Consider the following 57,671-nt stretch of genomic DNA (forward strand, 5'->3'; position numbering starts at 1 on the left):
GCCACCGAATTTCTTCGCACATACAGTTGCAATTGCAGCTGTTAAAGTTGTTTTACCATGGTCAACGTGACCGATTGTGCCCACGTTAACGTGTGGCTTATTACGTTCAAACTTAGCCTTAGCCATGTTCATCTTCCTCGTTTACGTCGAACACAGGTATAAACAACTCAGTATCGACACATCGCCTAAAAAATCAAACACCAAATACTTGAAAAGCAGACTAATAAGCCTGCTTCTTTAAAAATTTGTAGAAATTCTACTAAACTGTAATCTGGAGCTCTTATCGAGATTTGAACTCGAGACCTCTCCCTTACCAAGGGAGTGCTCTACCACTGAGCTATAAGAGCAAATATAAAACTTCAAATGGAGCGGGAGACGAGGGTCGAACTCGCGACATGTAGCTTGGAAGGCTACCGCTCTACCAACTGAGCTACTCCCGCACGATGTTGGTACAAAGACCACTTTCTTGAAGTCTTAAAATTGGTGGTGAGGGAAGGATTCGAACCTTCGAAACTTTCGTAGCGGAGTTACAGTCCGCCCCCTTTGACCGCTCGGGAACCTCACCATTTTACACTTACTTCAGTGTCGTTCTTTACTTAACCTACTCAACCCTCTAAGATGGTGCCGGCACACGGATTCGAACTGTGGACCTACTGATTACAAGTCAGTTGCTCTACCAACTGAGCTATGCCGGCGTTTCTTAGTGTTTCGTACGTTTCGTATCGGAACGGTGTGCAGTTTAGCAAAACTCAAAATCCTTGCAAGTGTTTTTTTCAAAAAAAACGTCAAAAACTCACAAAATCAATCCGTTTGACGATAATTCAACCGCTTTGATCACTGCGCGAGCTTTTATTTGGGTTTCATTCCACTCAGATTCAGGATTTGAGTCATAAACAAGCCCCGCTCCTGCCTGAACATAGACCTTATTTTCACGAATAACGCAGGTACGAATCGCAATCGACATGTCCATTTCACCATGCCAGCCCAAATAACCAACAGCACCGCCAAAAATTCCACGTTTTACGGGTTCTACTTGGTCAATAATTTCCATCGCACGGATTTTTGGCGCACCTGAAAGTGTACCTGCAGGGAAAGTTGCCTTAAAAACATCCAAGGCATCTACATCATCACGAACTTCGCCTTGCACATTGGAAACAATATGCATGACATGTGAATAACGTTCGATCACCATTTGATCAGTCACTTGCACTTTGCCAATTTTCGAGACGCGACCGACATCATTTCGCCCCAAGTCAATCAGCATTAAATGTTCAGCAATCTCTTTTTCATCCGACAGCAAGTCTTGTTCAAGCGCCAAATCCTCTTCTTTGGTTTTACCACGTGGTCGCGTTCCTGCCAGCGGACGCACGGTTGCAATTCCATTTTCAAGACGCGATAAAATTTCCGGGGAAGAACCGACAATATGAAAAGGCTGATTATTTTCCAAAGTTTGCCCCTGCACCAAGAACAAATAAGGCGATGGGTTCAAATGACGTAGCGCACGATAGACTTGTAAAGGCTCACCATCAAAGTCAGAGACCATACGATGCCCTGGCACCACCTGCATCACATCGCCCGCACGAATATACTCTTTCACCTTTTCAATCGATTCTAAGAATTTTGCTTTGCCCGTGAGTGACTCAAAATGCGGTGCAGTATGCGGCGTGGCTTTTAGACTAATGGGCGTTGCGAGTAAATCTTCCAATGCATCCAGTTGCTGCTGGGCTTGGTTATACGCATCCGCATCGACCACATCGGCATGCACGATCAGGAATAGCGTATCTTTTAAGTTATCAAACACAATCACTGTTTTAGACAACATCATCCAAATATCAGGCAAACCCACTGGGTCTGCTTCTGGCGCGTTGTTTAAACGCGGTTCAATATAACGTACCGCATCATAACCAAAGTAGCCCACCAAGCCACCGGTAAAGCTTGGCAGAGCAGGTAAATCAGCTTGAGTAGGTACTTTATACTGCGACTGAAAATCTCGGATGAATTGGAACGGATCTGTACAGGGTTGCTTTTTTATAGTGCCATCGGCTTGTTGAATGGTCAGCTCACCCGCGTTGCATGAGAACACGGTAGATTCACCTAAACCAATAATAGAATAGCGTGCCCAGTTCTCCCCACCTTCCACAGATTCAAACAAATAGGCTTGCTTATGCTCTTTTAGGCGCGCAAAAACGGACAATGGTGTCTCAGTATCGGCTAAGCGCTGACGATAGACTGGAATCAGGTTATACCCTGCTGTTTTGAGTTGATCGAATTGAGTTTGCGTTGTCATGAGTGTTCTCTATTTTTTTCAATATGGCGTGATCAGTTTTTAAAATTAGTGCTTTGAGTTTCGCCATCGAAAAGCCATATGTTTACTCATGTTCATTCCTTCGTTTACAAAGTTACCCAATCAGTTCACACAGATTATCCACCACTTGCTGTGGCTGACAGTCTAAAATATTTTCACCATGATTATAGCCATAGCTGACCACAACACAATCAATACCCGCACGGCGTGCAGCCTCAACATCATTGGATGAGTCCCCAATCATTAAGACCTGATCTTTGCTTTGTGCATATTGCTCAACACAATGTAACAATTGACGCGGATGTGGCTTACGCTCTTCGAAACGATCGCCGCCGATGACATCAGCAAAATAATGGGTCATGCCTAACTGATCGACAATAGCACGCGCAGGCGCTTCAGGTTTATTGGTCACGCAAATCATGGTTTTCTTTTGTACCAAGCCCCATTCTAAAAACTCAAGAATGCCATCGAAAGGCTGAGTTTCCACACATGGGTCGACATTATAAATTTTTAAAAACGTCTCCAACAATTGTTGTCGCTGGGCAGGATCAACTCTACCTGTTAAATGTTGCAAGGTACTTTGACAAAACAGCGCTGTTCCCTTCCCAACCCAGACCCGCACCTGCGCCTCAGTAACAGTAGGCAGCTGCAAAGCATTCAGGCTCATATTCATGGCACGATGCAAATCTGTTGCTGAATCCACCAAGGTTCCATCTAGATCGAAAAGTAAAACCTCTCGCTGTGCCAAATTTGCAATATTCATTCACCCTCACCCATTTTTATCGTGTACTGCCCAAAAAAATCAAGGCATGCTTGTGCATGCCTTGATTGTAGTGTGATCTGCGTTTTATTTGAACATCAGCCAAGCAATAATCGCTAAAATAATCAAGACAATAATCGAGATTAGCCCCAGCGAGGCATTTTTCTGAGTTTCTGCCTCTTGCTCAACCTGTACTTTTGGAGCCTCATTATTCTCAACCTGAGGCACGCTAGGCGCATTCAAATCCACCCCTGCTGGAATAGGAGCGGGTTTCGGAATACCGACATTTTGCGGCATCCCGTCACGCGTTAAACTCACATTACCATCGCGTTCTTTTAGCTCAGGCATACCCTGATCGCTCATATGCTGTGCCGCTGTTTTTGGCTGTTCTGGCTCAATAACAGGTGCATCAGCACCGACTTCCGCTTGGGCAGTTTCTGAAGTAGCTACCGCTTCTGATGGCTGGCTAATCGGCGCTTCAACCACAGCTGCACCTAAAGTTGCAACCTCTACCGATTCCACCACGTCTTCTAGCGCTTTAGCAGGCTCAAAGACCGAAAACTTTAAGCTTGCAAACTGAACGATATCGCCTTGCTTCAACAACGTTTCTGCCGCAATTTGCACATCATTCACATATGTGCCATTTGAAGAACCCAAGTCTTGTAGCCACAAAGCGTGTTCTTTCAGTAAAAAGGCCGCATGTTTACGCGAAATTTCAGATTGTTGTAATAAAATATCCGCTGTTTGATGACGACCGACCAACATATCACGGTCAATGCTAATTTCCTGACCAGTTAATTCGCCAGTAATTGCTTGTATTTTCCAAGTCATGACTTATCTCTCTATGTGCTGATTTATGATAACACAGAGAATATTCTTTACCATTTCACCTTCCCTTAGAGATGAATAGCAGGACAGCTAGGCTGAACCTATCGAGACATTCTCAGTATATCGTTCAGGGATGGAATAGCTTGTCGATACCGCCTGAGCCATGTGTACCACGCGACCACCTTGAACATTTTGCATCATCAAGTTCAAGCCAATCTGGGGCTGAACCATTGGGTATAGCTGACGCGAGGTGGTATTTTTAGGAACACTAGCAATCGGCTGTTTACGAATCGCAGGTTCAATGGCGACAGGCGTTGTTTCAACCATCGGCTGCGTTGAGGTTGGGCTGGTTGGCACCTGTTGATACGATTGTGGCAAGGTCGGTTTGGTTGGTGTCACAGGCAAACGCTGTTGGAAGACATCATCGACATTTTCAGGCAACTTGGCAAAGCTACCATCTTTATCCATCGCCAACTGCAAGCTATAAAGCTGACTGTAGCGCTGCTGAGAAAGACGACGTGCAGACTCCCCATCTCCCACAATCGTCGGATGAATGAAAACCAGCAAATTGCGTTTCTGATCTGACTTACCATCTGAGCGGAACAAACGTCCCAATCCCGGTATTGCACCAAGACCTGGAATCGATTGACGTGAATAAGACGTATTATCCGAAATCAAGCCGCCTAAAACGATGGTATTGCCATGTTCAGCCAAGACTGAGGTTTTAATCGCACGCTTACTGGTAACCAAATCCTGCGCCTGACCTTTATTGGCTTTGACATCCGAGACTTCTTGTTCAATCTCTAAGCGGATGGTTCCACCTTCACCAATATGCGGCACCACTTTAAGCGTTACCCCCACATCTTTACGCTCGATGGTGGTGTAAGGGTTAGCTGTACCTGAAGAAGTGGTAGAAACTGAGCCTGTTACAAAGGGCACATTTTCCCCCACGACAATATAGGCTTCTTCATTGTCCATGGTGACAATCGATGGTGTAGACAGCAAATTCGACTTGGTATTACTTTTTAACGCTTGGATCATCGCGCCATATAACTGACGTGAGCCATCACTGCCTTCTTTATAATCCCCAAGAATTAACGAACCACCCGCGCCAATTGCACTTGCAGCCCCCGCACCGCCACCCGTTAAATAGTTTGCAGCAATACTTTTGAGACTCGAACCAATATTGTCAAAATTAATAATCCCAACACCACTACTTAAATCACCCATCGCCCATTGCACGCCCAGTTGGTCGGCATCGTTACCTTCCACCTCGAGAATAGTCGCTTCAATCAGGACTTGCTGACGGCGGGTATCCAACTGCTGAATAGCCGACTCGATTTCACGCATCAACTGAGGGTCTGCTTTGACCACCAGTGCATTTTGCGAACTATCGGCAATAATACTGACCCCATTACTGTTAAAGCTGGTGATGTTGTTCTGATTGCGATTGGACTGGCTATTTAAGTTAATACTTGGGGTGGAAATCTGTGAAGATGAACCTTCACTCGCGCTATTACTTTGGTTATAGCTGGAATTGCTATTGTTATTGCTGTCGTTAGACTGGCTAGAATTAACAGCCTGCCCTGAGACCAAACCTTGTAAAATTTCGGATAAGCTTTTAGCGCTGGCATATTTTAAGCGGAACACTTTCAAGCCCCCCAAACGCTCCGCAGCAGGCACATCCAGCATCTCGATCATTTGGCGAATACGTTTACGCGTCGCGGTATCTCCTTTTAGAATAATCCGATTGGTCCGGTTATCTGCAATGATTCGTATTCTGGAACCCTTTAAATCTTTGATCGAGCCTGTTCCGCTCATACTTTCTAGTAATCCAATCATTTCTTCAGCCTGACTCGATTGCAACGACACCGCTTCGATGTCATTTTGTCCCGTCCCATCCAAGTTACGAATAATCGTCTCAAGCTGATAAATGTTGCTGGCGCGATCAGATACAATCAGTGCATTGGTGCCATTCACCGCAGATAAATGCGCAAACTGCGGCATCAATGGACGTAGTGCAGGAATCAAGTCATTGGCATTGGTGTTTTCCAGCCAAATCACCCGCGTCACAACCTGATCGCCTGTGGCACGGTGACGAACATCATAGGGAATGCCTGAACTTTTGACATTACTGTCAGGCACAATTTTAATGGTCCGTCCAGAAGGAATCGCAACCACACCATTGACATTCAAGACCCCTAAGAACAAGTCGTAGACTTCCTGCTTATTCAACGCTTTGTTTGAAATCACCGTGACATTGCCGCGTACCCGTGGATCAACTGCAAAGTTTTTCCCCGTAATATCTGCAACTTCATTAATAAATGCAGTTAAGTCTGCATCGCGCAGATTAATTTTCCATGTTTGTGCATAGTTGGCTGTACTCACCATGGCAAGCAAAGGCGCTGCGATTGTCAGTGCCCAAACAGGGCGGTGATTCAATAAAGCCATAAATCCAAGTCATTCCTAACTAATATTGGTGATGTTCGATCACTGAAAATTCTGTTGTACCGTAATGATACGATCACCACGTTTCACTTCTATTTTTACTTGTCCTTCACGGCGCGCACGTTCTAACAACTGCGCGTCGTTTTGCCCCTGTCCGATCGTTTGACCATTTAAAGACATAATCTGATCCCCAGCCTGCAAGCCTAAACGACTTCGCAGTGCAGCTGGTGTTTGCTCCGTGACTTGATAACCTTGCCCTGTGTTATTGGTATTTACACCCAAATCTTTTAAATATTGCTCACGATCTTGTTGTAAGTTCTGTACTGCTTGGCCTAATGCTTGCTGCTCTTGACTCACAGCAGGCGCTACAACGGGTGCTGTTGCTGGGGGCACAATTTGCTGATCTAAATTATCAATCCCTTGAAAAAACAATTCTCGGGTTTGCCCACTGTTATTTTTGAGAATCGCGCGATCCCAATACACCTCTGACAAATAATAAGCGCTGCCTTCGATGTTTTCCCCCACCCGATAGCGCTCTGCTACATTATTTGCCTTAATCACAGCAGATGAGAACTGACTGGGTTGTCCAACCACCACCCCTTGTAGCTGTAAATTGAGCTGATCATCTGCGGGATTCTTACTTTGCTCTGCAAATAACGCAAAATTGGTAATATTCGGAACTTGAGGTTGCTGCGAACCCAATTCAACGCGTGGTATTTGCATGACTTGTGGTGGCGCCACCCAAAGCCAAAATAAGCCAGCCAACTTCCAGCATAGTGCCAAGATCAAAAGCATTAAGCACAGTGGTGCTACGCGTTCAAACTGTTTGAGATTCAGCTCTGGTAATTTTTGCAGATCAAAACCCATTAAAAGCCCCCACTAAGTAAAGGCTGACGTGAACTCACCACATAACTATCTAGGCCTGCTTTGCCTTGATATGACGGGACATTCAACATGAGACGCTGGGTTAATTGCACATCCAACATCAGACTTGGGTCGATGGTCAGGTTCATCAGTTTTTGTTGTCGTTGATCGCGTAAATCGACCATCAGCTTATTTTGCTCCTGCGACAAACGACCCGCCAACGATGGAATCTGCATTTGTTGTGGGCGCTGCGCAAAGATATACATGAGTTCGCCGCCTGCCCATTGTATTCCCCCATCCACTTGATCAAATCCCTGCTCTTTTTTATAGTTAAAATCAATTTCTTGTAACTGAATCGCATTACTCGGCCATTGCCAATTGGCCAACGACTTTAACGTTTCGGGTGCAATTTGTCCGTTTAAATCACGCACCATTATTTTTTTCCCAAACCCATAGGCCAAAACGCCTTCAAGCTTGGTATTGGCACTATAAATTTCGAGATTCGCACCTGCACGAAGGAGCAGTAAATCTAAAGGTCGGGTGGTCCAAAGCACAGTTCCACGCAATTTTCCAGTTTGCCAATCGGCCTGTCCATGCCAAATATTACCGCTGACGTTATGTAAAACTTGGTTGTTTTTATAAAATTTTGCAATGAGCCATGCCGCAGGAATTTGCAGCAAAACAAAAATTAAAAAGGCAACGACTGCAAACATCCACCACGTGATGTATTTAGGTTTTGTGATTCTCCCACCACGAACTTTCAATTATTCTTCCTTGCTTCATTTCTTGTCTTTCTTTGATAGACATTATGCATAATTTTACAACAACACCAAACTTTAACTATAAAAAAAACCAAGCACATGATGCTTGGTTTTTTGAGCTTAGGTCACATCTGTGACAAGGTGATGACTTAGATTAGAAAATCTTCAAGCTTCGCACCTTTTTCTAACTGAGCCACTAACCAACGTGGTTGCTTACCACGGCCAGTCCATGTCTCAGCAGCATTGCCTTTGTTACGGTAACGCGGTTCAACCGACTTACGTGTGCCTTTTTTACGCTTAGTCGCGCCAAACTCTAAAATTTGTTCAATGCTTAAGCCTACATTTTCCGCAATCGCGTTAATTTGGGTATAAGCATCTTCAATTGCTTGATCTTTTTTAGATGCAATTAAAGCTTCCGCTTCGATTTGTAGACGCTTTAACTCTTCTACGGACAAATTACTAATATCTGGCATTACATTAACTCCATTAACCAACATTTTATTTACTGAGTCTATTTAATAATATTTTGATTAGACCAAAGACTCAACTCATCCATGACTTAAACAACAATACTTAGACAATATTTATATAGTCTAGCGACTTTTAAAATAAATAAAAAGAGATTTATATTTGGTGACCGACGGTTAACTCAAATTCTTTGAGTTTTTGACGCACCAGTTCAGGAATTAATGTTTTCTGCATATTGGTTTTATCGACACAAACAATGACCGCTTCTGCTTCCGCAACGAATGACTGTTGCTGTTCACTCCATAATAAATAGTGCATACGAAATGCACTATTTCTGAGTTCTTCAATACGCGCACTAATTTTTAATTGGTCTGGATAAAATACGGGTTTTAAATATTTGCACTGATTTGATGCAACAACAGTCAGTACATCCGCAGATAAAATACCCGTATGTTCAATATAAGCTAAACGCGCACTTTCAACATAACGATAATACATGACATTATTAACATGACCAAAGGCATCCATATCTCCCCAAGCCACGGGTTGAGTATAAACCAATGGGTAATCTAAGACGCTCTGCATTATGCACCTATATTTTCATTTCTACAAAATTTGCATTATTTTCAAAAATTAAATTTAACTGTTTAATTAAATCTTCATCACCATTTAAAGTCGATTTGATTCTTAAATAGTTCATTAATACATTATCTGGATATAAAATTAATAACGTATCTGCCTGCTCTTGCATGCCTAAAGCAGTATAAATATGCCACTTGGCAAAACTCAAAACCGGCACACTCGTATACTTCGCTTCCCATGCTTCAATATGTTGCTGCAAGTCCACATAATCGGGTTGCTGTTTCAAAAGTTGCTGCTGGAACCACAAATAAAATACTTCCGAATTAAACTGCTGATTGAGTAAATAAATCGACAAGTGTTCGTGCTGTTGACTCATGTCTGGCATACGTGCTAATAACTTAAGCCACAACAGTTGAACATCATAACTGTGGCTGAAAATCTGATCAGACAAATCCAAATAACGTTGTCTTAAATCCTCTAAATTTTCATAATTAGCTTGATCAAATTTTATCAACAAACGCTTCAACCATGCTTTTTTCACATCTTGATCTAAATGACCATATTGAGTTGAGCGTAAATAAAGCCATGGAAACTGGATCGCAAAACGTCCCCATAGCTCTTTTAAACACGCTTCATAAGCGGTTTGCACATCTTTAAGCCAAGGTGACAGTTCATGTTGATTTAGAAACTCAAGATGGGTTAAAGACTGTTCTGCATTTTCTTGTGCTAAAAACAGTTCAATACGTTGTAGTTCAGCCAACTCAAAGGCCATGGCATTGCTTTGGCTCAAGGCGCTTAAAGCTTCAGGGAATTGCTCCTGCATCAAATATAAACGCGCATCAATAATACTTTTGAGCAAGCCCGACTGCGCGAAAGCATTTTGAATAAAGGCTTGCTGATCTCGGCCTGCATCCAATAACCAAATCACAGCCAGTTGTTCATAAGGATGCAAACTTTTAAAATCAAAAACAGTTTCCGCTTTGCGTTTTTCTCGACTGAGATAGCGTTTTAGCCCCAACCAAACCAAATGCAAGCTAAAACTAAGCAGTGCTAGCGCAATAAATACGATCCAGAGATTGGTTTGTAACTGCCAGTCATGCCAAAACACGTAGACATAACCCGCACCATGCCCATAACTCAAGACACTCAACACAGCAATTGCAATTAAACTCACCAAACCATAAGCAATCAGTATTTGTTTCATTCCATTACCCCAACAACGCACGCGTACTTAAAATAGGCGTTGGGACAACCACCAATGTTTTCAGCTTATTCAGCTGTTTCAGCAGCTCTTTGGCTTTAGGGTCTGGAAGTTGCTGGATCAACAGCATTACTTCGGTTAAGTCTTTTTGATATTCGGTATATTGCCCTGCAGCTAAGGCTTGACGTGCTAACAATAAGCGTAACTGGGCTTCTTTAAGCACGATTTGTCGTTGCATTAACGCTGTTGCAGGTGCTTGCGCAGGTTCGAGCCTCAACCATTGCTTCCAAAAGGATTCGGACGGATCACGTGTGGTGTTTAACTGAGGTTGTTGTATTTCTCGACTTAAGACCTGATCAATCTGTTGCAACTGGCGGTTAATCAGCGCTTGCTGCTCATTGCGCTCAGCCACAAACTTCTGAATGGTTTGCATATCTCGCGCTATGACCTGATGCAAACTTTGCTTCAACGCCACAGCCAAGTTATATTTTTCCAGCTGCATATCTAAAAAGGCCAGCTTATCAGTGGCCACCACATACTGCTGTTGCTTTAAGGCAAACTCAACCAAGTCCAGCTGCTGCTTAATAAACAAAATTGGATCAATGCCTTCAACCACCAATTCGGCAGGTTCGCTAATCGTCGCATTCGCTGCTGTTGAGTCTTGTTTCAAAGTTCCTTTTTGACGCTGCATAGCCACGACTTGATCGTTCAAATTGGCGCTGCGCTGTTCGATTTGGTGCATTTCATTGAGCAAAGTGGCTTGCTGTGTACTCAGCCCCCACACGTCATAGCTTAGCTTCGCAATCCACGCCAATGCAGCCATCAATACAATGATAAGAATCTTCTTCATGCGTTCCCTTGCTCACTTTGTAACAACTGTACAATCGTGGCTGTCTTTAAATCTTTCAGTACGCTCATTTTAAACGACACATGCATTTGCTCTTGATACTGTTTCAATATCTGTGCCAAACGCTCACCCAACACCAAAAAGTGTCCTTTTTGCAGGAGCTGAATATTTGTGTCCAGTAGAGCTAACCAATTCAACCAACTGGCCTCACTACTGATCAGTGTGACATAGTGATTATGTTCTGATAAACATTGAATTAGTTCAGCCTGTTGCTGCATCGTTTCATTTGGACAGCGACGCTCATACAAAATAAAGTTCAGTATAAGACGCCCGTGTTGCATTAAGGTGTCCATCATAAACTGACGCCCACCCTCTCCCCGCCAAAATGCAATACTCGCATCACTGGCCAAGTTCTGCAAAACAGGCAGTTGTAACATCCCTTCAGAGGTTTCCACCTCAGGCACCACACTATCCAAACCATATTCAGCCAAAGCCTGCGCTGTTTTTTGTCCAACCGCAATCCATTGAATGTGCCGTAAATCGGACACCGTTAAACCGCTTTGCAGCAAATGTACCATACCAAACTGCACAGCACTGGGGCTAACCACTACAATCACTTGAGTGTACACTAGCTGCTGATACAAGCGCTCTAGGTCATGACTCCATACTCTAGGCAACAACTCCAGTAACGGCAATGAATAGACTTCAACAGCCTGTTGCTCTAGCGCTTGAGTGAGGCTTGCCGCACGATCAACAGGACGCGTATTAATAAACAGCATCGTTAAGACATATTAGTGATAAAAGGCTTTGAGTAAGTCACCTGCACCTTGAGCCAATAACTCTTGTGCAAGGACAACGCCCAAATGTTCGGCTTCAGCCGCATCACCCGCCACTTGTGCTTTGAGGAGCGTTTGCCCATCGACACTCCCCACACGCCCTTCAAGCTGAATGCGGTTGTCTGCTAAAGTGGCATAGCCCGCAATAGGCACCTGACACCCCCCCTCAAGATAAGCATTGAAAGCACGTTCAGCCCGTACACAGGTATCGGTTTCTATATGTAATAAAGGATGAATCAAATCCAATACCGCTTGATCATTTGCACGGCACTCTAACCCTAAAGCACCTTGGCCCACGGCAGGTAAACTCAACTCTGGGCGAATGGTATGACGGATACGTTCTGCCAACCCCAAGCGTTTTAATCCTGCACTGGCCAAAATAATGGCATCGTACTGACCTGCGTCTAATTTAGATAAACGCGTTCCCACATTCCCACGTAAATCAATAATCTCTAAGTCAGGTCGTAGTTTTAAAATTTGGCATTTACGGCGTAAACTCGAAGTGCCGACCTTCGCCCCTTGTGGCAATGCATCAAAATTCGCATAACTATTCGACACAAAAGCATCTAAAGGATCTTCACGCTCACAAATCACGGCCAGTGATAACCCCTCTGGCAGAGCCATCGGAACATCTTTCATTGAATGCACTGCCAAATCGGCACGACCATCCAACAAAGCCGCTTCAAGCTCTTTGACAAATAAACCTTTGCCACCAATTTTTGCCAATGGTGTATCTAAAATTTTGTCCCCTTGGGTAACAAAAGTCACCAACTCTACTGTGAGCCCCGCATGCAATGCTTCTAAACGAGCACGGATATGTTCAGCTTGCCAAAGAGCAAGCGGGCTTTGTCGAGTAGCGATCTTTAGGGTTTTCATAAATTTTAGTATGTGCCAATAAGAATGAAACTATCTTAAACTGAATTTCCCCCATTGGAAATGTATTCAGCCCAAAGCGCCCCGCCTCAGCAGCAGCAGAGTCATTAAATTGGCGTGCTAAAGCTTATGTAAGCGCTCGCGCAAGCCCGGTAAATGCCGTCGACTCACCGCTAGACGCTCATCTAACTCACGGCAACGCACTTGATACTGCCCAGAGTTGACCACTTCAAGCCCTTCTAAAAAGTGAACTGAAACCAAGGCATTACGGTGAATACGAATAAAGGCATCCCCAAACTCATACTCTAAGTCTTTTAAGGTTTCATCAATTAAGACACTGCCGTTTTTGTGGCGTACCGTGACATATTTTTGATCCGCCAAAAAATAGTAAATATTTTCAATGGGAACCAATTCCACACCACGATAGGTTTTCGCTGCGATTTGATGTCGCTTTATGTTAAATTCATCCATATTTTCTTTTTGTTTTATCTCGCTCATTTGAGCTTGGGTTAATTTAGTGAGGTGACCAAGCACCTGTTGCAATTCCTGTTGCATCACTGGTTTTAATAAATAACCTTCAGCATGTGACTTAAATGCATCGAGCGCATGTTCATCATAAGCTGTACAAAACACCAAAGCAGGCATCGGTTCAAGTTGGCGCAAATAATGCGCACAGGTCAAACCATCCATTTCTGGCATTTGAATATCTAAAAGTACCACATCTGGTTCATATTGTTGAGTTAATTCAATTGCTTGTTGACCATGTGAGGCTGTTGCCACCACTTGATGTCCGAGCTGACTCACCAATCTAGACAAACGTTCGATTGCTAAAGGCTCATCATCACAAATTAGGATGTCCATTTATCTCCTCCCCAACAGTCACCTTGTTTATTTTTATAGGTTCACTGCGGCTTATTTATATCGATACTGCACAACAGTGGTATACATTCCCTCCCCTGCATAGGTTTGAAAGCTCACAGTTCGCCCAAAATATGCCTCTAGGCGCTGCTTCACATTTTCAATGGCAATACCATGTCCTTGTCGTTTATGAATTGTTTCCTTTGTAAATGGGTTAGTTATGACGATATTAACTTGATTTTGCAATATTTCAATCAGTACACTTATCGTACTCTTAGTTAAAAATTTTTCAACACCATGAAAAATACTATTTTCAAGTAAAGGTTGTAAAGTTAAGAGTGGAATTTGTACCTGCTTACACAATTCGGCATGCTCGATTTTCCATTCAACCTGTAAACGATCCCCCAAACGAATTTGCTCAATCGCCAAATAACGCTGACACAACTCAATTTCATCACTGAGCTTGACCAGTTTTAACTCTTGGAAACTGGCTCTAAACAGACGCGATAGATTGAGCAACATCTGTTCGGCTTTATCTGGGTCAATCGCAATTAGGCAAATCACATTGTTTAAACTATTAAACAAAAAATGCGGGTGGATACGGGCTTGCATCGCCTGCACCCGTGCATTCAGCTCACTGTTTTGCTGCCTAAACCATTGCTCTCTTAGGTACAAATAACGAAAGCTAAAACTTCCCAACAGCAAACCATAACCCAAATGCAAAGCCACATCATTCCATAAGATGGCTGAAGTCAAACCATTGAAACTAAAATTAGCTCCAAAGAAGATCAGTATATTAAGGCTCAGCGTGGTCACCAACACAATGATCTGTAATAGAAAAAAGCCTGACAATAAAGTCATACCCAGACCCAAATTCTGCAACTTTTTTTGCCCATATTGCATTAGCGCAGCAAAAGACAGTAAAACCCAATTGATGTAAAGCATATAACCGAGTACATGCTCAAACACCAAGTTTGACCAAGACTGCGCCTCGGCCAAAGCCAACAGCATGGCCAACAAATTTCCACCAACAAATAATTCCAACAAATGCGGCCATTGCACGATTTTACTAAATAAATAAGAGATATTTGGCTTAGCCATGCTGGAAGTTAAACTTTGCGCATCTTGAACTTCGGCAAGTTGTCTTGAATTTGTTATACTCATGCGAGTTCTACCGCTTTTTATCTTATTGAGCCGACATGACCACATCTTCTAATTCCTCAAATCCGTCACAAGCCCAAACTTCGGGTATGTGGGGCGGTCGTTTCTCTGAAGCTACTGATGCCTTTGTTGCTGAATTTACAGCATCTGTACAATTTGACCAACGCTTTTATAAACAAGATATTGCAGGTTCTATTGCTCACGCGACCATGCTTGCTAAAGTTGGCGTTCTAACAGAACAAGAACGCGATGACATCATCAATGGCTTAAACACCATTCAAGCTGAAATCGAAGCGGGTCAATTCGAATGGCGTATTGACCTAGAAGATGTGCACATGAACATTGAGTCGCGTTTGACTCAACGGATTGGCATTACAGGTAAAAAGCTCCACACCGGTCGTAGCCGTAATGACCAAGTGGCAACCGACATTCGCCTCTATGTCCGCGATGAAATCGATGCCATTTTAGAATTACTGAAAAAATTGCAAAAAGGTATTTTGAGTATTGCTGCTCAAAACACGCACACCATTATGCCGGGCTTCACTCACTTACAAACGGCACAGCCTGTGACTTTTGGTCACCACCTACTAGCATGGTTTGAAATGTTAGTCCGTGACTCTGAGCGTCTCATTGACTGTCGTAAACGTACTAACCGCATGCCTTTGGGTTCAGCAGCACTTGCGGGTACTACTTACCCAATCGACCGCGCATTTACAGCAGAGTTACTGGGTTTTGAAGCTGTTTCTGAAAACTCACTCGATGCAGTATCTGACCGCGACTTTGGTATTGAGTTCAATGCCGCGGCTTCTCTGATCATGATGCACTTATCACGTATGTCAGAAGAACTGATTCTTTGGACGTCTGCACAGTTTAAGTTTGTAAACATTCCAGACCGTTTCTGTACTGGCTCTTCAATCATGCCACAAAAGAAAAATCCAGATGTGCCTGAGTTAGTGCGTGGTAAAACAGGCCGTGTCTATGGCGACTTGATGAGTTTGTTAACACTGATGAAAGGTCAACCGTTGGCGTATAACAAAGACAACCAAGAAGACAAAGAACCGTTGTTTGATGCGATTGATACCGTGCGTGGCTCGCTCATGGCTTTTGCAGACATGATTCCTGCTTTGGTGCCAAACATCGACATCATGCGTGAAGCAGCGCTGCGTGGTTTCTCAACCGCAACTGACTTGGCTGATTACCTTGTGAAAAATGGCGTGGCTTTCCGTGATGCACATGAAATTGTGGGTAAAGCTGTTGCTTTAGGTGTTCAAGAGTCAAAAGATCTTTCTGAATTAACTTTAGAACAACTTCAACAGTTCTCTGACTTAATTCAAGCGGATGTATTTGAAAAGGCACTGACCCTTGAAGCGTCAGTCAATGCACGTAACCATATTGGTGGAACTGCACCTGCGCAAGTCGAAGCTGCAATTGAACGTGCCCATGCGCGTTTAGAAAAACTTTATGCTCAATAAGGACGTCTAGATATGACTCGACAAGTTTTTTGCCGTAAATATCAAACAGAAATGGAAGGTTTAGACTTTGCACCTTTCCCTGGCGCAAAAGGCCAAGAACTTTTTGAAAGCATCTCCAAGCAAGCTTGGGGAGAATGGTTAAAGCACCAAACCACTTTAATCAATGAAAAACGCCTAAATGTGTTTGAACCTGATGCGAAAAAGTTTCTTGAAGAACAACGTGAGAAGTTCTTTAACAATGATGAAAGCTTAGAAAAAGCAGAAGGCTTAAAGCCTGAGGCGTGATAAAGCGTTGCACATTTGAAAAGCCCCAACATCGGGGCTTTTCTTTTTATTCATACAATGTTCTATCTAAGCACAGGGATGACCAACCCCCAAATAGATGACATATTGATGACCCAATTACGCTATAAAGCCGTTATTTGTATCTAAATAATTAAGTGTAAACATAGCGCTACACAACCATTGCAAAACTCAACATTACACTACAAGAACCTACATGACGCAGAAAAACATCTTTCCTATAATGGCATTCAAGGATAGAGGGAAACCTCTTATCGATAACGATAAATATCCCCGATTTTAGTCTCAGATTTCCCCCAAAGTCTGAGATTTTTTTTATCTAAAAATTAAGCAACCATTAAAAAGCACAACCGAAGTTGTGCTCGAAAAATAAGATACGCTTTTTTATTTTTGGATATGTTTTTCAACTTCTTCAAAACTGGTATGACGCACATCCAAACCTTTCACCATGTAAATCACTTGCTCAGAAATGTTACGCGCATGATCGCCAATACGCTCTAATGAACGTAATACCCACATCACATTAATCACACGCGCAATATGACGCGGGTCTTCAATCATATAAGTCATCAAAGTACGCGTTGCAGATTGATATTCACGATCAATATCAGCATCGGCCATCATCACACGTAGCGCTTGTTCTGCATCTAAACGTGCAAAAGCGTCTAGGGCATCATGAATCATGACACGGACTTGGTTACCAATATGACGCGTTTCCATATAACCGCGCGGGGATTCGCCATCTTCACATAAGCTTTGCGCAATACGAGCAATTTTCGCCGCTTCATCACCAATACGCTCTAGGTCGGTATTGGCTTTCGACATCGCAATCACCATACGCAAATCAATCGCAGCAGGATGACGACGCGCCAAAATCAAGGTCAAGGCTTCATCAATTTCACGTTCGAGCTGATTCACCGCATTGTCTTTAAACTGAACATCGACCGCTAAGTTGGCATCGGTGTCGAGTAGTGCATGAATTGCATTCGCCACTTGTTGCTCTACCAAACCACCCATGGTCATAAATTTGGTGTTCACATCCTGCAAATCCTCATTGAACTGCGAAGAAATGTGATGGTTTAAAACAGGACTATTTGGCAAAGGACGTACTCCACAGCAACATCATGAGGGACTAAAGATTGAGCGATATTAAAGCATAGCAATTGTGAAGATTTGATGACAAGACCCTTTTATAAGCGTGCTTTGTCCACCAACCATGCATTCATTTCTTGAATATCTTGTTCAGTCAACTTACCCACAGATGCCTTTAAATGCAAGACATTGATCAGATAGTCATACTTAGCATTGACATAATCTTGCTTGGCCGAAAAGGCATTGCGCTGTGCCAGTAAAACATCGACCATGGTTTTTAAGCCTTCTTGATACTGCGCTTGTGAGGCACGAGAGACGAGGCTGGATGATTCCATAGCAGCTTTACGTGCTTGCAACTTGGCTTGGTCTGTTTCCACTTGCAAATAAGACTTTTTCACCTCGGTGTTGGCTTTACGGATGGCGGCATCCAATTCGGCTTCAGATTTTTTGACGTTAACAGCGGCTTTTTGAATCGACTTCTTGGTTCGCCCACCGGTATAAACATTCCAATTCATCTCAATACCAATCTGATCAAAGTTGCCTTTGGCCGACATAATATTCTCAGGAGTCTGCTCACTATAACCATAGCTTCCCACAGCTTCAATTTGCGGATACAACGCAGCTTGTTCAACCCGTTTTTGATCTTCAGCATAGCGCTGTTGTAAGCGTGCCTGCTGAATGCCTAGGTTCTGTGCGAGAGCTAAATTAGTCCATGCTGAAAGTTCTGCAGGATAAGGCTTTTGAAACTGAAAGTCTTCACGCAGCACTGCCAAGTTTTCTTGATAAGGCCCGATCATTTGCGCCAGTTGTTCCTGCGCCAAGACCAGTTGTACATGCGTCGCAATGCGGTTGGCCTGTGCGCTTTGGAATTGTGCATTGGCTTCACTCACATCACTTTTTGCCACCAAACCCTCTCTGAGTTTGGCATTCATCATATTCAGTTGCTCAAGTAGAGCCCGTTCTTCTTGTAAATTGGCTGCGGTTAAACTTTGTTGGCGCAGTACATTAAAATAGGCTTCCGTCACCGCTAAAATGTGTTGCTGTCGCTGTAGCTGTAAATTGACTTCACTTAAACTGAGGGAGGTCTTGACTTGTTTCAACCCTTCCCACGCATCCCAACGAAAAAGGGGTTGGCGCGCCGTAATCGCCACTTGTTTGGTGGTGGTCGTATCGGGCATGGAAAGAACCGAACTCACCTGCCCAATGGGTTGATTTTTTCGAGTCACATTCCCAGACAGACCAATGGTAGGTAGTAAATTGCCTTGTGCAATGCCTAAATTGAGTTGATCTGCTTCATATTGGAGTAAATTGGCTTGCCAGTTGGGATCATTGACTTTGGCGCGTTGTAAAGCGTCGACCAAATCCAAGGCATGACTCCACGGCGCGAAAAACAACACACAGCTGGCTAGGATACATTTAATCTTCATTGTTTTCAGTTAACCTTTCCGCCTCACTGGCCTCGTTCTGAGCAACGCTATACTAAAACGGGTTGTCATTTTTTTCGTATATTTTTTATTGCACTGGTTACAATAGCGCCCACTAATTTGTTCATTATGAAGTAAATATTAAACAGTGTCACAGCCCGTTCAACAAACTCATTCACAATACTACACATTAAAAATTCCATTCCCCCTATAAAATGAGGCACGGAGAAAAGGAGTTTCTCTACTGTGTTGTCGCTGAACTGAGTTTTTTGATCGAGTTGCTGTGAATCATTCTTCTTTATTTTCGCTTAAACCTTACGCACTGATTTTCATGTGTGTGCTGTTGGCTGCCTGTCAGAAACCTGAACCTGTTAGCTTTCAAGAGCCTGCGCAAATAGAAGCGTCTTCAACTCAAACCTTAGACTTAACCGACTTGTGCCAAAAAATTGACAAAAACATGTCAGAAATAGATGCGCAGCGTACGACTTTTGCTTTAGAGCAAATCAATCAAGATCTTAAGCTGTGTTTGCCTTTACTCGGCTTTCAACAACAAAAGCATTTATTGGGTTTATCCAATAAAATGTACCATGATTTCTTATCGGTCGAACGTACGCCGCAACAGCAGCGCGCTTTTGAAAGCTATGCTCTAGAAATGGCGCAACATCCGACCATTCAACAAAGTCTTTTTGAGCAACTGACCATTCGTGACCAATACCTTATCAAACACCAAGGGCAGTCTTATGTCGAGCTGTTTGATGCAGGCGAAGGACAAGTGCATTACCGCCGTAGCCCTGAATATTTAGCCAAAATTTTTGCGCCTTACCTACCTGTCGCAGAGCAAGAGTTTATTGAACATCTGGCGACACAAAATCAATACCCAGCCGTGATTGGGAGTCAGGTCAAAATTGACGCTAAAGAAATTGCGGATCGTGCGCTGTATTGGGAAAACTATTTACAACAGTACCCGAAAAGTAGCTACCACCAAGATGCACGTCATCTGTTGAATCTATATAGCACCCTCTTGTTTATCGGACTGGATACTCAACGCGTTTACGACGGCTATACCGTGCAAAGCAACTATTTGGAAGAAATTGAGCGCCTAGCCGCATTAAAAAATTCAATAGTGACGGATCAAGCCCGCTTATTTTTAAAGTTTGTGGCGCTCAGCCCAGAACAACGAGCGGCTCAAATCATCTTGCCTGCCTCCGCTCATGTGCAGCGTCTCGGTACAGATCAACTATTACAAAGACAATTGGCACACTTTATTCAACTGCGTATGGTCCAACCCGATCAAGGCAAAGACTGCTTAAGCGATGCCATTTGCTTAGAACGTTGAACAAATCTCCTTTCACACTTTGAATAAAAAGGCCGCTGTTTTTAACAACAGTGCATGTTAAGATGATGCATCGCTTGACGGAGCGCGAGTAATTGCTCGCTGAGATCAGCTAAGACTTTTCAATAAAGTTTTGAAGCTGAGTACCGTTGAACCTGATCAGGTTAAGACCTGCGTAGGAATCAAGCCATCTAAAAACTGAACGCCTTTCATTGAATTATTTCCAGTAGAAATACATCCGTTGCATTTGTATCATCAAATCAACAACACACAGAAATAGCTTCAATTGCCATCGTTTTTGGTCGTGCTTGATTCGTTGATGTCATTCATAAGGATCATTGCAATGAACCAGTTAACGAATCTTTCCGCTGAAATTTCAGCACAACATGAACAAGATGCCAAAGATCTGACCCGTATCTTACCTGCCTCTAAAAAAGTTTATATCCAAGGTTCACGCCCAGACATTCAAGTTCCCATGCGTGAGATTGAACTGACCGAAACCCCAACAGGCTTAGGCGGTGAGTATAATCCACCAGTGATGGTGTATGACACCTCGGGCGTGTATACAGACACCAATGTCAGTATTGATCTGAATAAAGGTCTACCGAATGTCCGTGAAAGCTGGATTGAGGAGCGCAACGATACCGAAATGTTAGATAGCCTGAGCTCAAGCTTTGGTCAAGAACGTTTACGGGATATTCGTACCGCTGATATTCGTTTTGCTCACATCCAGAAACCACGTCGCGCCAAAGCAGGTCACAATGTCACGCAGATGCATTATGCCAAACAAGGTATCATTACTCCTGAAATGGAGTACATCGCTATTCGTGAAAATCAGCGTCAACGTGAAGGGGTCGATGCACGTCAGCACGCGGGGCAAAACTTTGGTGCGCATAACTTGATGGAAATCACGCCTGAATTTGTGCGCAAAGAAGTGGCTGAAGGGCGTGCGATTATTCCTGCCAATATTAACCACCCTGAAATTGAACCAATGATCATTGGCCGAAACTTCTTGGTAAAAATCAATGCCAATATTGGTAACTCGGCTCTCGGCTCTTCAATCGATGAAGAAGTCGCAAAAATGACGTGGGCAACCCGTTGGGGTGCAGACACCATTATGGACCTCTCCACTGGGAAGAATATCCATGAAACCCGTGAATGGATTATTCGTAACTCACCTGTTCCGATTGGTACTGTACCGATCTATCAAGCTTTAGAAAAAGTTGATGGGGTGGCGGAAGACCTGACGTGGGAAATCTTCAAAGACACGCTGATCGAACAAGCTGAGCAAGGCGTAGATTACTTCACCATTCATGCGGGTGTCTTATTACGTTATGTTCCGATGACGGCGAATCGTCTCACCGGTATCGTGTCTCGTGGCGGTTCGATCATGGCACAGTGGTGTTTGGCCCATCATCAAGAAAACTTCCTCTATACACACTTTGATGAAATTTGCGAAATCATGAAGGCTTATGATGTGTCATTCAGCCTCGGTGATGGTCTACGTCCGGGCTGTATTCAAGATGCCAATGATGAAGCACAGTTCTCTGAATTACGCACTTTAGGTGAGTTGACTCATCGTGCTTGGAAACATGATGTGCAAGTGATGATTGAAGGTCCGGGGCATGTGCCTATGCACATGATTAAAGAAAATATGGATCTACAACTTGAAGTCTGCCAAGAAGCACCCTTCTACACTTTAGGGCCATTAACCACCGATATTGCACCGGGTTATGACCATATTACTTCTGCGATTGGTGCAGCGATGATTGGTTGGTATGGAACTGCTATGCTCTGTTATGTCACCCCTAAAGAACACTTGGGCCTGCCGAACAAGAAAGACGTCAAAGATGGCATCATCACCTATAAAATTGCAGCACATGCAGCAGATTTGGCCAAAGGTCATCCGGGTGCGCAAGTCCGTGATAATGCCCTATCTAAAGCACGTTTTGAATTCCGCTGGGAAGATCAGTTTAATCTCAGTCTTGATCCAGACACGGCGCGTAGCATGCATGATGAAACCATGCCGAAGGAAGCGCACAAGTCTGCGCACTTCTGTTCAATGTGTGGTCCCAAGTTTTGCTCGATGAAAATCACCCAAAACGTGCGTGATTATGCACAAAATCAGCAAAACGCTACACTGAATAAAATTCAGCAAGAAGAGGTTGAAAACGGTCTCGATAGCATGAAAAAACAATTCCATGCAACCGGACAAAACTTGTACCAAAAAGTGTAAGTTGATAAAAAACCTTTTGTAATCATACGATTCTCAGTTAGGATGAAATGATAAATTTCATCCTGATTGCGCTTTATGAACATAATTAAGCAAGCTACATATCACAGTGAAGATGTCCAAATTGTAGACAGGGCCTTTGTTTTTCAGGGTTTTGTTCAAGTAGAAAAAGTAAATTTACGTCATCGCCTGTTTAATCAAACTGAGTACACCGCTGTGATTTCACGTGAGCTCATTCAGCGTCCTGAAGCTGCGGGTGTCTTGATTTATGATGATGCACAACAAAAATTTGCCTTGATTGAACAATTTCGTATTGGTGCTATGGATGATCAAGATTCAGCTTGGCAGCTGGAGATTATTGCGGGAGTACTCGATGGTGATGAATCACCTGAAAGCTGTATTCGCCGTGAAGCATTAGAAGAATCAGGCTGTCAGATTGAACACTTACAACATCTGTTTAGCTTTTATCCTTCGGCAGGTGCCTGTGCGGAACTGTTTCATCTGTATAGTGCTGCGGCCGATTTACCCGAACAAGGTGGTGTATTTGGTATGCCCGATGAAGGTGAAAATATTTTATTACACCTGATTGATTATGCGCAGATCGAGACATTACTTTCCAATGGTCGGCTCAGAAATGCGCCTGTCATAATGGCCTTGCAATGGCTACAACAACAGATTAAAACGACAAGGAATGTCTAAGGGGTCAGGCATGACTTTAAATAATGAAAAAAATTGGACTATTATCCAAATTTCAGATACGCACTTGATGGATCAAGATCATCTGGAATTTGTACGTATGAATCCAGAGCAAAGCTTTCATCATGTGATGCAACATATTGTTGAGCGTCACCCACAGCTGAATGCCATCGTCCATACGGGTGACTTGGCGCAAGTACCTGTGCCTCGAACCTATCAACGCTATTTAGACTTTATGCAGAGTTTAAAGACGCCGTTTTATCAGGTTCCGGGCAATCATGACAATGCCGAGCACTTCCCTTTTCATCAGCAACAAAACAAAGTTCATGTGATTCACTTCGGCCCTTGGAGTGTGGTTTTACTCAATAGTGCCGTCAAAGGTAAAATCGATGGTTGGGTCGATGAAGCACAATTGAACCAACTGGAACAAATCCTACAAGAATTTGCCCAGCAACACATTGTGATTGCCTGTCATCATCATCCTTTTGAAATGCAGTCAAAATGGATTGATCAACATAAACTCAAGAACACCCAAGACCTCACTGCGGTTCTTGCCAAATACCACAATGTCAAAATTGTGCTGTCGGGACATGTCCATCAAGAATCATGGCGTGAGTGGCATGGTATTCAGTTTTACTCGACGCCGTCTACTAGTGTCCAATTTAAGCCTTTAAGTGATCATTTCGCCTTAGATGAGCAAGCACCAGGTTATCGTATTTTACAATTAAACGCAGACGGCAGCCATGAAACCCACGTAGAACGTGTCTTACACGCACAGCAAAAAATAAATGTTGAAATTTCAGGTTATTAACTTTTCATTTTTATCGTTTTCAATTACCTTAGTTGCTCTTACGAAAAAGTGATCAATTTAATCCAAACATCAAAGACTATCAAAATACTTAAAAAGTCTATATGATGACGACCCCCGAGGGTGAATCTCCTCGAGGGTGGATAAAAACACTTGCATATCACCATATTTTTTGCGTATTAAAGATACGTATATGATGAGGATTGCCCTAAATGGCGAATGACAACCAAAATACTGTCTTAGACGAACAAACTGATGTTGTAGATGAAAAATCTACAAAACGTGTGCGCAAAACTAAGCCTAAAGCGACTGACGGTGGTTCTACTGCAAGCTTATTTGGTATTGAACCTTATCAGCCGAAAAAAAATGAAGAATACATGTCTGAAGGTCAGCTTGAGCACTTCCGCCAAATTTTGTTGGCATGGAAAGCAGAGTTAATGTCAGAAGTTGACCGCACACTCAACACCATGCAAGACGAAAACACCGCTTTGCCTGATGTGAATGACCGCGCGACACAAGAAGAAGAGTTTGCAATTGAACTACGTACACGTGACCGTGAACGTAAACTCATCCGCAAAATCGAACAATCAATTGAAGCGATTAAAAACGATGACTATGGTTTCTGTGAAACCTGTGGTATCGAAATTGGTCTGCGCCGTTTAGAGGCTCGTCCAACTGCAACTTTATGTATTGACTGCAAAACACTGGCAGAAATCAAAGAGAAGCAAAATAACGGTTAATTGTGACTGTTGATAACTCTCCAGCCAAGCATCGCTTGGCTCTTGCGCAGCGGCGAAACGATGTTTCGCTGACTCGCTACTCAGGTCGGTTTGCGCCATCGCCAACCGGCCCTTTGCATTTTGGTTCACTCATCACAGCCGTTGCCAGTTATTGCGAAGCACAAGCACATCAAGGCACATGGTTGGTTCGTATCGAAGATACCGATATCCCGCGTATTTACCCTGGCAGTGAAAGCCATATCTTGCGTTGTATCGAAGCTTTCGGCTTTCAGCCCGATGCAGAGATCATTTTCCAAAAAGATCGTCTCGATATATACGAAGACGTGATTCAACAACTGCATCAACTCAAACTGGTCTATGCCTGTCAGTGCACCCGCAAAATCCTTGGTTCTAACCATATTTATGCAGGTACCTGCCGTGACCTTGCTCTGCCTTTTGAGCAACAAGCCATTCGCGTCAAAGTGGAAGATGTCGAGATTTGTTTTAATGATGCTCTGCAAGGCAAACACTGCTCACAACTGGCACATGAGCTCGGTGACTTTGTGCTGAAACGCCGCGATGGCATTATCAACTATCAATTAGCGGTCGTGGTAGATGACTACCTACAAGGCATCACCCATGTGGTTCGTGGTGCAGATCTCTTAGATAATACCGAGCGTCAAATTTATTTAGGTCAGCTCGTAAATTACCCACGCCTGAGCTATATGCATCTGCCTTTGGCCATGAATGATCAAGGGCAAAAGCTATCTAAACAAAATATGGCACAGGCGCTGGATCTTAACCAAGCACCAGCTCTACTCGCTCAAGCGATACATGCTCTAAATCAGCCATCTGTCGAACTAGACACCCCTGAACGAATGTTGCAACAAGCCATCGCACAATGGGATGTTTCGCTGATTCCACACGGTACTACCCTGCACGGTACCTATTTATAGCAAAACAATTGCGGCAGAAACTCAATACTACGCATAGCGCTCAACGTTTCAATTGAAGCAAATTCAAAAAATTTAGACCATTACAGTCACATTCATCATGAAAGAAGATGGATAGATGTGCTGATGAGAAACACAATTTAGGAAGGGCTCAAACGCTATCCGCATAACGAAAAGTGAGTTTAGTTATGCGAATAGTACGATGAAAGAGCAGCCCGCTTAGAAGCTGGATTCTTCTTTGGTTGGATTGGCACTTTGTGTGGTTGCATCAATTTTCAAAATCAAACTGATCATCACTGCGCACATAATCAGTGATGAACCGCCATAACTAATGAAAGGTAGTGTCAAACCTTTGGTTGGCAGCATCCCCATATTCATACCTGCGTTTACCAAAATTTGCAGTAAGAAAATAATCGACACCCCATAAGCCAAATAACCCGCACGCAAGTACTGATTTTTCAGGGCACGATGACCCACTTTGATACAGCACAGCAACATGGTAAAGGACAGAATTAAGACCGTAGTGATCCCGAAAAAGCCAAACTCTTCGCCTAAAATGGCCAACATGAAGTCGGTATGCGCTTCAGGCAAGTAAGCCATTTTCTGTACACTGTGGCCAAGTCCTACACCAAACCATTCACCACGCCCAAAGGCCATCAAGGCATTGGAAAGCTGGTAACCAGTGCCTAGCGGATCTTCCCAAGGGTTTGAGAAAGACATTAGACGTTCAAAACGGTAAGGCTCAAATACAATCAGAAAGACAAAGGCCGCAAAAATCGCACCAAAAGCCATGCCAAACTGAATCAACGGCGCGCCAGCAAGGAAGAAGATACCGAGCATCATCAAACTAATCACCACGGTTGCACCCAAGTCGGGCTCCGCGATAATCAAACCCACCGTCAACAGCATAATAATACCGAGACGGATCAAACCTTTGATATTGTTTCGTACTTCTTCAGCACGGCGTACCACATAGTCCGCGGTGAAAATCGCCATCATCACTTTGGCGACCTCAGAAGCCTGTAACGTAAAGCCTGCAACACGAATCCAGCGGGTCGAACCATTGACCTCGGTACCGACAACCAATACGGCGGCCAGCAGTAAGATAGTCAAAATCCACAGTGGGAAGGTGTTATTGAACCAAACATTGAGCGGAACTCGGTATACCGCATAGGCCAAAACGCCAGCCACCGCGATTGAAATCCCGTGACGAAGGACATAGTGAAATGAATTCTCATGAAGGCGTTCAGCATAAGGCATCGACGCAGATGCGACCATGATCGAACCTAAACACAACAACGCAACGACGCAGAAGATCAACACATTACGTGGTGTCACTTCGCTGGGTACACACGGCGCCCAACGGCTATAAAACTGGTTAATTTTATTGATCGTTGTCTGAGCAAACTCAGCCATCTCAATTTCCTTATTATTTTTAGTGGAGTTCTTGCACACAAGCGACAAACTGATGTCCGCGCTGTGGGTAACCACTGAACATATCAAAACTTGCACATGCAGGTGACAATAACACGACATCATGGGCTTGGGTATGGGCTTGGCAAAGTGCAACCGCCTGCTCTAAAGTCTCAGCATGCAGTAAGGTGGTTGTTCCTGCCACAGCTTGTTCAATCAACGCCGCATCTTCACCAATCAACACAGCCACTTTCACGTATTTGCTCAAAGCCTCACGTAAAGCGCTAAAATCTTGTCCTTTGCCTTGACCACCTAAAATGATCGCGACTTTACCGCCTTTGGCTTCAATCGCAGCACCTAGGCCATCAATCGCAGCCAGTGTTGCGCCTACATTGGTGCCCTTAGAGTCATTATAGTAACGAACACCCTCAACTTCTTTCACAAACTCACAGCGATGCTCTAAGCCTTTAAAGCTTTTCAGTGTTTCCAACATCGACTCAAGCGGAAGATTGATTGCCTCACCTAAAGCCAAACAGGCTAAAGCATTGGCCACATTGTGTGTACCTTGAATATACATCTCTGCACTGTTCAATAAACGTGTGCGGCCACGAGCCAACCAGATCGTACCGTCGTCATCTCTTAATACACCGTACTGATTCATATCAGGCGCATTTAAACCAAAGCTTTGCATTGGCGTAGCGTCAGGGACCAAAGGACGAGTAAGTGAGTCATCACGGTTATGAACGACTTTTTTCACGCCTTGGAAAATGCGATGCTTCGCGGTGTGATAGCCCATCATATCGCCATGACGGTCAAGATGGTCTTCACTCATATTCAGCACTACCGCAACTTCAGCTTGTAAATTTGAAGTGGTTTCTAACTGAAAGCTGGATAGTTCTAAAATGTATAAATCTGGCTGATCTTTGGTTAAATCCAACGCTGGGCGACCAAGGTTACCGCCTACCGCAACTTTCACGCCTGCATGTTCAGCCATCAGACCAATTAAGGTCGTCACGGTACTTTTTGCATTCGACCCTGTAATGGCCATGATCGGCTTGTCGGTTGCACGGCGTAGGATTTGAATTTCACTCACCACGGGGATGCCTTTGGCAATCGCAGCTTGAATTTCAGGTAGTTTCGGATCGAGCCCAGGGCTAATAACGATTTCTTCAGCAGACAACAACAGTTCTGCGTCAAACTGACCAAAACTGGTTTGTACCTCTGCTGGAATTTGGTCATGACCGGGCGGGGTTGATCGAGAGTCCGTTACTGCAACGCGGTAGCCTTGGTTATGTAAAAAATTGACCGCTGCAACACCAGAAATGCCGAGCCCTGCAACGACCTTAAGTCCACCACGTTGTATTAACATTTTCGCCCCATGCTTGGTCTGAGATTTATCTGCGGAAATGTTAGCACTTTGCTGTTTTGAATGCTTTTTCTGTTTTGACTTTCCTGCACTTTTTTTGTGTCAGTGCGTAAAAAAGCCGCCCCTGTCGGACGCCTTTTTTATTTGTGAGCAAAAATCGTTTTATTTCCACTTCACCGCTTGGACTTCAGGCTTTTTCGCATTACTGTCTTCTGTTGCTGGACAAGCACAGTTTCCGCCACACCCGCCAGCCATTGACGGCTTTAACCACGTCGCTAAACGGGTCCAACCGCGAGCCTCACACAGCATGGACAAGGACATGAAAACTGAACCCGATGTCTTAGGAAATACTTTCTTAAATACCACCACTGCACTCCAGATCACTAGACCAGCAACAATTAGAATTTCAATCATCTCAATCTCCTCGCCTATTTACGCCGATTAGCCCAAATAGTGCGTTGCAATTTGATAGGTCAGGAATGACATTAAATAAGCCAAACCAAACAAGTAAATGGTCATAAAACTCACGGTTTTCCATGAACCTGTTTCACGTTTGACCGTCGCCAAAGTCGCCAAACAGTGCGGCGCATAAATAAACCACACCAATAAAGACAGACCAGTCGCCACCGACCAGCCGAGCTCACCGCCACTACTGATCAGTGAAGCCAAACCTTGTGACATGGCATCTTCATCAACAGCGGATAAGGCATATACCGTACCTAAAGCTGCCACCACGACTTCACGAGCAGCCATGGCTGGAATCAAGGCAATACAAATCTGCCAGTTGAAACCCAGCGGTGTAAAAATTGGTTGCAGTAAATGACCGAGCATACCGGCAAATGAATAATCAATTTCAGGTAAAGTCGCACCGTCTGGGGCTTGCGGGAAAGTACACAAGAACCACAACAAAATAGACAATGCGAAAATGATGCCGCCGACACGACGCAAGAAGATCTTGGCACGGTCAAGTAAACCAATCCAAATATTCTTTAAGTCAGGGAAACGATAGCTTGGCAACTCCATCATCAACATATGTTGTGACTTGTCTTTATGGAAGAATTTCAGAACGAAAGATACACACAGTGCGCTCACAATCCCAGCCATATATAAAGCAAACAACACCAAACCTTGCAGATTGAAGATCCCCCAAACAGTTTGTTCAGGAATAAAAGCAGCAATTAACAAGGCATATACAGGTAAACGTGCAGAACACGTCATTAACGGTGCCACAAAAATCGTAGTCAAACGGTCACGTGGATCACTAATAGTACGCGATGCCATGATGCCCGGAATTGCGCAGGCAAAGCTAGACAACAATGGAATAAAGGCACGCCCAGAAAGACCTGCTTTAAACATCAGCTTATCCAGCAAAAATGCGGCACGCGGTAAATAACCCGACTCTTCCAACACCAAGATAAAGAAGAACAAAATTAAAATCTGCGGTAAGAACACCACGACACCACCCGCACCCGCAATAATCCCGTCCACCACCAAACTGTTAAGTAAAGGGTGGCTAATGGATGCACCAATGGTTTCACCTAGCCAACCAAAGAAGGTTTCAATCCCATCCATAAACGGCGCTGCCCAAGCAAAAACGGCTTGGAAGACAATAAACATCATCACTGCAAGGCTAACTAAACCCAAAACTGGATGTAGGAAAATCTTATCTAGAAAATCAGTTCGCTTGTCTTCTTCATCGACGTACTGCACAGCGTCATGTAATAAATTTTCTACTTTCTCATGTGCAGTGTCGCCTTTTAAACCCGTCAGCTCGGTATAAGGCACGGCATATTTGCCCTGCTCTAAAGCGCTAAGCAGGCTTTCAATACCCGAGTTACGCACCGCAACGGTTTCAACGATCGGCACACCCAAGCGCTCAGAAAGCTTTTGGGTATTGATTTGCATGCCACGGCGACGTGCTTCATCCATCATATTTAAAACGATTAACATTGGACGGCCCAATGCAATCAGTTCAATCACTAAACCAAGGTGAAGTTTGAGGTTGGTTGCATCAACGACACATAAGAAAGCATCTTGCTGACCTTCGTCTGCAATTTTCCCCATCACCACGTCGCGGGTAATCATTTCATCAGGGCTGGTCGCATCTAAGCTATACGTCCCTGGCAAATCCAGAACGCGAACCGCTTGACCAGAAGGAAGACTAAATTGACCAACTTTACGCTCAACCGTTACACCCGCATAGTTACCTACTTTTTGGCGTGTTCCAGTGAGATGGTTAAATAACGAAGTTTTACCGCAGTTTGGATTACCTACAAGGGCAACACGCAAGGCATCACTCATCTAGGTGCTCCTTCGACTTGAATTTCAATTTTTTCAGCTTCAACTTTTCTTAAGGCGAAACGTGTAAAACCCACTTGGATTAAAATTGGATCGCCACCAAAAATACCTTTGGTAATCACCTGTACTTTTGTACCTGCGACAAAGCCTAATGTTTCAAGACGACTAGCCACCAAATCAGTCTGAGCTTCGCCATCCAAAGTATGATTCACTTTGTTAATGATGGCAGTTTGTTTGACTTTTAAATCAGATAAACGCACCGCATCCAACCCTTTAATATTTTGAACAGTATACAAACAAATGAGAATAATTACCAAATCAGATTCGATAATGATTCGCATCTGTTATAACACATCGACAAGCGAGAATGATTACACTACATTGAATAAAACCCCTATTCCTTGTTTTTGTCTTTCTGTGATGATGCGCTTGAGAGCTTTATGTTAAATAAAAAACCGCGTGTGCCTGCGCCTGTTCAAATCCCAACTCAGCTCAGTTTTTTACACGGCTTTAAAGATTATCTCATTGCACAAACCGTCAGCCCACACACCCGAAATGCTTATCTCTCTGACTTATTGCAGTGCAGCGAGTGTAGTCGGGTGAGCATGCCTGAATGGAGCAGTGATGATGTCGCCGATGTTCTACTGACCCTCACCAAGCAAGGCAAAAGCCCGCGCTCCATTGCGCGCTGTCTGTCTGCTCTGCGTTCTTTTTTTAAATTTCTACGGGAACAAAAACTGCGTTCAGACAACCCTGTCGTGCTACATAAAACACCCAAAATTGGCCGCGCACTGCCTAAAGATTTGTCTGAGCAAGACGTGGATGCCTTAATTCAAGCTCCAGATATTGAAACCGCTCTCGGGCTCCGTGATCGTGCCATGTTTGAAGTGTTGTATGCCTGTGGATTGCGTGTATCTGAGCTACTGAACTTACGCCTAGACTTAATCAATTTAAAACAAGGCTATTTAAGAATTACAGGTAAGGGCAATAAAGAACGCTTGGTACCTTTGGGGCAAATCGCAGTGGAGTGGGTCGAAAAATACTTAATTGAATCACGTCCGCAATTATATAAATCTGCAACTGACTATCTGTTTCTCACCCAACATGGTGGCATCATGAGTCGACAAAACTTTTGGTATGCCATTAAGCGTTATGCCTTACAAGCAGGAATTCAAGCAGAACTTTCTCCACATACCTTACGACATGCTTTTGCAACGCATTTACTCAATCACGGCGCCGACTTGCGTGTGGTACAAATGTTATTGGGACATAGTGATCTGTCCACGACACAAATTTATACCCATGTCGCACAAGTGCGTATGCAACAACTGCATGCCAGCCATCACCCAAGAGCTTAAGGTCTTGATCATCCATAACTTAAGGCTGTTTTTAGCACGAAGACTACGAAGTATTACCGAGTCCTGTACTTTTTTTGCTATGCTTGGCGCTCTGTTTTTATAAAGTCAAAAGAAAAAGGGTTATCTATGTTATTTACCCGTAAACCATTGTTCATTGCCTGTGCCATTGCTTCAAGTGTTCTATTTACAGCATGTTCAAATAACACTGAAGAAAAAAAACAAGACTCTTTAACAGCAAGCGCACCAGCCACAGGTGAAGCGTCGACCTTGACGGAACGTAATGCAAAACAACGTTTAATTGATACCCTTCAAAAGCATTTCAAAACAGCCAATATCAATGCCAAAATCATCGATATCAAAACCACTGAAGTGCCAAATTTATTTTGGGTCAATCTTGAAGGGATGAGCTCGGTTTATACCACGGCAGATGGTAAATATATTATCCAAGGTGATGTGATTCGCTTGGGCGATAAAACACTCCACAACGTCAGCGATAACCTGCAAGCTGAAGCCAACAAAAAGCTTCTAGCAGGGCTCAAAACTGAAGACCTACTGGTTTATAAAGCCAAAGGCAAGACCAAGCATGTGGTTTATGTCTTTACCGATGCCAGCTGCCCTTACTGCCATAAACTGCACGAACACATCCCTGAAATCACAGCTCAAGGCATTGAAGTACGTTACATTGCATGGCCGCGTGGCGAACAGTTCATGCCAGCTATGGAAAGTGTGTGGTGTAGCGCAGACCGTCAAGCTGCCTTTGATCAAGCGATTTCAGGTGCTCAACTTCCACCAGCGACCTGTAAAAATCCAGTGCGAGATCAATACCAGTTGGGTCTGAACATGGGCGTAAATGGGACACCTGCGATCTACAATGAAGATGGTGAATATCTCGGTGGCTATTTAGCCCCAAGTGAATTATTAAATCGCCTTAAATAACTAATTTTTATTTGTTATTTAACTAATATTTATAGTTGAACATAAAATGATTTCTTTCCTAGAGTCTCACAGTTTTTTTAGCTATGATCTAGGCTTGGTTCAATATATAAGTAAATTGGAGTGTGACGTGAAACCAGTTCGTCTGGCAATCCTCGGTCTTGGTACTGTGGGTGGTGGTGCCCTTAAACTACTAAAAGAAAATGCTGCTGAGATTAAACGTCGCACCGGTCGTGAAATTCAAATTACCTATGTCGGCACACGCCGCCCTCGTCCAGACTTAGATTTAGGCGATGAGGTCAAGCAAAGTGCTGACTTACTCGACATTGTGCGTCAGCCTGATGTCGATGTTGTGGTTGAAGTAATGGGTGGCATCCATCCTGCATATGAAGTGATTAAAGAAGCCATTTTGCATGGCAAACAAGTTGTCACCGCGAACAAAGCTTTACTTGCTGAACATGGTAATGAGCTGTTCAAGCTGGCGGATGACAATGCCGTGCAAATCGCCTATGAAGCTGCGGTTGCAGGGGGCATTCCCATCATTAAAGTGATGCGCGAAGGTCTAGCTGCAAACAAGATTAATTGGTTAGCGGGTATCATCAATGGTACAGGCAACTTTATTCTGACTGAAATGCGTGAAAAAGGTCGTGCCTTTGCCGATGTGCTCAAAGAAGCACAAGAACTGGGTTATGCCGAAGCTGATCCTACTTTCGATGTCGAAGGCATTGATGCTGCACATAAACTCACGATTTTAGCATCGTGTGCTTTTGGTATTCCGCTACAGTTTGACAAAGTCTATACCGAAGGCATCAGTAAAATCACAGCACAAGATGTGAAGTATGCTGAAGAGCTGGGTTTCCGTATTAAGCACTTGGGTATTGCGCGTCGTGCGGCGAATGGCATCGAACTTCGTGTTCACCCAACCTTGATCCCTGCGGAAGAACTGATTGCCAATGTCAACGGTGTGAAGAATGCTGTCTTGGTACAAGCACATGCTGTCGGCCCAACCTTGTACTATGGAGCAGGCGCAGGCGCAGGTCCAACGGCTTCTGCGGTCGTTGCAGATGTCATTGATATCGTCCGTGATATCTCGTATACCGAAGATGGCGCTGGAACGATTCCACAATTGGCCTTCGAAGCACTGACCAATGTGCCCATTTTAAGCCGTGAAGAAATGACTACAGGTTATTACATCCGGATTAATGCTGAAGATCAAACTGGCGTCTTGGCCGATGTAACTACGATTCTGAGCCGTGCAGGCATCAGTATCGATGCCATCATGCAGCAACCACGCTTAAAAGACCTTATTCCAATCGTGATTTTGACTGATCCAGTCGTTGAATCAAAAATGGACGAGGCACTTGCTCAAATTCAAGCCTTACCCGTCATTCATGGCGAAATCGTGCGAATTCGTTTAGAATCGCTTGATAATTAATCGGGTTGAGGAAAAGAACGCTCTTCTCTTCCTCACCAAGCTCTACACACAATTGGAACATCATCATGTCGAATGCCAATCGTTATACTGGTTTAGTTGACCGTTATCGCGACCGTTTACCAGTGTCTGCAACTACTCGCGCTATTTCTTTAGGTGAAGGTAATACGCCACTGATTAAACTCGAGAACATTCCACGTTTAATTGGCAAAAATGTTGAAATTTATGTGAAGTACGAGGGCTTAAACCCGACTGGTTCATTTAAAGACCGTGGTATGACCATGGCGGTCACTAAAGCCGTTGAAGAAGGCTCAAAAGCTATTATCTGTGCCTCTACAGGTAATACCTCAGCAGCGGCTGCAGCTTATGCAGCACGTGCCGGCATCAAAGCGTTTGTGTTAATCCCAGAAGGCAAAATTGCCATGGGCAAAATGGCGCAGGCGATGATGTATGGTGCCATCACCATGCAAATCCGCGGCAACTTTGATGACGGTATGCGTCTGGTCAAAGAAATTGCAGATAAAGCCCCTGTAACGATCGTCAACTCAATCAACCCATACCGTTTGCAAGGTCAAAAAACCATTGCTTACGAAATCGTAGACGAGTTAGGTCGTGCACCAGATTACCACTGCTTACCCGTGGGTAACGCAGGGAACATCACGGCACACTGGATGGGTTATACCGAAGCAGTTGCCAACCAACCTGCAGATCAATTTGAGCAAGTGATTTACGACGCTGAAACAGATCAATTCACGGGTCCAAAGCCTGAAGGTTTACCAACCATGGTTGGTTACCAAGCAGCAGGTGCTGCGCCATTCTTACGTGGTGCACCCGTTGAAAACCCTGAAACAGTTGCAACGGCTATCCGCATTGGTAATCCACAAAGCTGGAACCATGCTAAAGCGGTGGTTCGTGACTCTCAAGGTTGGTTCGATGAACTGACTGATGCTGAAATCTTAGAAGCACAGCGTTTACTTTCAATGTATGAAGGTGTCTTTGTAGAACCCGCCTCTGCAGCGTCGATTGGCGGTGCAATCCGTGACATCAAAGCTGGAAAAATTGCGGAAGGTTCTGTGATTGTCTGTACCGTGACAGGTAATGGTCTAAAAGACCCTGATACTGCGATCAAGCAATGTTCTGATGCGGTCATGCTGTCAATCGATGCAACTTTAGAACAAGTTCGCGATTCCATTCTTTCAAACATGTAATTGAGAGAAGACAAAAAAAGCCCTGCATATGCAGGGCTTTTTTATGACTCAATTTTTGTTGTTGAGTGAACAAAAACAAAGTCGGGTTAAATACGTTTTGGTAATTGGCTTGCCCAGTTCATTAGGCGCGTTGCATCATTGGTACGTGCTGCAGAGGAGTCCGCGCCCAATAACACCACTACTGCTGGACGGTTATTTAAAGTGGTATGCATCACCACACAACGACCGGCTTCATTAATGAAACCTGTTTTTGAAATATTAATATTCCAGCCACCGTTACGAACTAAGGCATTGGTATTATTTGATTTTAATACACGATAACCCAAGTTAAAATCATAGCTTGCTGTGGTTGAGAACTGACGAATCAGACCATATTGTGATGCGGCATTGACTAAAATACCCAAGTCACGTGCTGATGCGACATTACCTGGATGTAGACCTGTCGATTCCATATAATGGGTTGAATTCATACCCAAAGATTTTGCTTTGGCATTCATCGCAGAAACAAAGGCTGAGCGACCACCCGGATACGTCCGTGCAAGCGCTGATGCTGCTGGGTTTTCTGACTTCATTAATGCAAATAACAATGCCTCTGCACGGTTCATACTGTCCCCTGCACGCAGGGACGAGCTTGAACTTTTACAACCCGAACACGAAAAGTCCGCTTGCTGTAAAGTAATGTTTTCAGACATATTTAAACGTGCATCTGAAATCACCACTGCCGTCATCAACTTAGTAATCGAAGCAATCGGCAGCGCGGTATTACTGTTTTTACTGTAAAGCACTTCACCTGTATTGCCATCCATCACCAGTGCTGCACGAGCATTGACACTAGGTTGGTTTGAATATTTGGAGGTATCGAAAATTTGTACCGTTTTCGAGGTACTATTGTTCGTCACCACACCGTTAGAACTGCGAATACTGGTGGTGACTTTTGTTGAACCCTGAGGAGCGTACTCTTCAGGATCTTCCATGAGATCATCATTCAGAAGCTGTTCTGCATCTGCTGCAGACCAGCTCATGCTTGCTTGGCTAGGGCCCGAGCCCGGATTCATCACCAAGTCTGCAAAGCTATGGGTACTGACCGTCGTTGCAATCGACCATCCCAATAGATGCATTAAAAATTTATTTGATTTTTTCACTTTTCTTCACTCAACTTCATAACCCATAAGATACATTTGCGTATTCACGCCAATATGCCTTACATTTGTACACAATGCGAACAGCATTGCCGTCGACAGCGTGCATATCTTTTCAAATAAGCCTAAGAATAGGATTGCTAATTTTGTCGTTTCATTGCAAGCTTATTTTGCTTTATGTAACAAAAAATATGGTTTTTATAGTGAGGAAGAGCTAGGTGATCACAGTTTTAGTGGTAGATGACCATGAGTTAGTACGTACAGGGATTTGTCGAATGCTCGAGGACCATGCCGATGTTCAAGTTATTGGCCAAGCTGAATCTGGTGAAGAAGCAATTAACCTCGTCCGTCAACATCACCCAAATGTGGTTCTGTTAGATGTCAACATGCCAGGTATTGGTGGAGTTGAAACCACACGCCGCTTACTGCAAACCGCACCCGAGACCAAAGTACTGGCAGTCAGTGGCCTAGCTGAAGAACCTTATCCTTCCCTATTACTCAAAGCTGGCGCCAAAGGCTACATTACCAAAGGTGCACCTGTGACCGAAATGGTACGTGCGATTAATAAAGTGATGCAAGGCGGCAAATATTTCAGCGCTGATATTGCTGAACAACTGGCCAGTTCTTATCTATCGGATACACAAACCTCACCTTTTGATGCTCTGTCTGAACGTGAAATGCAGGTCGCGATGATGGTCGTGAATTGTATTAGTGCACAGGAAATTTCTGACAAGCTTTTTGTCAGCGTAAAAACGGTCAATACTTACCGTTACCGAATTTTTGAAAAACTCAACATTGATAGTGATGTGAAGCTGACTCACCTTGCTATTCGTTATGGTTTAATCAAACCCTGATGCAAGCTGACTAACACCCACATGCTGCAATACTCAACCAATATTCAGTTAAATCAATACCGTCTAGGTGTTTGGTATGCGTCTTATCGACTGTTTATTGGCTGTTGTTTGTTGTTGGTTTATCTGCTGACTTATGAGCAACTGTTTTCCAATTATCAATATCCAGTATTGTATCGTTCTGTCCTGATTGGCTTTATTTTTATCAGTGCCTTTCAGCTATTGAGCCTCAAGCATGTGCGCAAGCGCATACCACTTCAGCTCACCTTGTTATTTATCGTCGATGTCATTAGCCTCAGCTTACTTACTTTCGCCACCGATGGTCCGAACTTACAGTTAAGTTTATTGTTTGTGATCACGATCTTTGCCTCTTCTGTATTGGTCGATAAACAAAAAGCACTCATCATTACGTTGATTGCTGTAATTACACTGGTTTATCAACACTTTATTGGAACTCTGTTTTCAATTAGTTCACTGAATACCATTGGCAACAGTGCCGTGCTCGCCTTTTTGTTCTTTGTGGTTTATGGGTCTGGACAAATTGCGGTACGACGTTTTCAAGTCCTTGAAAATTTAAACTTCTATCAGTCCCAAGAACTAGACCAACTACAAAACATTAACCGTTATATTTTAGAGCAAACCGAGCTCGGCTATTTGGTGCTCGATGAAAACTGCCACATGGTGCTGAGTAATCCTGCCGCATGTACATTATTGGGCATCTCCCCGATTTATGCCTATGACAAATATCCTTTATATAAGGCACAGCCTGATTTATTTGAACTACTCAAATTCGACCAACTGAAAAATGGGGAAAAATTCCAATTTACATCCCAGCTGAGTCGCTTTCAGATTCAGATCGAAATTCAAAAACTTCAAGTACCGAATCAGACACTGACCTTATTCGTCCTGCAAGATGCACAAAAAATTAATCAACGTGTACAACAACTCAAGCTGGCTGCACTGGGTCAGCTTTCTGCCAGCATTGCACATGAAATTCGCAACCCACTGGCAGCCATCACTCAAGCCAATGAGTTGATGCAAGCCAATGATCCACAACAAGAACTGTTGCAGAACATGATTACCAAACAAGCCTCACGGATTGATAAAATTATTGGCGATACACTGAGCATGGCACGCAGTAAAGAAACCTATCCGACCTTGATTGATGTCGCCGCTTTTTTAGAACGTTTTATCGTTGAAGATTTGCCCGATGTCAAAGATCAAATTGATTACCACATTTCCGATCAAGCTCAGATTCAGTTTGATGAACAACAACTGAGGCAAGTGCTGATCAACCTGATTCGAAATGCCATTCGGCATAATGCAGCTGAAGCCGAACACATTCAAATTCGTATCTATAGCTACAAAAACCTCGTCCATATTGAGGTCTGCGATTTTGGTGAAGGGGTCGCCACTCAGGATCAAACCGCCCTGTTTCAACCGTTTTTTAGTACCTCAATCAATGGAACTGGGTTAGGATTATATTTATCCCATAGTTTCTGCGAAGCCAACCAAGCTAAGCTATACTATGTAGAACAAAAAATAGGGGCATGCTTTCGGATTGAATGCCCTCGTATAAACAATGACGTGTAATTTTTGGGGTTAAACGTGGAAAAAAAACCACTTGTTTTATTGGTGGATGACGAACAAGACTTATGTACACTGATGCAAATGTCTTTAAGTCGGATGGGGATTGATACACATATTGCCTATCGTTTACAAGAGGCGGTTCAAGCCCTGAAAACGCATCAATACGATGCCTGTCTAACCGATCTGAATTTACCCGATGGTAATGGCCTGAGCTTGGTCGATTTTATTGCTCAAAATTATCCTAATTTGCCTGTTGCAGTGCTGACTGCTTACGGCAATATGGATATTGCGATTGCCGCACTTAAAGCCGGTGCTTTTGATTTTGTCAGCAAACCGATCAACCAAAAACATTTAGAGCAACTTTTACAAAAAGCCTTTAATCAACCCATCAGTCAACTGCATATCCAAGAAGATACGCTTGAACATCGTCTGCTGATTGGTCAGTCCCTTCCTATTCAGCAGCTACGCATCACCTTAAAAAAAATTGCACGCTCACAAGCGCCTGTCTTTATTACGGGTGAATCAGGCACGGGCAAAGAAGTGGTGGCTAATCTGGTACATCGCCTGAGCAATCGCAATGAAGGACCATTTATTGCCATCAACTGCGGTGCCATACCGACTGAACTGATGGAAAGTGAATTGTTTGGACACCGTAAGGGTAGCTTTACAGGGGCGACTCAAGACAAACAAGGGCTGATTCTGTCTGCGCATGGCGGCAGTTTATTTTTAGATGAAATTGCTGAGTTACCGCTCACTATGCAGGTGAAACTGCTGCGCGCGGTACAAGAAAAACGCATTCGCCCAATTGGGAGTGACACCGAAATTGATGTCGATTTCCGTGTGATTAGTGCCAGCCATCAAGACTTAGAAGCACTGGTGCAACAAGGCAAGTTCCGTCAGGATTTGTACTTCCGCATCCATGTCATGGACATTGTGCTGCCTGCTCTACGTGAGCGTGGCAATGACATTATTCTTTTGGCACAACATTTCATTCAAAAAATCTGCCAAGAATGGGACATCCCAGTCAAACCACTGAGTGAACGTGCACGTGAGTTTTTATTGGCCCAATATTATCCAGGCAATGTGCGTGAACTACGCAATATGATGGAACGTGCCATCACTTTAAGTGATGAAAGCAGTATCGACTTACCACACTTGCAAACAGCCCCACTGCGACCGATTGCTCAAACCAACTACGCCAATGCCACGCAACAAGGTGCTGTTGGCAATGATCAACTCAGTCATGTGCCTTCGCGTAAATTGCCCGAAGAGGGTTTAGAGCTGTATTTAGAAAAAATTGAAAAAGAAATTTTGATGAATGCGCTCAATCTCACCCACTGGAACCGAACACTGGCGGCTAAAAAGCTCGGTATGTCTTTCCGCTCTTTACGTTATCGCTTGAAGAAATTCGGGCTAGATGGCGAAGATGATCCCGTTTAGAGACTTAACGACGGTTAATTAGAATCTCTGCCACATGTTCAACATAGCTTTCGTCTTTGAGTTCATGTGGCATTGGGTATACCTGATTCGGTGCAATTCCCACCCCTTCAATCATCCGACCACTTGGAGTGTAATAATGCGATACGGTCATTTGCAGCGCGGCACCATTCGATAACGGAAATAGTTTCTGTACCACACCCTTACCATAACTTTTTTCACCAATCACCCACGCCCGTCCATGCTCCTTCAGCGCAGCGGTAAACACCTCCGCGGCCGATGCAGAGCGGTCATTAATCAGAATCCCCACTTTTAAGTTTTGAAACTCTAGGCTGGGTAAAGCTTGGAACTGTTGATCCCCTTCAGAACGGCTTTGGGTTGAAACAATCACCCCTTGATTTAAGAATAAATCAGCAGATTCAACTGCGGCAGACAATAGCCCCCCGGGATTATTTCTGAGGTCAATCAAGACCGCTTTTAAACGCGAAGACTGATGTTCTTCAATCAGTTGCTGAATTTCATTGGCCGTATCCTGTTGAAACACCCGCACCTTGAGCACCAAAACTTGGTTATTCAATAATTGCGCCTGAATATCGGTTTCAACTTTTTTGGTTCGGACTAAATTGATCGGGGTTGAGTTGGCTTTCAACTGCAAGCTGACGGTACTACCAATCGCCCCACTGAGTAATTCATTGACTTGAGCATGGTTGAGCTTGCGTAGCTCTTGATCATCCACTTTAAAAACAGAGATCCCATTTTTTAAGCCCAGTTTGCTGGAATCTGAGTCAAGTTTTAATCCACGAATCAGCCATTGTTGTAAGCGAGAATCAAACTCTAAACTGAAGTCAACTGAAGCCAGATCCCCTTCGGTATATTGCACCAGTTGTTTATATTCTTGAGGAGATAAATAGCGAGAATAACGGTCTAGGCCACTGACTAAACCTTTAATCGCCTGTTGAAAGAGTGCTTCATCACTACGTTCAGCCACATAATTGTCTTTGGCTAAACCGTAGATTTGCACAAATTGTTGAATGGATTCAATCGGAACCTCAACATAACCTTGTTCCAATTCATCATCAAAAGCGGGTGCTGCCGCAGTTTTTGCAACAGCCCCCATCGGGTGGATCAGACTCAGACCTAAAGCAATCACTACACCTATTGAAGTCCACGATGCTTTTGCCATTTACCCACCCAAATTGATTTATACGTCTAATGTAATTAAGTTACGACCTTGCATGTCTGCTGGAACAGGAAGATGCATCAAGCTTAACAAGGTTGGTGCGACATCGGCCAATACGCCACCCTCAGCAATGGTTGCTTGAGTTGGGCCGACATAGATAAAAGGCACCAATTCTGTCGTATGCTGGGTATGCACCTGACCACTGTGATAATCCTGCATTTGTTCAACATTACCATGGTCAGCCGTAATTAACATATGGCCTTTTTGTGCCATCACCGCTTCATAGACACGGCCTAGGCATAAATCAACAGCTTCCACAGCTTTCACTGCTGCATTAAACACGCCCGTATGACCAACCATGTCGCCGTTGGCATAGTTCACCACCAATAGATCAAACTCACCTGAGTTAATCGCAGCCACCAATTCATCGGTTACTTCATAGGCGCTCATTTCTGGCTTGAGGTCATAAGTAGCAACATTTGGCGAAGGAATCAAAATACGTTTTTCACCTGGATATTCATCTTCACGACCACCACTGAAGAAGAATGTCACATGTGCATATTTCTCAGTTTCAGCAATACGCAATTGGGTTTTACCAAGGTCTGAAAGATATTCACCAATCGAGTTTTTTAATGCTTCAGGCATATACGCCACAGGTGCATCAATACTGGCTTGGTAGCGTGTCAACATCACAAACTTAGATAAGTTTGGTACAACTTTACGCTCAAAGCCTGCAAAATCTTTTTCAACAAATGCTTTGGTAATTTCACGCGCACGATCCGCACGGAAATTCATAAAGACAATGCTGTCACCATCTTGAACTTTCACGACATCGCCAATGCGTGTTGCTTTGACAAATTCATCAGATTCGTCTGCGGCATAAGCCAAGGCTAAACCTTCAACTGCTGTAGCTGCAGTACGTGTTGCTTCAGACTCTGTGAGTAAACGATAGGCTTGTTCCACACGGTCCCAACGGTTATCTCGATCCATCGCAAAATAACGACCAATCAGACTCACAATACGACCTTGATTTGGATATTGAGCAAACAATGCATCTAATTTTTCTAAAGAAGGCTGTGCACTGCGTGGTGGGGTATCGCGACCATCTAAGAAGGCATGAAGGTATACAGTTGCACCGCGTTTTAACGCAAGTTCAGCCATGGCAACAATGTGGTCTTCGTGTGAATGCACCCCACCTTCAGACAATAGCCCCATGATGTGCAAAGCGCCACCCGCGGCTTTGGCTTTTTCAACAGCATCAACCAAAACTTCATGTTCGAAAAAAGCACCCGTACGAATGTCTTTGGTGATTCGGGTAAAGTCTTGATAGAGCACACGACCTGCGCCCAAGTTCATATGGCCCACTTCAGAGTTGCCCATTTGGCCATCTGGCAGACCCACGTCTTCACCAGAACCTGAAATTAAGCTATGCGGATGCTTTGCTTCAATCGCTGTTAAATTCGGTCGATTCGCTGCTAAAAATGCATTGTCTTCGATCGCTTCACGGTGTCCCACACCATCCATAATGACCAGTACGTGAGGGATTTTGCCAGCAGTTGCATCCGCCATAATAAGCACTCTTTTTTTGTCTACAAATTCATCGCTCTATCTTACCGAATTTTCGGTCAAGACTCTATGCAGGCATGATGGTTTAACACCATCATCCGCATTGTTTTCTTCAATATCGTACAGTTATCGCGCACGTTGTAATAAATAACCACCTGCGACAAACATCAGTAAAATCGGCACAAAAACGAACCATGCGGGTGAAGGTGAATAAACCAAACTTGCATAACCCAAGAAGTCTTGCAGGTAAAAGAAACCTAAGCCTGTAAACAGTGCAATCACCAAACGAAAACCCATCGATTGTTGGCGCAGTGGGCCAAAAATAAAGGAACAAGCAATCAACACTAAAGCAATCAAGGCAAATGGAGACGCCACTTTCTGCCAAAAAGCCAACTGATAAGTTTTAGGCACTTGGCTATATTCATGCATATAGCTCATGAAACTGACCAATTGACTCGGTGAAAGGTCTTCAGGGTCAATCGTCACCATGTGCACATATTTCGGCTGCAGTGCCAGTGCCAAAGGCGTTTCAGCGGCCTTTTGTGCCGTAGCATTGCCTGTCGGCAGCAAATCAACTTGGGCCGTATTTTCTAAAATCCAACGACCATCTTGCACAAACTGACCTTGCTCAGCATTTAAAACGCCTTTCAAACGAGCATTATTGTCAAAGTCGACCACTTGCACATTTTTCAGCTGACCTTGAGAGTTGGCATAATCGACATAAATAAAACGCTGCCCTTCTCGTGTCCAGTAACCGCGTACTTCACCGAGCTCAGCCGCAGTTCGATGGCTTTTCACACCTTTGGCTTGCTCATTGGTATAAGGAATCACCCATTCACTTAAAGCGAATGACAGCACCACCAAAATTAAAGCCGAACGAATCACCCAACCGACGATTCGCCAGAGACTCACCCCCACCGAGCGCATCACAATCAGCTCACTGTTTGAAGCCAAAGTGCCCAGTCCCAGTACCGAGCCAATTAACGCGGCGATGGGTAGAATCTCATAGAGATATTGCGGCGCCCCCCACAGTACGTAACGTAAAGCATCCCAAGCGCCATAACCTTCTTTAAGAGAGCCTAACTCACCCAAATAGGTAAACAGAATTTGCAAGACCGATAAAATAGCGGTAGCACCCAGCATCGCCATCGCGGTGGTTTTGGTCACATGTTTTGCGACTATACGACGTGCGAACATGATTAAGACCCCGCTCGTTGTAATGTTTTCTTAATTTTCGGGGCCAGCTTTTGTTTACGCGAAAACAAAGCCGCTGCTATCGCATAGATCACCAAGATCATTGGATAAGCCCAAATCCCCATTTCTTCTTTACTGACTCGGGTTTTAATGGCCATCAGCGCCACGATTAAACTGGCAAAAATAAGCAATGCAGGGAACAGCTTTAAATAACGGCCTTGGCGTGGACTCACTTCAGATAAAGCCACAGCGAGAAGCAACGCCACTACAATGGCAAACGGTACAAAAATACGCCAGCCCAACTCACTCGCCACGACAGGATCATTACGATTATCCCAAAGTTTCATGGTGGACAATGCTTCAACATCAGCACTTTCAAACTTTGCTTCTTTATCATTTTCTAAACGTAGGCGATAAGACTGAAACTCGGCTTGGCTATAACGCGGCTGTCCCGGATAAATTTCATAACGGCGACCTTGCACCAAATCCACCACATTGGCGGGATCATTTTCAATTTCAACCCGCGTGGCTTCTTTGGCCAAAATCATCACATCAGGCTTACCTTCTGCTTCAGCGCGTTGATAGAAGAAGATGTCTTTGAGGTTTTTACGGTCTTCGGATAAGTCACCCGCATAAATGGTATAAGGACCCGATGAAATAAACTCTTTGGGTCGAACCAAATCAAAACCAGTACGCACCGCCTGACTAGTGGTGAGCTGCTCAAACTGGCGAACACCCCACGGCGCCATCCAAAGCATCAGCACGGCTTGAACGGCAAGAAACACCACGGTCATAGGAATCAGCAGTCGCCCCAATTGGTTACGACTGACGCCACTGCCATTGAGTACCGCCATTTCATGATCGACATACAGACGACCAAAAACCAGCATCAGTCCAATAAAAAAGCCTAGAGGAAGAATCAGCGTTAAAAATTCAGGCAAACGATAGCCAATAATGCTAAATAAAATACCTGCATCTAAGCGACCCTGCGCGGCTACGCCAAAATACTTGATCAAACGACCGCCCATCATGATCAAGGTCAATAAGGCGATCACAACCAAGGATGTCGACACCACTTGTTTGACCAGATAACGCCGAATAATCAAATTAATTCTTCCAAAAATAGGTGAATAAAAACTAGCGCTAGTTTACCCGAATAGTGAAAATATAAAACCTGTACTCTTGTTGCACTTTGCAACTCTATTCATGTTAAGGTTTCAGTGGTTTAATCATTTTCAAACTTTATAAGGCTTAAATAAAACTTATGAAACTCTCTATTAATACGTCATTCACAGAGAATACGTCTAGCCAATTTTTGTTGATATTAGTAGATTCTGAAAACACGCAACACCTTGCAAATGCTTATCAAATTAATGATTTAAACAACTTAATTGAAGCAACTCAGTTTAAAGCCGCGTTCAATGAAACCTTGAGCCTCATTGGTCAAATTCCAGCAAGCCCCAATGCAGCCTTGGTGGGTGTCGGTAAAGCAGCTGAATTACAAGCAGCAAAGCTGGTGAAAATTGCTCAAACCATTATCAAAGCTTCACAAAAAAAATTCAAACACATCAGTATTGACCTTTCAGCCCTTCCAGCTGAGCTCCATTATTTATTTGCCCTCAGTTTGACGCAAGCGGCATATGCATTTGATGAATTCAAATCAAAAAAAGCCGACAACGTGCTTGAACAGATCTGCCTGATTGCCGCTGAGTCGCCGCTGAATGCTGCACAACTTAAACTGATTGAAGCCGTGCAATCAGGTCAAAGCTTTGCTCGTGACTTAGGCAACCGTCCGGGCAATATCTGTTTCCCTGAATATTTGGCAGAGCAAGCCTTAGAACTGGCAGCTCAATATCCTGACCTACTCCGTGTTAATGTGCTTGATGAGCAGCAAATGGCGGATCTGGGCATGCATTCCTTCCTTGCGGTGAGCAAAGGTTCAGACCGCCCAGGCCGTATTATTACCCTTGAGTATCAAGCTGAACGTACTGAAGCCCCAGTGGTCTTGGTCGGTAAAGGAATCACCTTTGATACAGGTGGCATTTCATTGAAGCCGGGTGCTGGTATGGATGAAATGAAATACGACATGTGTGGTGCAGCATCGGTTCTAGGGACGCTCCGTGCCCTGTGTGAATCACGTTTAGCCATTCATGTCGTAGGTACGATTGCGGCAGCTGAAAATATGCCGTCAGGTAAGGCTACGCGTCCAGGTGACATCGTGAGCACCATGAGTGGTCAAACCGTTGAAATTTTAAATACCGATGCAGAAGGTCGTTTGGTGCTGTGCGATACATTGACCTATGTGAAGCGCTTTAACCCTGAACTGGTCATTGATATTGCAACCTTAACGGGCGCCTGTGTCGTGGCACTCGGTTCAGTCTTAACGGGTATGTTTACCCCAGATGAAAAACTGGCGGCCGAACTATCTGAAGCAGGTCAAAATAGCTTTGACCGCGTCTGGCGCATGCCTGTGATTGATGACTATCAAGAACAGTTAGACTCTCCATTTGCCGATATTGCCAACATTGGCGGGCCTAAAGCTGGTGCCGTAACTGCAGCGTGCTTCTTGCAACGTTTCACCCGTGATTACCGCTGGGCGCATTTGGACATCGCAGGTACAGCATGGAACTCGGGTGCCAATAAAGGAGCAACCGGTCGTCCAGTACCCTTATTGATGCAATTCTTAGCTCATCGTGCGCAGTCTAATGGCTAATATTAGCTTTTATCTGTTTGAACAAAGTCCTGAACGACAAGTCGAAAGTGCTTGTCGTTTATGTCGAAAAATCTTGCGTCAGCCAGAGCGAATCTGGTTGTATGCAAGCGACACTGAACTACAACAGCAACTAGATGAACGTTTGTGGAGTTTTGATGACACGAGCTTTATTCCGCATGGCATTGATCAAATCGATGCGCGTATTTGTATCTCAGCCCAACTGCCTGAGCAATCCGACTGGATTGTGTTCAATTTTAACGATCAAGCTCTTGAACAGTTCGAAAAATTTAGCCACATTATAGAAATTATTGAAAATAACGAATCGGCCAAACAACAAGGTCGTGAAAAATTTAAACAATATAGACGTCTCGGAGTTGAAGCTCGAACCTTCAAGCTTTAAATGATTCCCCGTCTAAATAAGGAGATGCGTAGTGGCATTGAATGTTGGTCCAGATTTTAAACAGCGCTGGTTAAATGTACCTGATGCTGTTCGTCAGGCCTTTATTGATGACCTGAGTCGCGTCTGCGATGTACTCAAACCTGAAACAGGTTTGCACAGTTGGATTGAACAAGACCAACGTGCTCAAGCTGTCTCGACCCAACGAATTGAACAAGCGTATGCCGATCTGAAAGCACAGCTGATTGAAGAAGCGCGGCTTCGCAAACAACAAGCGTTAGAAAAATCACTGGCAGACAAACGCGCAGCACAGGAAGCTTATGCGGAGAGCCTCAAAAAAGATGAAATCCGTCAGTTCAATGAGCAAACCCAAGCTTTAAATGTGATGCGTCAAAGTGTCGATCAGGAAATTTCGAGCTACACTGCACGCTATGAGAAAACGCCTGAACAAGCTCTGGACTATGCCAAAGGTAAATTTGGTATTGATGACTCACAAATTTTGTCGGAGTTAGAAAGTGTCCGTTTACGTTTAGAGCTTGAAGCGGAAACCTTAATTGAAGAGTCTGTAGCCAGCTATCGCAGTAAGCTACAAGCCGCGGCTCAAGAAGAAATTGACTATATTTTGAAAAATTCAGAATTTTCTGATGAAGTGGTATCCAACTCTGCCTAACAGGCCTTGGTTTCCACTCAGACTCACTGCGGTGAGTTTTTTTATGCACCCTTGTTTTGCTCGGCTGATGTAGTCTGTTTCGATCTCAAACCAACACATCAACCATAAATGATAAGGTATTGCCCACACCATAACCAATCGCCAACAAACTACCAATCCAAATCAGACCACCGGTCACGTTGTACCACATAAAAGTCGCCAAGCTCATATGCCCTGCGCCCGCAGCAAAAGGCGCGAAAGAACGCACAAAAGGAATAAAACGTGCCACTAAAATGGTTTTACCGCCATGCTTTAAGAAATATTGATTGGTCTTCATCATATATTCGGGTTTCAGCCAACGTGAATGCTGATGGGCAAATTTAAAGCCCAGCTTCTGACCGGTATAATAATTGACGATATAACCCAATACCGCAGCAATCATCATCAAAATACCCATGGTGTGGATATGGATTAAATCCGAGCTGGAACATAAGGCACCAATGGCAATCAGTAAACTGTCACCCGGCAAAAAGAACATAAAAACGAAGCCCGTTTCTGCAAAAATAATCAGAAAAAGAATCGCATAAATCCAAAGGCCGTATTCTGCAAGCAGTACGGGCAATAATTGTTCTAGATGGAGAAAAAAATCAATCATTGTCACCTATCCGTGCAATGAACTGCGTACTATCTTTCATCATACTCAATTGCTTACCTATTCATTTCAAAAGAAAAACTCCCTCATTTTGGGCAAATAGGGAGCTCATCTTTTGTCTATTCTTGCTGCAATCTAAACGATTTTTCTATTTCAAGAAACCATTTTGTGCCAAAAAGTCTAAACTAATTTTAGATTGTGAGGGAGTTTCCGCAGCTTTGTCACCCATCATCAGACGTTCAATGTAGCGTGCTAACACATCCACTTCAAGGTTCACTTGACTGCCTGCCTTCCACGTTCCAATGTTGGTTCGTTCAGCCGTATGTGGAATTAAATTGAGGCTTAAAATACGCCCACGCAAATGATTAATGGTTAAACTGATCCCATCGACCGTGATCGAGCCTTTTTCTGCCAAGTAACGTGCAATCTCGGCTGGCGCAGTTACTTCAAAATAAAGCGAGCGTGCATCTTCACGCACAACGGTGATTTCACCCACAGCATCGACATGACCTGACACAATGTGCCCACCAAAACGTGTGGTGGGCAACATCGCCTTTTCCACATTGACACGTTGTCCAGCTTTCCAGTGGGTCAGTGTGGTTCGGTTCAAACTCTCACGTGAGACATCGGCAGCATACCAGTGCTCACCCCAGTCAATCACTGTGAGGCAAATGCCATTGGTGGCAATTGAATCACCCAAATGTACATCTGACATATCAAGATCCGTACCAATGCGTAACCGCACATCGCCACCGACATTTTGTACGCTTTCAACTGTGCCTAGACTTTCGATGATCCCTGTAAACATTTCTGATTTCTACCTCTATATTTTTACCACAGCGCCAACTGTGTCGTGACCCCAGATGTATCGACCCCGCCCAATTCGGCATAATGGTACAACTGCCCCAGTAGCTGACGAATTGGCGGACCTGACTTGGCATGGGTATCGGTAATCACAATAAACTCTAACACACGCGCACGCTCAGACTGACGCTGCTTACTCACGCGATAACGTGGTACATCCTGCGTTAATAAAGTCACGCGACCTCGCTCCAAATTGGCTTTGAGCAAGTCCCCTGCTTCAATATTACCATCGGTTGAATAACTGGTCAGAATGTAACGTGCATTGATGGTGGAAAGTAATTTTTCATATGCCTCTTTGGCATACTTTGACGAGTTATAAGGACTCGGACGCTCTTTGCGCCACGCACGGTCAATTCCGCTTTTAAACCCTTTGGTGTCTGGTGTCGGTAAATCTACCTGATCCCATAGCGTTAAAGCATTTAAGACATGATAGTTACTGCTGTAAGCATGTTGGTTATAGGGTGGATCTAGATAGGCTACATCGACCTCAAAACTGCTCATTTGATTCGCCAAATGCTGCGCATCAACACACCACATTTCAGCCATCGGGTTCTTTTGCTTATTATCGCCCACTTCACTAAAACGACTTGGGGTCAACCACAGCAAGGATTCAATCCGCTCTAACGCTGTTTGAGTTTTACCGCCCCAACCGTGGTGGAAGCTTTTAAAAACGCCGGAAGTATTGCTGACAAAACTAGCTGAATAAAGTAAAGGTGCCAATAAAGCAGACATCTCCACATCATCGATTGCCCCTTGTGCCTGCCATGTGGCAATTTGCTGACGAATCGCATCAATGCGCATGCCGTTGCGACGCTTAAAGAACAAACGATCTCGGCTTGGATCATAGATTTCATCATTTCGCGGACACAAATTATGCGTTACCCAGCCCTTAACTTCAGGCAAGCGGTTTAAATAATCAATGGCTTTTTGATAACCACCCAACTCTTTAAATGCAGGCGCTTCAGTACAAGCCAAAATGGCATGGTTCAGCGCATGGCTATACGGTTCCCAGTCATTGGCAATCACGCGATAACCATTTTGACGTGCCAAACGCGAGACCACGCCCGAACCCGCAAAGAAGTCAGCAAAAATAGGCGCACGACCATCTGCACGGTTTAAAGTCCCTGTACTCTCGAGTGCCTCTAAAATCAGATGCAACAGACGGCGCTTATTCCCCAAATAAGGAACAAGTTGATGAAATAGATATTCATCGGTGGTACGTGCCGCGTGACGACGTTTATGATAAACCGTAGACTCTGAACTCATAATGACTCTTGAGAAGGGATAAGCGTTAAGCGCACATCGTCACCGAATTGTGTGACATCCATAAGCTTAAAGCGGAGTTGCTCTGCCATCTGAGAAAACTCAGCATTGAACATTGCACGTGCAGACTGACCCAATAAGGTCGGTGCTACATAACTAATCATTTCATCAACCAACTTTTCTTGTAAAAAAGTCGTCGATAACGTTGCACCCGCTTCAACCATGACATCGTAAATTTGATGCGATTGAACCAACTGCTTTAATAACTGATCTAAAGGCTGAACAGCAAACTGTATCACGCCTACATCGGCCAATGCTTGACGATAAGGCCCCATCACCATCACGGTGTCAGGCTGCTGTAAAATTTGGGCCGTCAGAGGCAAGCGGCCTTGACGATCTAAAACCAGACGTTTTGGTTGTACAACCGTTGTCAGATCCGCAACACCCTGAAGCTGTCTGACATTGAGCTGAGGATCATCGGCCAGTATGGTTTCAACCCCCGTGATCACGACGCCAGAAATGGCACGAAAATGCTGAACATCTAAACGTGCGGCTGGGCCTGTAATCCATTTCGACTCACCCGAAGCCATCGCCGTTCGACCATCTAAACTAGAAGCAACTTTTAAACGCACATAAGGCCTACCTGTAGCCATGGCTTTTAAAAAGCCCGCATTCAACTGATGCGCTTCGGCTTGGCAAATACCAACATCGACCTCAATGCCTGCTTCTTTTAAAATTTGTACCCCTTTACCAGCCACTAAGGGGTTGGGGTCTGGACAGGCAATCACAACACGCGCCACACCTGCCTCGACCAAACCTTTGGCACACGGCGGTGTACGCCCATAATGCGCACAAGGTTCTAAAGTGACATAAGCCGTTGCGCCTTGGGTCTGTTCGCCCGCTTCGCGCATCGCAAAAACTTCTGCATGGGGCTGACCCGCTTTAGGGTGATAACCCGTCCCTAGCAACTGCCCATCTTTGACAATGACACAGCCTACATTTGGATTTGGCTTGGTGCTATATTGACCTTGTAGTGCTAAAGCAATCGCTTGTTTCATCCAAGCTTGGTCGGCGTGTAAAGCACTAGACTGTAATTCAGACATGGATGCCAACTCGCTTAATGTTCACGTTGTTGCATTTGTTCAATTTGGTGGCGAAAAGCATCGACATCTTGAAAGTCTTGATAGACCGATGCAAAACGCACATACGCAACATGATCCAACGAAAATAAAGATTGCATGACAATTTCACCAATGGTGCGTGATTTCACATCACGCTCACCTAAACGGCGGATTTGCAGTTGAATATCGCTCAAGACGGTTTCAATTTGCTCTTGCGTCACGGGACGTTTTTGTAAAGCATGCATCAACGAACGACGCAATTTCGCTTCATCAAAAGGTTCACTTTTGCCATCCGACTTGATCACACGAGGCATGACCACTTCATAACTTTCAAAGGTTGTGAATCGTTCACCACAACTAATACATTCACGACGACGACGAATTTGACATCCTTCAGCGGCCAAACGTGAGTCGATCACTTTACTGTCTTCAGCGTTGCAAAATGGACAATGCATAGTGGTTAAATTGAACAAATTTGAATGGTTTTAGAGTGTAGCAAAAATTCGGTGTTTTGTAGAGTTTTACGCTAGATATAGAAAAAAAACAGCCCTTTCGGGCTGTTTCACACAATATATTGATTATACTGTTTATTTATTATTCTATTGATTAGTCCACGCGTTCGCCATGTTGGCTTAAGTCTAGGCCCATACGTTCATCATCAGATTCAACGCGAATTCCAATCACCAGATCAATCACTTTTAAGATAATGAAGGTTAAGACTGCTGAGTATGCAATCGTTGCCAATACCCCTTCAACTTGAACCCAAAGTTGATGCATCACATCACTTGGTGCTTTGTCGCCCATGATGAAGTCGCTTGCAAAGAATGCCGTTAAGATTGCACCCACGATACCACCCACACCGTGTAAACCAAACGCATCTAAAGAGTCATCGGCTTTTAAAGCACGTTTCAAGGCACTGATACCCCAGAAGCACACCACACCACCGATTAAACCCATCGCCAGTGCACCGCCGACAGTCACAAACCCTGCTGCTGGTGTAATCACTACCAGACCAGCAACCGCACCAGATGCAGCACCAAGTACTGAACCTTTACCACGTGCAACTTTTTCAGTAATTAACCAAGAGATTGCCGCTGCTGCTGCTGCTACTTGAGTCACAAGCAATGCATAACCTGCTGAGCCGTTTGCGCCCAATGCAGAACCCCCGTTGAAACCAAACCAGCCTACCCACAGTAGGCTTGCACCCACAACGGTTAATGCCAAGTTGTGTGGAGCCATTGATTCACGACCTAAGCCCATACGTTTACCAAGCATATATGCAGCAACCAAACCTGCCACACCTGAGTTGATGTGTACAACGGTACCGCCGGCAAAGTCGAGTGCGCCATCATTTGCTAACCAACCACCGCCCCATACCCAGTGAGTAATTGGTGCATAGACCACGACTACCCAAATCGAGATGAAAGCGATAAATGCGCCGAATTTCATCCGTTCTGCAATTGAACCACTAATAATGGCAACGGTAATGATGGCAAAGGTCATTTGGAAAATAACGAATAGAACTTCAGGAATCGTCCCTGTGAGTGCATCTGTGGTAATCCCAGTCAGCATGAACTTATCTAAGCCACCAATAAAGGCATTGCCCTCACCAAAGGCCAATGTATAACCAATGATGACCCATGCAATACTTACCACTGCTGCAGCAACAAAGCTATGTGCCATAGTACTTAAGACGTTTTTCTTACGAACCATACCGCCGTAGAATAACGCTAAACCTGGAATGGTCATTAATAAAACCAGTGCTGTGGAGACTAAAATCCACGCCGTATCACCTGTATCTAATGTTGGTTCTTCTTCTGCAGGTGCGGGTGCTTCTACTGGAGCAGCAACGGCTTCAACCGCTGGAGCAGCCACATCCGTTGTTTCAACCACTGTGACTTGTTCTGATGGCGTTGGCGCTGTTGCTGCTTCTTCAGCCCAAGCAACAGAACCACCTAAAAGTGCGCCAGATAAGCTCAGCGCGAATAGCATCTTTTTCATTCGTATCCCCCAACCTAATTTGTGCGAGTTATGTGTTACTCAGCAAACTTCATGCCAAATTAAACGGCATCGGCACCTGTTTCACCTGTACGGATACGGATGACTTGCTCTAAATTTGTGACGAAAATTTTACCGTCGCCAATTTTTCCGGTACTAGCCACACGTGTGATTGACTCAATCACCGCGTCGACCATTTCATCACTGATCGCGATTTCGATTTTTACTTTTGGTAAGAAATCAACAACATATTCAGCGCCACGATAAAGTTCAGTATGACCTTTTTGACGACCAAAGCCTTTGACTTCAGTTACCGTGATCCCTTGAACACCAATTTCAGACAGTGCTTCACGCACATCATCCAATTTAAACGGTTTTACAATTGCAGTTACGAGCTTCATGTTTGTTTTCCTTCGGCTTATTTCACCAGTAAGGTTTTATGTTCAAATTTCATGCCAAAAATTCTTAGGTTGGGGGGAAAAGAAAGTCTGACATGAGTTTTCTTTATACCCTATTCTATACATTTAAATGCGTTTTGAGCTTCAAAATTCAGGTTTTTTAGTCGAAGATTTATGATTTTTTTACAATCGATGAAATCATATTTCATCTGAAAGGCTATAGAGTCAGAAGCAGCAATGGTACACTGCTGTCACGTCTCCAACTGTTGGATATAGAAATGATTGAAACTTTATTACAAGCCATACTGGAACAAGTCGAACAACCTAAACAAGACTTAGAACATAATTTACGCGCACTGCTGAATGAAGCAGTCACCAAGATGGATTTGGTTTCCAAAGATGAAATTGAACGTCAACGTACTGCACTGAATAATGCCAATTTGCGTTTAAATGACTTATTGAAACAAGTGGAAGCTTTAGAGTTACGCATTCAGAACAAAAAATGAGCACCTGTTTGGTGCAACAAAAGACGCATAACGAATTAAAATAATGCACTATAATGGAACAAAAGATGTCTTTTGCCAAAATTTACACTCGAGCTTTGCTCGGTTTACACGCACCTTCGGTTGAAGTTGAAGTTCATCTGAGCCAAGGACTACCCTCTTTAACTATTGTGGGGCTTCCTGAAGCAGCCGTTCGGGAAAGCAAAGATCGGGTGCGCTCCGCCATTATCAATAGTGGTTTTCAGTTTCCGACCAAACGCCTCACCATCAACCTTGCACCCGCAGACCTGCCCAAAGACAGCTCACGACTGGATTTGCCTATTGCACTGGGTATTTTAATTGCCTCTGGTCAGCTCCCTGAGCAAGGAACTGAAAATTTTGAATTTATAGGTGAGTTGGCACTTGATGGGCAACTGCGACCAATTTCAGGTACTTTAAGTATTGCGATTGCCTGCCAGCAAGCTGGGCATCAACTGATTTTACCTGAGGCCAATGCGCAAGAAGCCTCTCAACTGCCCAACTTTCAAGTGTTTGCAGCGCAACATTTAAAACAAGTCTGTGAGCATCTGTCGCAAAACCATCTCATCCAACAGTTTCAACCCACGGCGCTAAAAGCCTCACAGCACTACAAATTTGATTTGGCCGATGTTAAAGGTCAACTGCGTCCGAGACGTGCCTTAGAGATTGCGGCAGCAGGTGGTCATTCTTTGCTATTTAAAGGACCGCCAGGAACAGGGAAAACCCTATTGGCTTCACGTTTAGCCAGTATTCTCCCACCCTTGAACACGCAAGAGAATTTGGAAGTGGCGAGTATTTACTCGGTGGCCAATCATCAACATCCTTTTGGACAGCGGCCATTTCGTGCACCGCACCATACAGCTTCTGCGGTTGCCTTAGTCGGTGGCGGGTCACAACCCAAACCCGGTGAAATTACTTTGGCACATAAAGGCGTGCTGTTTTTAGATGAACTACCAGAGTTTGACCGCAAGGTTTTAGAGGTTTTAAGACAGCCGATTGAAGCCAAAGAGATTGTGATTTCGCGTGCTTCACGGCAGATCACCTTTCCAGCCAATTTCCAACTAATTGCCGCAATGAATCCGTGTCCCTGTGGTTATGCGTTTAATCAAGATAGCCGTTGTCAGTGCTCAGCCGAGGCGATTAAACGCTACCAAAACCGCATTTCAGGGCCGTTACTGGATCGGATTGATTTACATATTGATGTACCACCCTTGCATGCTTCTGAATTGCAGGACACACAAGTCGTAGAAGACTCGGCAACTGTACGTGAGCGCGTGATTCAAGCTTATCAATGGCAAATGCAGCGCCAAGCTTGTCTCAATATGGCCTTATCACCCAAACAACTGGAACAGTTTGCGCCACTCAATGAACAAGCCGCGCTGATCTTTGAAAAGGCACAACAGCGCTTAAACTTATCTGCTCGGGGGTATCACCGTATTTTAAGAGTGGCCAGAACCATTGCCGACTTAGCGCAGTCTGAACAGATTCAAACAGGCCACTTAACCGAAGCCCTGTCTTATCGTGGGCAACATCACTAAAACGGCTGACTGTTCATAAAAACTGACAAGTTAGAGCGAAATCCCATCGCCGATAAAAAAAGCCCACTCGATTGGAGTGGGCTTTTTTATATTTAAGCAGCGTACAGCTTAGAACTCATACTTCAAACCGAAGACAACTTTGTTCTTTTGTTTTACGTCCGCACGGTCATAACCACCCAAGGTGTAATTCATACTTGCGGTTAAACCTGTTTCAGCTAAAGGTTTGCTCACGCCCACATCAAAATGACGGAAACCAAAACTCTCCGTCGTCCCTAATGCTTCTTCATAATCGCCAGAGTCTTGATAAGCATATAAGCCCAATGCCGTATCTAAGCTGAAATCATTCGGCAATGGATAACTATAAGTTGCCTTAATATAAGTATCACCCGCGTTACTCCAAGTGGTATCTTCCAGTAAAGTCTGTACAGTGACGCCAAAGTCTTTGTAGCTTAAGCCAAGCAAAGTTTCAAAACCGTTGGTATCTGAATTATCTGTTTCATAGTAATAATAATAAGTCGTACCAATAGTATAGCCGAGATCATCATTAATTGAGCCGTTATAGCCCGCGTAGAAATTGTTTTCAAAGGCATCACGGCCTTCTTCAACCAATGAATAACCCAGTGTAGAACCCCACCAACCTGCATAAAAACCAGATGCGTGGCTGTAATCTAAACCACCTTGAATAGTCGCATCTTCATTTTCAGGCGTATTGGTAATACCACGTAAGTTATAACTAGAAAAAACCCCAATATTCCCTGACACAGAAT

General features: G+C 44.1%; 55 protein-coding genes, 4 tRNA genes and 1 riboswitch (1 of these 60 running past the window's edge). Of the genes, 20 read left to right on the forward strand and 39 right to left on the reverse strand.

What is annotated here, in order from left to right; translation table 11 throughout:
• The 19 genes from MF4642_RS08375 to MF4642_RS08465 all read right to left on the reverse strand — a co-directional run.
• Positions 1-126 (reverse strand): GTP-binding protein (locus tag MF4642_RS08375; protein WP_227518531.1); only part of this gene is annotated, 126 nt, incomplete at its 3' end.
• Between the two features lie 146 nt (positions 127-272).
• Positions 273-347, reverse strand: a tRNA-Thr gene (locus MF4642_RS08380).
• Between the two features lie 17 nt (positions 348-364).
• Positions 365-440, reverse strand: a tRNA-Gly gene (locus tag MF4642_RS08385).
• 41 nt (positions 441-481) lie between these two features.
• Positions 482-565, reverse strand: a tRNA-Tyr gene (locus MF4642_RS08390).
• A gap of 54 nt (positions 566-619) precedes the next feature.
• A tRNA-Thr gene (locus MF4642_RS08395) sits at positions 620-695 on the reverse strand.
• 98 nt (positions 696-793) lie between these two features.
• Positions 794-2,287 (reverse strand): anthranilate synthase component I, encoded by a 1,494-nt coding sequence (gene trpE, locus MF4642_RS08400; protein WP_078425915.1) that lies wholly within the window; start codon positions 2,285-2,287, stop codon positions 794-796.
• A gap of 112 nt (positions 2,288-2,399) precedes the next feature.
• Complete coding sequence (locus MF4642_RS08405; protein ID WP_078425916.1) at positions 2,400-3,068, reverse strand: HAD-IA family hydrolase; 669 nt, start codon at positions 3,066-3,068, stop codon at positions 2,400-2,402.
• An 84-nt stretch (positions 3,069-3,152) separates the two neighbouring features.
• Positions 3,153-3,896 (reverse strand): FHA domain-containing protein, encoded by a 744-nt coding sequence (locus MF4642_RS08410; protein ID WP_078425917.1) that lies wholly within the window; start codon positions 3,894-3,896, stop codon positions 3,153-3,155.
• 87 nt (positions 3,897-3,983) lie between these two features.
• A complete protein-coding gene (gene gspD / locus MF4642_RS08415; RefSeq protein ID WP_078425918.1) occupies positions 3,984-6,344 on the reverse strand; it encodes a type II secretion system secretin GspD in 2,361 nt (786 codons plus the stop codon).
• 39 nt (positions 6,345-6,383) lie between these two features.
• Positions 6,384-7,208 (reverse strand): type II secretion system protein N, encoded by an 825-nt coding sequence (locus MF4642_RS08420; RefSeq protein WP_078425919.1) that lies wholly within the window; start codon positions 7,206-7,208, stop codon positions 6,384-6,386.
• Positions 7,208-7,918, reverse strand: coding sequence for a type II secretion system protein N (gene gspN, locus MF4642_RS08425; protein ID WP_078425920.1), 711 nt, complete (start codon positions 7,916-7,918; stop codon positions 7,208-7,210). The genes MF4642_RS08420 and gspN overlap by 1 nt, the downstream gene beginning before the upstream one ends.
• A 197-nt stretch (positions 7,919-8,115) precedes the next feature.
• Entirely contained in the window at positions 8,116-8,439 is a 324-nt protein-coding gene (locus tag MF4642_RS08430; RefSeq protein ID WP_004692786.1) for an H-NS family nucleoid-associated regulatory protein, read from the reverse strand.
• Between the two features lie 151 nt (positions 8,440-8,590).
• Positions 8,591-9,019: an acyl-CoA thioesterase gene (locus tag MF4642_RS08435; RefSeq protein ID WP_058868750.1), complete on the reverse strand. Its 429-nt coding sequence runs from the start codon at positions 9,017-9,019 to the stop codon at positions 8,591-8,593.
• Between the two features lie 7 nt (positions 9,020-9,026).
• Positions 9,027-10,220 carry a hypothetical protein gene (locus MF4642_RS08440; RefSeq protein WP_078425921.1) on the reverse strand — a complete coding sequence of 398 codons (1,194 nt, stop codon included), beginning with the start codon at positions 10,218-10,220 and terminating at the stop codon, positions 9,027-9,029.
• A 4-nt stretch (positions 10,221-10,224) separates the two neighbouring features.
• Positions 10,225-11,067: a hypothetical protein gene (locus MF4642_RS08445; protein ID WP_078425922.1), complete on the reverse strand. Its 843-nt coding sequence runs from the start codon at positions 11,065-11,067 to the stop codon at positions 10,225-10,227.
• Positions 11,064-11,843: a uroporphyrinogen-III synthase gene (locus MF4642_RS08450; protein WP_078425923.1), complete on the reverse strand. Its 780-nt coding sequence runs from the start codon at positions 11,841-11,843 to the stop codon at positions 11,064-11,066. The genes MF4642_RS08445 and MF4642_RS08450 overlap by 4 nt, the downstream gene beginning before the upstream one ends.
• 12 nt (positions 11,844-11,855) lie before the next feature.
• Entirely contained in the window at positions 11,856-12,776 is a 921-nt protein-coding gene (gene hemC / locus MF4642_RS08455) for a hydroxymethylbilane synthase (protein ID WP_078425924.1), read from the reverse strand.
• A gap of 117 nt (positions 12,777-12,893) precedes the next feature.
• The gene (locus tag MF4642_RS08460; RefSeq protein ID WP_078425925.1) at positions 12,894-13,634 is read right to left on the reverse strand and encodes a LytR/AlgR family response regulator transcription factor; all 741 of its coding nucleotides are present in this window, start codon (positions 13,632-13,634) and stop codon (positions 12,894-12,896) included.
• Between the two features lie 51 nt (positions 13,635-13,685).
• On the reverse strand, positions 13,686-14,840 hold the full coding sequence (locus tag MF4642_RS08465) for a sensor histidine kinase (RefSeq protein WP_162841309.1): 1,155 nt from the start codon (positions 14,838-14,840) through the stop codon (positions 13,686-13,688).
• On the opposite strand from MF4642_RS08465, the gene argH reads away from it, so the two are divergent.
• Positions 14,831-16,264, forward strand: a complete 1,434-nt coding sequence (argH, locus tag MF4642_RS08470; RefSeq protein WP_004692796.1) for an argininosuccinate lyase — start codon at positions 14,831-14,833, stop codon at positions 16,262-16,264. The genes MF4642_RS08465 and argH overlap by 10 nt on opposite strands.
• Positions 16,265-16,276: 12 nt before the next feature.
• On the forward strand, positions 16,277-16,549 hold the full coding sequence (locus MF4642_RS08475; protein WP_004978611.1) for an oxidative damage protection protein: 273 nt from the start codon (positions 16,277-16,279) through the stop codon (positions 16,547-16,549).
• Positions 16,550-16,951: 402 nt separating this feature from the next.
• On the opposite strand, the gene phoU is transcribed toward MF4642_RS08475, so the two are convergent.
• Complete coding sequence (gene phoU, locus MF4642_RS08480; RefSeq protein WP_004692799.1) at positions 16,952-17,668, reverse strand: phosphate signaling complex protein PhoU; 717 nt, start codon at positions 17,666-17,668, stop codon at positions 16,952-16,954.
• Positions 17,669-17,757: 89 nt separating this feature from the next.
• Positions 17,758-19,086 carry a TolC family outer membrane protein gene (locus MF4642_RS08485; protein WP_078425927.1) on the reverse strand — a complete coding sequence of 443 codons (1,329 nt, stop codon included), beginning with the start codon at positions 19,084-19,086 and terminating at the stop codon, positions 17,758-17,760.
• Between the two features lie 280 nt (positions 19,087-19,366).
• On the opposite strand from MF4642_RS08485, the gene MF4642_RS08490 reads away from it, so the two are divergent.
• The 6 genes from MF4642_RS08490 to gluQRS all read left to right on the forward strand — a co-directional run bounded on the left by MF4642_RS08490 (position 19,367) and on the right by gluQRS (position 25,828).
• Entirely contained in the window at positions 19,367-20,419 is a 1,053-nt protein-coding gene (locus tag MF4642_RS08490) for a hypothetical protein (protein ID WP_171262508.1), read from the forward strand.
• 68 nt (positions 20,420-20,487) lie between these two features.
• A riboswitch (TPP riboswitch) is annotated at positions 20,488-20,615 on the forward strand.
• A gap of 144 nt (positions 20,616-20,759) precedes the next feature.
• Positions 20,760-22,652, forward strand: a complete 1,893-nt coding sequence (gene thiC / locus MF4642_RS08495) for a phosphomethylpyrimidine synthase ThiC (protein ID WP_078425928.1) — start codon at positions 20,760-20,762, stop codon at positions 22,650-22,652.
• A gap of 75 nt (positions 22,653-22,727) precedes the next feature.
• The gene (locus MF4642_RS08500; protein WP_078425929.1) at positions 22,728-23,348 is read left to right on the forward strand and encodes an NUDIX domain-containing protein; all 621 of its coding nucleotides are present in this window, start codon (positions 22,728-22,730) and stop codon (positions 23,346-23,348) included.
• 10 nt (positions 23,349-23,358) lie between these two features.
• Positions 23,359-24,156 carry a 3',5'-cyclic-AMP phosphodiesterase gene (cpdA, locus tag MF4642_RS08505; protein ID WP_078425930.1) on the forward strand — a complete coding sequence of 266 codons (798 nt, stop codon included), beginning with the start codon at positions 23,359-23,361 and terminating at the stop codon, positions 24,154-24,156.
• A 209-nt stretch (positions 24,157-24,365) separates the two neighbouring features.
• A complete protein-coding gene (gene dksA / locus MF4642_RS08510; RefSeq protein WP_004692816.1) occupies positions 24,366-24,893 on the forward strand; it encodes an RNA polymerase-binding protein DksA in 528 nt (175 codons plus the stop codon).
• Positions 24,894-24,895: 2 nt separating this feature from the next.
• A complete protein-coding gene (gene gluQRS, locus MF4642_RS08515; protein ID WP_078425931.1) occupies positions 24,896-25,828 on the forward strand; it encodes a tRNA glutamyl-Q(34) synthetase GluQRS in 933 nt (310 codons plus the stop codon).
• 216 nt (positions 25,829-26,044) lie between these two features.
• Here the strand turns inward: gluQRS and ftsW are convergent, their stop codons facing one another.
• From ftsW to MF4642_RS08540, 5 genes are all read right to left on the reverse strand, one after another.
• Complete coding sequence (ftsW, locus tag MF4642_RS08520; RefSeq protein ID WP_058868736.1) at positions 26,045-27,241, reverse strand: putative lipid II flippase FtsW; 1,197 nt, start codon at positions 27,239-27,241, stop codon at positions 26,045-26,047.
• Between the two features lie 19 nt (positions 27,242-27,260).
• Positions 27,261-28,607, reverse strand: coding sequence for a UDP-N-acetylmuramoyl-L-alanine--D-glutamate ligase (murD, locus tag MF4642_RS08525; RefSeq protein ID WP_078425932.1), 1,347 nt, complete (start codon positions 28,605-28,607; stop codon positions 27,261-27,263).
• 159 nt (positions 28,608-28,766) lie between these two features.
• Entirely contained in the window at positions 28,767-29,018 is a 252-nt protein-coding gene (locus tag MF4642_RS08530; protein ID WP_078425933.1) for a DUF6587 family protein, read from the reverse strand.
• 27 nt (positions 29,019-29,045) lie between these two features.
• Positions 29,046-30,905: a ferrous iron transporter B gene (gene feoB, locus MF4642_RS08535; RefSeq protein WP_078425934.1), complete on the reverse strand. Its 1,860-nt coding sequence runs from the start codon at positions 30,903-30,905 to the stop codon at positions 29,046-29,048.
• Complete coding sequence (locus MF4642_RS08540) at positions 30,902-31,162, reverse strand: FeoA family protein (protein ID WP_201953811.1); 261 nt, start codon at positions 31,160-31,162, stop codon at positions 30,902-30,904. Before MF4642_RS08540 ends, feoB begins: the two co-directional genes overlap by 4 nt.
• Positions 31,163-31,342: 180 nt before the next feature.
• Here MF4642_RS08540 and xerD point away from each other — a divergent pair, with 180 nt between their 5' ends.
• The 4 genes from xerD (at position 31,343) to thrC (ending at position 35,833) form a co-directional block, all read left to right on the forward strand.
• Positions 31,343-32,260, forward strand: a complete 918-nt coding sequence (xerD, locus tag MF4642_RS08545) for a site-specific tyrosine recombinase XerD (protein ID WP_078425936.1) — start codon at positions 31,343-31,345, stop codon at positions 32,258-32,260.
• Positions 32,261-32,386: 126 nt separating this feature from the next.
• Positions 32,387-33,196 (forward strand): DsbC family protein, encoded by an 810-nt coding sequence (locus tag MF4642_RS08550; protein WP_004692830.1) that lies wholly within the window; start codon positions 32,387-32,389, stop codon positions 33,194-33,196.
• 127 nt (positions 33,197-33,323) lie between these two features.
• The gene (locus tag MF4642_RS08555) at positions 33,324-34,628 is read left to right on the forward strand and encodes a homoserine dehydrogenase (protein ID WP_010325700.1); all 1,305 of its coding nucleotides are present in this window, start codon (positions 33,324-33,326) and stop codon (positions 34,626-34,628) included.
• A gap of 65 nt (positions 34,629-34,693) precedes the next feature.
• Positions 34,694-35,833 (forward strand): threonine synthase, encoded by a 1,140-nt coding sequence (gene thrC, locus MF4642_RS08560; RefSeq protein ID WP_004692833.1) that lies wholly within the window; start codon positions 34,694-34,696, stop codon positions 35,831-35,833.
• Positions 35,834-35,919: 86 nt separating this feature from the next.
• Here the strand turns inward: thrC and MF4642_RS08565 are convergent, their stop codons facing one another.
• Entirely contained in the window at positions 35,920-36,975 is a 1,056-nt protein-coding gene (locus MF4642_RS08565; RefSeq protein ID WP_153041792.1) for a serine hydrolase, read from the reverse strand.
• Between the two features lie 215 nt (positions 36,976-37,190).
• On the opposite strand from MF4642_RS08565, the gene MF4642_RS08570 reads away from it, so the two are divergent.
• The 3 genes from MF4642_RS08570 to MF4642_RS08580 all read left to right on the forward strand — a co-directional run bounded on the left by MF4642_RS08570 (position 37,191) and on the right by MF4642_RS08580 (position 40,853).
• Positions 37,191-37,826 carry a response regulator gene (locus MF4642_RS08570; RefSeq protein WP_004692836.1) on the forward strand — a complete coding sequence of 212 codons (636 nt, stop codon included), beginning with the start codon at positions 37,191-37,193 and terminating at the stop codon, positions 37,824-37,826.
• A 21-nt stretch (positions 37,827-37,847) separates the two neighbouring features.
• Positions 37,848-39,416 (forward strand): sensor histidine kinase, encoded by a 1,569-nt coding sequence (locus tag MF4642_RS08575; protein WP_078425938.1) that lies wholly within the window; start codon positions 37,848-37,850, stop codon positions 39,414-39,416.
• Positions 39,417-39,488: 72 nt separating this feature from the next.
• Positions 39,489-40,853 (forward strand): sigma-54-dependent transcriptional regulator, encoded by a 1,365-nt coding sequence (locus MF4642_RS08580; protein ID WP_413772803.1) that lies wholly within the window; start codon positions 39,489-39,491, stop codon positions 40,851-40,853.
• A 4-nt stretch (positions 40,854-40,857) separates the two neighbouring features.
• On the opposite strand, the gene MF4642_RS08585 is transcribed toward MF4642_RS08580, so the two are convergent.
• The 4 genes from MF4642_RS08585 to lptF all read right to left on the reverse strand — a co-directional run bounded on the left by MF4642_RS08585 (position 40,858) and on the right by lptF (position 45,896).
• Positions 40,858-42,033, reverse strand: coding sequence for a S41 family peptidase (locus MF4642_RS08585; protein WP_078425940.1), 1,176 nt, complete (start codon positions 42,031-42,033; stop codon positions 40,858-40,860).
• A gap of 18 nt (positions 42,034-42,051) precedes the next feature.
• The gene (gene gpmI / locus MF4642_RS08590; protein WP_078425941.1) at positions 42,052-43,599 is read right to left on the reverse strand and encodes a 2,3-bisphosphoglycerate-independent phosphoglycerate mutase; all 1,548 of its coding nucleotides are present in this window, start codon (positions 43,597-43,599) and stop codon (positions 42,052-42,054) included.
• A gap of 123 nt (positions 43,600-43,722) precedes the next feature.
• Complete coding sequence (gene lptG / locus MF4642_RS08595; protein ID WP_004692843.1) at positions 43,723-44,793, reverse strand: LPS export ABC transporter permease LptG; 1,071 nt, start codon at positions 44,791-44,793, stop codon at positions 43,723-43,725.
• Positions 44,794-44,795: 2 nt separating this feature from the next.
• Positions 44,796-45,896: an LPS export ABC transporter permease LptF gene (lptF, locus tag MF4642_RS08600; protein WP_010325691.1), complete on the reverse strand. Its 1,101-nt coding sequence runs from the start codon at positions 45,894-45,896 to the stop codon at positions 44,796-44,798.
• A gap of 158 nt (positions 45,897-46,054) precedes the next feature.
• On the opposite strand from lptF, the gene MF4642_RS08605 reads away from it, so the two are divergent.
• The 3 genes from MF4642_RS08605 to MF4642_RS08615 are packed head-to-tail and all read left to right on the forward strand — an operon-like array spanning position 46,055 to position 48,570.
• Positions 46,055-47,503: a leucyl aminopeptidase gene (locus tag MF4642_RS08605; protein ID WP_078425942.1), complete on the forward strand. Its 1,449-nt coding sequence runs from the start codon at positions 46,055-46,057 to the stop codon at positions 47,501-47,503.
• Positions 47,496-47,903: a DNA polymerase III subunit chi gene (locus MF4642_RS08610; RefSeq protein WP_078425943.1), complete on the forward strand. Its 408-nt coding sequence runs from the start codon at positions 47,496-47,498 to the stop codon at positions 47,901-47,903. The genes MF4642_RS08605 and MF4642_RS08610 overlap by 8 nt, the downstream gene beginning before the upstream one ends.
• Positions 47,904-47,934: 31 nt before the next feature.
• Entirely contained in the window at positions 47,935-48,570 is a 636-nt protein-coding gene (locus MF4642_RS08615; RefSeq protein WP_078425944.1) for a hypothetical protein, read from the forward strand.
• 85 nt (positions 48,571-48,655) lie between these two features.
• Here the strand turns inward: MF4642_RS08615 and MF4642_RS08620 are convergent, their stop codons facing one another.
• The 7 genes from MF4642_RS08620 to glnK form a co-directional block, all read right to left on the reverse strand.
• Entirely contained in the window at positions 48,656-49,204 is a 549-nt protein-coding gene (locus MF4642_RS08620) for a VTT domain-containing protein (protein ID WP_004692848.1), read from the reverse strand.
• A gap of 145 nt (positions 49,205-49,349) precedes the next feature.
• The gene (locus MF4642_RS08625) at positions 49,350-50,009 is read right to left on the reverse strand and encodes a riboflavin synthase (RefSeq protein WP_078425945.1); all 660 of its coding nucleotides are present in this window, start codon (positions 50,007-50,009) and stop codon (positions 49,350-49,352) included.
• A gap of 23 nt (positions 50,010-50,032) precedes the next feature.
• Entirely contained in the window at positions 50,033-51,331 is a 1,299-nt protein-coding gene (locus MF4642_RS08630; protein ID WP_004692850.1) for a DNA adenine methylase, read from the reverse strand.
• The gene (ribD, locus tag MF4642_RS08635; RefSeq protein ID WP_078425946.1) at positions 51,328-52,431 is read right to left on the reverse strand and encodes a bifunctional diaminohydroxyphosphoribosylaminopyrimidine deaminase/5-amino-6-(5-phosphoribosylamino)uracil reductase RibD; all 1,104 of its coding nucleotides are present in this window, start codon (positions 52,429-52,431) and stop codon (positions 51,328-51,330) included. Before ribD ends, MF4642_RS08630 begins: the two co-directional genes overlap by 4 nt.
• Before the next feature lie 14 nt (positions 52,432-52,445).
• The gene (nrdR, locus tag MF4642_RS08640; protein WP_004692852.1) at positions 52,446-52,904 is read right to left on the reverse strand and encodes a transcriptional regulator NrdR; all 459 of its coding nucleotides are present in this window, start codon (positions 52,902-52,904) and stop codon (positions 52,446-52,448) included.
• 151 nt (positions 52,905-53,055) lie between these two features.
• Positions 53,056-54,450, reverse strand: coding sequence for an ammonium transporter (locus MF4642_RS08645; protein WP_058868720.1), 1,395 nt, complete (start codon positions 54,448-54,450; stop codon positions 53,056-53,058).
• A 59-nt stretch (positions 54,451-54,509) separates the two neighbouring features.
• A complete protein-coding gene (glnK, locus tag MF4642_RS08650; RefSeq protein ID WP_004281042.1) occupies positions 54,510-54,848 on the reverse strand; it encodes a P-II family nitrogen regulator in 339 nt (112 codons plus the stop codon).
• Positions 54,849-55,123: 275 nt separating this feature from the next.
• Here glnK and MF4642_RS08655 point away from each other — a divergent pair, with 275 nt between their 5' ends.
• Together MF4642_RS08655 and MF4642_RS08660 are read left to right on the forward strand one after the other, a co-directional pair.
• Positions 55,124-55,351 (forward strand): accessory factor UbiK family protein, encoded by a 228-nt coding sequence (locus MF4642_RS08655; RefSeq protein WP_004692854.1) that lies wholly within the window; start codon positions 55,124-55,126, stop codon positions 55,349-55,351.
• A gap of 65 nt (positions 55,352-55,416) precedes the next feature.
• Entirely contained in the window at positions 55,417-56,904 is a 1,488-nt protein-coding gene (locus MF4642_RS08660) for a YifB family Mg chelatase-like AAA ATPase (RefSeq protein ID WP_078389582.1), read from the forward strand.
• Positions 56,905-57,012: 108 nt separating this feature from the next.
• On the opposite strand, the gene MF4642_RS08665 is transcribed toward MF4642_RS08660, so the two are convergent.
• Positions 57,013-57,671, reverse strand: the 3' portion of a protein-coding gene (locus MF4642_RS08665) for a TorF family putative porin (RefSeq protein ID WP_004692873.1). It continues 85 nt past the right edge of the window; 659 of the gene's 744 nt are visible here — the last part of the coding sequence; its start codon lies beyond the right edge, outside the window; its stop codon occupies positions 57,013-57,015.

Source organism: Acinetobacter sp. MF4642 (assembly GCF_002018925.1).
Lineage (GTDB): Bacteria > Pseudomonadota > Gammaproteobacteria > Pseudomonadales > Moraxellaceae > Acinetobacter > Acinetobacter johnsonii.

What these genes read in the sequence shown, in the direction of transcription:
- MF4642_RS08610 (WP_078425943.1), top strand. Translation starts at nt 47,496, where the DNA reads ATGGCTAATATTAGCTTTTATCTGTTTGAACAAAGTCCTGAACGACAA.
- MF4642_RS08655 (WP_004692854.1), top strand. Translation starts at nt 55,124, where the DNA reads ATGATTGAAACTTTATTACAAGCCATACTGGAACAAGTCGAACAACCT.
- dksA (WP_004692816.1), top strand. Translation starts at nt 24,366, where the DNA reads ATGGCGAATGACAACCAAAATACTGTCTTAGACGAACAAACTGATGTT.
- MF4642_RS08445 (WP_078425922.1), bottom strand. Translation starts at nt 11,067, where the DNA reads ATGAAGAAGATTCTTATCATTGTATTGATGGCTGCATTGGCGTGGATT.
- MF4642_RS08575 (WP_078425938.1), top strand. Translation starts at nt 37,848, where the DNA reads ATGCTGCAATACTCAACCAATATTCAGTTAAATCAATACCGTCTAGGT.
- trpE (WP_078425915.1), bottom strand. Translation starts at nt 2,287, where the DNA reads ATGACAACGCAAACTCAATTCGATCAACTCAAAACAGCAGGGTATAAC.
- MF4642_RS08430 (WP_004692786.1), bottom strand. Translation starts at nt 8,439, where the DNA reads ATGCCAGATATTAGTAATTTGTCCGTAGAAGAGTTAAAGCGTCTACAA.
- glnK (WP_004281042.1), bottom strand. Translation starts at nt 54,848, where the DNA reads ATGAAGCTCGTAACTGCAATTGTAAAACCGTTTAAATTGGATGATGTG.
- MF4642_RS08620 (WP_004692848.1), bottom strand. Translation starts at nt 49,204, where the DNA reads ATGATTGATTTTTTTCTCCATCTAGAACAATTATTGCCCGTACTGCTT.
- hemC (WP_078425924.1), bottom strand. Translation starts at nt 12,776, where the DNA reads ATGAAAACCCTAAAGATCGCTACTCGACAAAGCCCGCTTGCTCTTTGG.
- gpmI (WP_078425941.1), bottom strand. Translation starts at nt 43,599, where the DNA reads ATGGCGGATGCAACTGCTGGCAAAATCCCTCACGTACTGGTCATTATG.
- MF4642_RS08450 (WP_078425923.1), bottom strand. Translation starts at nt 11,843, where the DNA reads ATGCTGTTTATTAATACGCGTCCTGTTGATCGTGCGGCAAGCCTCACT.
- ribD (WP_078425946.1), bottom strand. Translation starts at nt 52,431, where the DNA reads ATGTCTGAATTACAGTCTAGTGCTTTACACGCCGACCAAGCTTGGATG.
- MF4642_RS08405 (WP_078425916.1), bottom strand. Translation starts at nt 3,068, where the DNA reads ATGAATATTGCAAATTTGGCACAGCGAGAGGTTTTACTTTTCGATCTA.
- nrdR (WP_004692852.1), bottom strand. Translation starts at nt 52,904, where the DNA reads ATGCATTGTCCATTTTGCAACGCTGAAGACAGTAAAGTGATCGACTCA.
- MF4642_RS08460 (WP_078425925.1), bottom strand. Translation starts at nt 13,634, where the DNA reads ATGGACATCCTAATTTGTGATGATGAGCCTTTAGCAATCGAACGTTTG.
- MF4642_RS08645 (WP_058868720.1), bottom strand. Translation starts at nt 54,450, where the DNA reads ATGAAAAAGATGCTATTCGCGCTGAGCTTATCTGGCGCACTTTTAGGT.
- MF4642_RS08500 (WP_078425929.1), top strand. Translation starts at nt 22,728, where the DNA reads ATGAACATAATTAAGCAAGCTACATATCACAGTGAAGATGTCCAAATT.
- cpdA (WP_078425930.1), top strand. Translation starts at nt 23,359, where the DNA reads ATGACTTTAAATAATGAAAAAAATTGGACTATTATCCAAATTTCAGAT.
- thrC (WP_004692833.1), top strand. Translation starts at nt 34,694, where the DNA reads ATGTCGAATGCCAATCGTTATACTGGTTTAGTTGACCGTTATCGCGAC.
- MF4642_RS08475 (WP_004978611.1), top strand. Translation starts at nt 16,277, where the DNA reads ATGACTCGACAAGTTTTTTGCCGTAAATATCAAACAGAAATGGAAGGT.
- MF4642_RS08550 (WP_004692830.1), top strand. Translation starts at nt 32,387, where the DNA reads ATGTTATTTACCCGTAAACCATTGTTCATTGCCTGTGCCATTGCTTCA.
- MF4642_RS08420 (WP_078425919.1), bottom strand. Translation starts at nt 7,208, where the DNA reads ATGGGTTTTGATCTGCAAAAATTACCAGAGCTGAATCTCAAACAGTTT.
- lptG (WP_004692843.1), bottom strand. Translation starts at nt 44,793, where the DNA reads ATGTTCGCACGTCGTATAGTCGCAAAACATGTGACCAAAACCACCGCG.
- gspN (WP_078425920.1), bottom strand. Translation starts at nt 7,918, where the DNA reads ATGTTTGCAGTCGTTGCCTTTTTAATTTTTGTTTTGCTGCAAATTCCT.
- MF4642_RS08625 (WP_078425945.1), bottom strand. Translation starts at nt 50,009, where the DNA reads ATGTTTACAGGGATCATCGAAAGTCTAGGCACAGTTGAAAGCGTACAA.
- gspD (WP_078425918.1), bottom strand. Translation starts at nt 6,344, where the DNA reads ATGGCTTTATTGAATCACCGCCCTGTTTGGGCACTGACAATCGCAGCG.
- MF4642_RS08580 (WP_413772803.1), top strand. Translation starts at nt 39,489, where the DNA reads ATGCAAATGTCTTTAAGTCGGATGGGGATTGATACACATATTGCCTAT.
- thiC (WP_078425928.1), top strand. Translation starts at nt 20,760, where the DNA reads ATGAACCAGTTAACGAATCTTTCCGCTGAAATTTCAGCACAACATGAA.
- argH (WP_004692796.1), top strand. Translation starts at nt 14,831, where the DNA reads ATGACCACATCTTCTAATTCCTCAAATCCGTCACAAGCCCAAACTTCG.
- MF4642_RS08435 (WP_058868750.1), bottom strand. Translation starts at nt 9,019, where the DNA reads ATGCAGAGCGTCTTAGATTACCCATTGGTTTATACTCAACCCGTGGCT.
- feoB (WP_078425934.1), bottom strand. Translation starts at nt 30,905, where the DNA reads ATGAGTGATGCCTTGCGTGTTGCCCTTGTAGGTAATCCAAACTGCGGT.
- MF4642_RS08440 (WP_078425921.1), bottom strand. Translation starts at nt 10,220, where the DNA reads ATGAAACAAATACTGATTGCTTATGGTTTGGTGAGTTTAATTGCAATT.
- MF4642_RS08530 (WP_078425933.1), bottom strand. Translation starts at nt 29,018, where the DNA reads ATGATTGAAATTCTAATTGTTGCTGGTCTAGTGATCTGGAGTGCAGTG.
- MF4642_RS08585 (WP_078425940.1), bottom strand. Translation starts at nt 42,033, where the DNA reads ATGGCAAAAGCATCGTGGACTTCAATAGGTGTAGTGATTGCTTTAGGT.
- ftsW (WP_058868736.1), bottom strand. Translation starts at nt 27,241, where the DNA reads ATGGCTGAGTTTGCTCAGACAACGATCAATAAAATTAACCAGTTTTAT.
- xerD (WP_078425936.1), top strand. Translation starts at nt 31,343, where the DNA reads ATGTTAAATAAAAAACCGCGTGTGCCTGCGCCTGTTCAAATCCCAACT.
- MF4642_RS08660 (WP_078389582.1), top strand. Translation starts at nt 55,417, where the DNA reads ATGTCTTTTGCCAAAATTTACACTCGAGCTTTGCTCGGTTTACACGCA.
- MF4642_RS08465 (WP_162841309.1), bottom strand. Translation starts at nt 14,840, where the DNA reads ATGTGGTCATGTCGGCTCAATAAGATAAAAAGCGGTAGAACTCGCATG.
- MF4642_RS08485 (WP_078425927.1), bottom strand. Translation starts at nt 19,086, where the DNA reads ATGAAGATTAAATGTATCCTAGCCAGCTGTGTGTTGTTTTTCGCGCCG.
- MF4642_RS08410 (WP_078425917.1), bottom strand. Translation starts at nt 3,896, where the DNA reads ATGACTTGGAAAATACAAGCAATTACTGGCGAATTAACTGGTCAGGAA.
- murD (WP_078425932.1), bottom strand. Translation starts at nt 28,607, where the DNA reads ATGTTAATACAACGTGGTGGACTTAAGGTCGTTGCAGGGCTCGGCATT.
- MF4642_RS08630 (WP_004692850.1), bottom strand. Translation starts at nt 51,331, where the DNA reads ATGAGTTCAGAGTCTACGGTTTATCATAAACGTCGTCACGCGGCACGT.
- MF4642_RS08605 (WP_078425942.1), top strand. Translation starts at nt 46,055, where the DNA reads ATGAAACTCTCTATTAATACGTCATTCACAGAGAATACGTCTAGCCAA.